The sequence below is a fragment of the Stenotrophomonas sp. 59 genome (assembly GCF_030291095.1).
Classification (GTDB): Bacteria; Pseudomonadota; Gammaproteobacteria; order Xanthomonadales; family Xanthomonadaceae; genus Stenotrophomonas; species Stenotrophomonas maltophilia_Q.
Map to the genome: position 1 here is coordinate 1,167,572 of NZ_CP127408.1, position 55,749 is coordinate 1,223,320.

Consider the following 55,749-nt stretch of genomic DNA (forward strand, 5'->3'; position numbering starts at 1 on the left):
CTCGGCGCGATCACCGCGTAGCTGTCCGGATCGTGCAGATAGCGCACTACCTGGCCGACTGTGCCGCCCGGTGCCGGATCGAAATCCAGGTACAGCATCGAGGTGCCGCCGTTGTTCATGCAGTGCGAGAAGCACAGGCGGCGGTTCATCGGTAGATCGGCATCGATGCCATCGCCGAGGATCTCCGGCTCGTCATCCAGCCATTCCTCGTAGATGGAACGGATGCTGTCGTCCCACTGCTGCTGGTCCTCGAAGATCTGCGCCACCGAGCGCAGGTAGTACGGATAGCCGCCATCCTCCACGTCCGAACCCAGCATCAGCACACAGACCTCGCCATCGGGGTACTCGCGGAAGTGCGTGCCATCCACGCGCGACAGCAGTTCCACCAGGCTGTCCGGCACCAGCGGCCACTGCGCACGCAGGCGCTGCAGGTCCTCGGCGCTGGCGCCCTGCACACGGGCCCACTGCGGGGCATCGTCAGCAGGCAGGCGTGGGATCAGGCCAGACAGAAAGGGATCAACAGGATTCATGCGAAAAAGGGGACGGAAGGGATCAAGTCGTATCCAACCACACCTGCGTCACGCCGCCAATGCAGAATGCGACGCGGGAGGGGCGAATACGACTTGATCCCCTCCGTCCCCTTTTTCTGGAGCATGCGCATGAATCGGTGGCGATGCGGTGTGGCGATGGTGCTGGGGCTGGCGGCGATGCCGGCGTGGGCGGCGATGAAGACGCAGCCGGTGGAGTGGAAACACCAGGGCACGACCTTCAGCGGCGTGCTGGTCTATGACGATGGCGGGCATGACAAGCGGCCGGGCCTGGTGATGGTGCCGAACTGGAAGGGCGTGAACGAATCGGCCATCGAGAAGGCCAAACAGCTGGCCGGTGACGATTACGTGGTGCTGGTGGCCGATGTGTACGGCAAGGGCGTGCGGCCGAAGACCGATGCCGAAGCCGGCCCGGTGGCGACCAAGCTGCGCAACGACCGGCCGTTGCTGCGTGCCCGCGCGCTGGAGGCGGTGAACGTGCTCAAGGCGCAGGCAGGCAAGGTGCCGCTGGATGCCAGCCGGATCGGCGCGGTTGGTTTCTGTTTCGGCGGCACCACGGTGCTGGAGCTCGCCCGGGCCGGCGCGCCGTTGGCCGGTGTGGTCAGCCTGCACGGTGGGCTGGGTTCGCCGCTGCCGGCGCAGGCTGGTGGCACGCACCCGTCGGTGCTGGTGCTCAACGGGGCCGACGACAAGAGCGTGACCGCCGAGGACATCGCCGGTTTCCAGAAGGAAATGAACGCGGCCAGGGTCGATTGGGAATTCACCAACTACAGCGGTGCGGTGCACTGCTTTGCCGAGCGCGATGCGAACAGCCCACCGGGCTGCCAGTACAACGAGCGTGCGGCGAAGCGCGCCTGGAAGGCGCTGGATGAGTTCTTCGAGGAGCGCTTCCGGTAAACAAAGGCGTGCCGACCAAGGTTGGCACCCACCGATGTTCCAGTGCCGACCAAGGTCGGCACCCACCCACAGCGGCGGTAGGTGCGGACCGTTGGTCGGCACGCCTCCCCATCAATGCGAGCGCTGCACCGCGTAACGGGCCAGACCACGCAGGGCGGCCACGGCGTCGTTGTCTGCCAGGCCATCGAGCGCGCGCTCGGCGGCCTCAGCGTATTCCTCTGCACGCGCGCGGCTGTACTCCAGGCCGCCGGTGGCGCGGATCGCGGCCAGCACTTCCGGCATCGCCGAGGCATCGCCGTCCTGCACGATGGTGCGCAGGCGCTCACGGGTGGCGTCGTCGGAGTGCGCCATCGCGTGGATCAGCGGCAGCGTCGCCTTGCCTTCGGCCAGATCATCGCCCAGGTTCTTGCCCAGCTCGTCGGCGTTGGCCGAGTAGTCCAGCACGTCATCGGCGATCTGGAACGCGTAGCCCAGGTGCATGCCGTAGTCGAACAGGGCCTGCTGGGTCGCCTCGTCCACGCCGCTGGCCAGCGCGCCCAAGCGGGTACCGGCGGCGAACAGCACCGCGGTCTTGCGCTCGATCACGCGCAGGTACGCGGCTTCGTCGGTATCGGGGTTGTGCACGTGCAGCAGCTGCAGCACCTCACCCTCGGCGATGCGGTTGGTGGCATCGGCCAGGATCTGCATCACCGACATGCGCTCCAGCTCGACCATCAGCTGGAAGCTGCGCGAGTACAGGAAGTCGCCGACCAGCACGCTCGGCGCGTTGCCCCACAGCGCGTTGGCGGTGCTGCGGCCACGCCGCAGGCTGGATTCGTCCACCACGTCGTCGTGCAGCAGGGTGGAGGTGTGGATGAACTCGATGATCGCGGCCAGCTGGTGGTGGTCCGCGCCCACATTGCCGACCGCACGGCCGGCCAGCATCACCAGCATCGGGCGCAGGCGCTTGCCGCCGGCGGAAATGATGTGATCGGCGATCTGGTTGATCAGCACGACGTCCGAGGACAGCCGGCGCCGGATCAGGGCGTCGACGGCGGCCATGTCGGCCGCGGCAAGCGACTGGATCTGGGGCAGGCCCAGGGCGGGACGGGTGTCTTCGGTGATGGTCATGCGATCAGGCTTTCAGGCTCACCACTGATTATAGGCGCTGGCCGTGAATTCGGGCGCAAACCGGGCTGGCCGGCGTCTGCGGCCCGGCCAAGGCTGCCGCCTGCGTGAATACGTATGCAGGTTGCGCCATGCCCGGGAGGCCGCCGCTAAGCTTGCCGGAACAGGATTTCGGCCCGCTTCCGGCGGGCCCTGCATGCCCGGAGGGGGGCTGTCGATGTCGCACTATCCATGGTGGCGCGGAGCCGTCATCTACCAGATCTACCCGCGCAGCTACCTCGATGCCAACGGCGATGGCGTGGGCGACCTGCCGGGCATCATCGAGCGGCTGGACCACATTGCCGCGCTGGGCGTGGACGCGATCTGGATCTCGCCGTTCTTCAAGTCGCCGATGGCCGACTTCGGCTACGACATCGCCGACTACCGCGACGTCGACCCGCTGTTCGGCAGCCTGGACGACTTCGATCGCCTGCTGGCCAAGGCGCACGGCCTGGGCCTGAAGGTGATGATCGACCAGGTGCTGAGCCATACCTCGATCGAGCATGCCTGGTTCCGCGAGAGCCGCCAGGACCGCCACAATGCGAAGGCGGACTGGTACGTCTGGGCCGACCCGCGCGAGGACGGCACCCCGCCCAACAACTGGCTGTCGCTGTTCGGTGGCGGCGCCTGGCAGTGGGAGCCGCGCCGCGAGCAGTACTACCTGCACAACTTCCTGGTCGACCAGCCGGACCTGAACTTCCACCACCCGGACGTGCAGCAGGCCACCCTGGACAACGTGCGGTTCTGGCTGGACCGCGGCGTGGATGGCTTCCGCCTGGATGCGATCAACTTCTGCTTCCACGACGCGCAGCTGCGCGACAACCCGCCCAAGCCGGCGGACAAGCGCGTGGGCCGCGGCTTCAGTCCAGACAACCCGTACGCGTACCAGTACCACTATTACAACAACACCCAGCCGGAGAACCTGCCGTTCCTGGAGCAGCTGCGCGCGCTGCTGGACGAGTACCCGGGCGCGGTCAGCCTCGGCGAGATTTCCTCGGAGGACTCGCTGGCCACCACTGCCGAGTACACCCAGGACGGCCGCCTGCACATGGGCTACAGCTTCGAGCTGCTGGTGGACGACTACAGCGCGGCCTACATCCGCGACACGGTCTCCCGCCTGGAAGCGGCGATGACCGAAGGCTGGCCGTGCTGGGCGGTTTCGAATCACGACGTGGAGCGGGCGGTCAGCCGCTGGGGCGGCCATCCGGCCGATCCGCGGCTGGCGCGGATGCTGGTGGCGCTGCTGTGCTCGCTGCGCGGCTCGGTGTGCCTGTACCAGGGCGAGGAGCTGGGCCTGGCCGAGGCCGAGGTGCCGTTCGAGGCGCTGCAGGACCCCTACGGCATCACCTTCTGGCCGAATTTCAAGGGCCGCGACGGCTGCCGTACCCCGCTGCCGTGGACCGACGCTCCGCTGGCTGGCTTCACCTCCGGCAAGCCCTGGCTGCCGATCCCGGCCGAGCACCGGGCGGCGGCGGTGGCCGTGCAGGAGCGGGACCCGCACTCGGTCCTGGCGGCGTTCCGGGCATTCCTGGCCTGGCGGCATGGCCAGCCGGCGCTATTGCATGGCAGCATCCGATTCATCGAAAGCGCCGAGCCAGTGCTGCTGTTCGAGCGTATGCTTGCAGATGAAACCCTCCTGCTGGCCTTCAACCTGTCGGCCGAGGCGGTAAGCCATCCGCTGCCGCCGGGCAACTGGCAGCAGGTGGCGGTGCCGGGCCCGGATGCGGGCACGGTGCAGGGCAATGAACTCCAGCTGCCGCCGCGCGCGGTGTATTGCGCCCGACGCAGCTGACCGTTTTCTCCGGTGGCGGTACTTGCGGGGACGGGGCCGAAGCGCCCCGTCCCTTTTTTGTGGGTGCGGTTGGTGAAAGGCATCCACGCATGGCGTGGATCTACCGGGATGGCGCCGGTTCATGGATGGCGTGGATGGGCTTTGCAGACCCTCGCCGGCGTTCGCGCAAAGGAAAACCCGCTGCCTGCGCAGCGGGTTTCCGGTGATCCGCGGCGCCGGGCAGGGCCCGGCGCGACCTCAGAACTTGTAGTTCACGCCCAGCATGTAGGTGCGGCCCCACTCGATGTACTCCAGCGGGCGGTCCTTGCTGCCGGCGTAGGTGCGGTACGGTTCGTTGGTCAGGTTGCTGCCCTGCAGCAGCAGGGTCAGGCCACGCAGGGCGCTGCTGTCGCTGAAGGTGTAGCTGACCTGCGCATCGGTCACGTTCTCGCCCACCACGTAGCGCAGGCTGCGGTTGCCGTTGAAGTTGCCGATCTCACCGATGAAGTCCGAACGACGGCGCTGGCTCACGCGTGCCTCGAAGCCGCTGCGCTCGTAGTACGCGGTGAAGTTGTACACGCGCTTGGACAGGCCCGGCAGGCTGATCGGATCGGTGCCCACGCTGGACGCGCTTTCCGGATCCAGGATGGTGATGTCGCTCTTGTTGAAGGTCGCGCTGGCCTGCACGCCGAAGCCGCGCAGGCTGTCGGTCAGCATGTCCAGCGGGAACGACGCGGTCAGTTCCAGGCCCTTCAGCGTACCGCCCTTGCCGTTCTGCGGCGCGGAGAAGGTGCCGGTGGTCAGCACCGGCGAGGTCATGCCCGGCGGCGGCACGTAGCTGCCCAGCAGCGCGGTGAAGTCGTAGTTGTCGACCGACTGGGTGTAGACGTAGCTCTTCAGGTCCTTGTAGAAGATCGCGGCGGCCACGTAGGCCTTTTCACCGAAGTACTTCTCGTAGGACAGGTCGAGTGCGGTGGCGCGCCACGGGTCCAGCAGCGGGTTGCCGCCACTGCCGCCGGGGCGGCCGGTGCCGGTGTCCACGCCGAATTCCAGGCCGGCGCGCATCTGGTCCACGCGCGGTCGTGCGACCTGCTTGGCGGCGGCGAAGCGCAGCGTCTGCTGGTGCGGGAACATGAAGGCCAGGTTCAAGCTCGGCAGCCAGTCGTTGTACTTGCGGCCTGCGGAGTAGGGCTGGATGTTGCTGCCGGCCGGCTGCGAGCTGTCCCAGTAGCGCGAATCCGAGCTCTGGTCGGTGTGCTGCATCTGCACGCCGATGTTGCCGCGCACGCCGACCACGCCGATGTCGGTGTTGATGTTCAGGCGCGCCCAGGCGGTGGTGATCTTTTCCTGCACCGTCCACGACTTGGGAATCAGGTAGTCCAGGTTGTCGACCGGGTTGAAGGTCATGTAGCGACCGACCGCGGCCGGCACGTTCCAGGCCGGGATGGTGCCGAGACCGGCGAAGCTCAGATCCACCGGACGGTATTGCAGGTCCGAGGCGATGTTGGCATCGCCCTGGGCACCGAGCAGGATGTTGCCTTCGGACTGGGTCTTGACCTTGCGGCGGTCGGCGTAGTTCACGCCGATGTCCAGGTCCGGCGCCCACGAGGCGATGGCCTCGGGCAGTGCAATCGTCGCGGCCAGCTTGCCGCCCTTCAGGCGGTCTTCCACCTGCGGCACCTTGCCGTAGCCAGAACCATAGATGGTGTTGGTCAGGAACAGCGCGTCGGGATTGGAGTAGTTCAGGCCCGGGCTGATCTGCGAGAAACCGTTCTGGCGGATCGACACGCCGACCGTATCCAGCTGCGGCATCGGCGTCAGCTGCAGGTTGTTTTCCAGGTTCAGCTCATCGCGGGTGGCCTTGGAATAGTTCAGGTCGGCGACCAGCTTGACGCCACTGAAGTTGAACTCGTTGTTCCAGCCGAACGCGTCGATCTTGTCCTTGCGCTTGTTGTACATGCCGCGTACCAGCGGGTATACGCCGCTGGCGGTGCCACCGGTGAACGAACCATTGGCGTTGACCTGCGGATTGCTGACCAGCAGGCCGGGCGTGTAATTGCCGTTGTAGTTGCTCAGGTTGAGCTCGAACTGGTTGGCGGTGTCGATCTGCTCGGCTTCGGTGTGGAACGCGTCGAAGGTGCTGGTCCAGCTGTTGTTCGGCCGGAACTGGATCGTGGCCATCACGCCGTCGCGCTTGTTGTTGCCGGTGCGGCGCAGCGCCTTGATGCCATCGGAGAAGTAGGTGCCCGCGGCAACGCCCGGGCGGTTGCCCTTGTCGGTGTGCTCGGTGGTCCACGGTTCATACAGGCCAACCTGGTTTTCCTGGATCGGCATATCGCTGTGCGCGTAGCCGATGGCGATGCCCAGGGTCTTGTCCAGGAACTGGTCGATGTAGCTGGCGCTGAAGCGGTTGCCGTACGGATCGACATTGGCGGCGCGGCCGAGCGAGCTCTTCTGGTAGCGGCCGCTGACCGCGATCACGCGTTCGCCGAAGCTGAGCGGGCGTGCGGTCTGCATGTCGATGGTGCCCGACAGGCCCTGGCCGACCAGCGCCGCATCCGGGGTCTTGTACACGGTCACGCCGTTGACCAGCTCGGACGGGTACTGGTCGAACTCGACGCCGCGGTTGTCACCGGTGCTGACCACTTCGCGGCCATTGAGCAGGGTGGTGGCGAAGTCCGGCGACAGGCCGCGCACGCTGATCACCTGCGCACGGCCGGCCACACGCTGCGCGGCCAGGCCGGGCAGCCGCGAGATCGACTCGGCGATGCTGACGTCGGGCAGCTTGCCGATGTCTTCGGCGGAGATCGCCTCGACCACCGAGGTGGCGTCCTGCTTGACCGCGATCGCGCTCTCGATGCCGCGGCGGATGCCGGTGACCTGCACCGTATCCAGGTTGGTGGCGGCGGTGCCGGCCGGCGTGGTGGTGCTCTGCGTGGACTGTGCCGACGCCAGCGTCGGCGCCAGCACAACGGCCAGCGCGAGACTCAGCGCACTGCGCTTGTGGTTCAACATTTTCCCCTCCCAGGCAATGTTGCAGATCGATTCGTGAACGTCCCGGAGTGCCCGTGGACGTGCGACGCGGTGGCCGCTGTCGTCGCCGCTATGGTAGGCAGCGCGTTCTTCGCGGGAATCACCCTGCATACGTATTCAATGGTGTTTGCAGGGGTGTAATCGCTTTCAGATCCCCGCCACGGCAGCGCCGGGCCATGCCCGGCGAACGCCATGCGGGGGCGTTCATCAATCCAATGGCGTGAAGCGAACGGCCTGTCCACCACCCGGCGCCAGCACCAGCGTCATGGCATCGGCGCTGGTCACCTCGCGGGTTTCGCGGGCGAACGCGAACGGGTTGCTGCGGAAATCGGCGCCGTCGCCATCGCGGTAGATCTCTGCGCGATAGCGCACGCCGGGTTCCAGGAAGCCCAGCGACACTGGCAGTACGCGGCCGTGCTCATCGGTGATGCTGCCGAGGAACCAGTCGCGGCTGTTGCGGTCGCGGCGCACGATGGTCACGTAGTCGCCCACTTCGCCATCGAGCACGCGGCTCTGCTCCCAGTCCACCGCCACGTCCTCGATGAAACGGAACGCCTCGCGGTGCTGCAGGTAGTGCTCGGGCAGGTCGGCGGCCATCTGGATCGGGCTGTACAGCACCACGTACAGGGCAAGCTGGCGGGCCAGCGTGCTGGGGATGGCCTGGCCGTGGCGGCCCTTCAGGCTGAGGATGCCAGGGGTGTAATCCATCGGCCCGGCCAGCATGCGGGTGAACACCAGGTTGACCTCGTGCTCCGGCGGGTTCGGCGGCTGGCCCCAGGCGTTGTACTCCATGCCGCGCGCGCCTTCGCGCGAGATCCAGTTGGGATAGGTGCGGCGCAGGCCGGTGTCCTTGATCGGCTCATGCGGGTTCACCGACAGGTGCCGGCGCGCCGCCTCCTGCACCACCTTCAGGTGATGGCGGGCCATGAACTGCCCGTCGTGCCACTCGCGCCAGAGCGGGCCGCCAGCCGGATTGCGGCGGTCGACCTGGCCGTCATCGCAGACGTAGCCGGTCTTGAACTGGTCCACGCCCAGCCGTGCGTACAGGTCCAGCGCAGCGCCCAGCTGATCCTCGTAGTGCTCGATGGCGCAGCCGGTTTCGTGGTGGCCGATCAGGTGCACGCCCTTCTTCAAGCCATACGCCGACAGCGCCTCGATATCGAAATCGGGCGTGGCGCGGGTGAAATCGAAGTCGTAGCCGTTGCCCACCCACATGCCGTCCCAGCCCGGATTCCAGCCTTCCACCAGCACGCCACGGAAGCCGTGCGCAGCGGCGAAGTCGATCACCTTCTTCGTCTTGGCGGCGGTGGCCGCATGCTTCGGCCCGGTCGCCCAGCTCTCGTTGTCCAGATGCATCGACCACCACACGCCCAGGTATTTGGCTGGCTTCACCCAGCTCACGTCGCCCAGCGCGTTGGGCTCGTTGAGGTTGAGGATCAGGTCCGATTCGACCAGCCCACCTGCGCGGTCAGCAATCTGCAGCGTGCGCCACGGTGTGGCGAAGGGCAGGGCGCGGCGCACCTTCCAGCCTTCGGCCGCAGGCGAAAGCTGCGCGCGCAGGCGCTGGCCCTCGGTGCGGCGCAGCCACATGCCGGCGTAGTCCACCAGCGCGGCCTCGTGGATTGCCACGTGCAGGCCATCGCGGCTGCGCAGGGTCATCGGCGTATGCACCAGCGGCACTTCGCGCAGCGGGGTGCGCTGGTACAGGTATTCGTAGTGGATCGGCTCGCCGGCCGGGATCCACCAGGCGGTCGATTCCGGCGCGATGGCGAACTCGGTCAGCTCGTCATCGATGATTGCCTCGCGCAGGTTGGGCTGCTCGGGGAACACGTAGCGGAAGCCGAGGCCGTCGTCGTAGACGCGGAACACCACATCCAAGCGGCGCTTGTTGCCGGTGGTCTCAGCCAGCTGCACGATCAGCTCGTTGAAGTGGTTGCGGGTGACCCGGCGTTCGCCCCAGGGCTGTTCCCAGCTTTCGTCGACGCTGCGCTGCTGCTGGCCGATCACCGCGAAATCACGATCCAGCCGGCCGTCGCGCAGGGCGAAGCCCAGCTTCGAATCCTCCACCACGGTCCCCCCGAAACGCTCGACGCGATAGCGCGCCGTGCCGCCGTCCAGCACCAGGCTGGCCCTGAGCACTTTGCCCGGCGATTCGACGCTGACAACCTGCGGCGCAGCCTGCGACAGCGCCGCCATTCCCAGCAATGCCAGGCCGAACACATGCGCGAGCGCGCTGCGTACAGCAGTGGGTGACATCGGCATTTCCCCTCCCAAGGCGCCGTTGGCAGACCCGGACCATAAGCCAGCGCAGCCGGCGCGCTACCGCACAGAGCCATGAATACGTATGCAGCTGGGCGCAGTCGACAGCCCCGCGTCTACCATGGGGCCAAGGCCCCTTGAGGGAGGGGCCGCGCCCGCCCGCCGGCAACGACGGTACGGACCTACAACGCGTGCAGAGAGGGAGGGAGGCCGACGGGCGCAAGCCGGTCCGCCGCTTCGATGCTGAAGATCATTTGCCTGACCGCTGCCCTCGGGGCAGCGCTGGGATCGACCGCGCAGGCGGCCGACCTGCAATTCGACGGCCGCCACGCGCGCGCCGAAGCCGCAGCCAACGGCAGCTTCGTGCTGCATGCGCCGAAGGGGGCCGTACAGATCGCAGCCGCACCGATGCGCAGCCGCACCGGCAGCGTGATGTTCGATGCACTGTTCGTGCTTGCCCAGCAGGAGATGGACCAGGACCGCGTGGACGCGATCCGCGATCCTGCCTTCGACGAAGGCCGTCCGGTGCCGTGCGAGTGCTTCCAGACCGGTGCACGCTGGCCCTATGTATGGACCCGCGATGTCAGCTTCGCCGCCGACCTGGCGCTGGCGCGGCTGGACCCGCAGCGCACCCGGCAGTCGCTGCAGTTCAAGCTGTCGGCGGCGCGCGATGGGCATACGCCGGGGCTGTTCGTCGCCCAGGACACCGGCTCGGGGGGCAGCTGGCCGATCAGCAGCGACCGCGTGGTGTGGTTCCTGGCCGCGCGCCACCTGCTGGATGATCCTGCGTTCGCCGATCAGGTCTGGCAGGCACTGCAGGGCACGCTGGCGCAGGACCGGGCGATGGTGTTCGACGCGCAGATGGGCCTGTACCGCGGCGAGACCTCGTTCCTGGACTGGCGCGAGCAGACCTATCCGGACTGGACCCGCGAGGATGTGCGTTTCATCGGTGATTCCTATGCGTTGTCCACCAACGTGCTGCACTACCAGGCGCTGCGCCTGGCCGAGCAGCTGGCCGCCCAACGCGGTGACGCCCGTGCGGCCGAATACAGGGCCTGGGCCGATGCGCTGGCGCAGCAGATCGATGCACGCTTCTGGCGCGAGGACATCGGCCTGTACATGAGCTACATCGGTGAAGCCGCGCACCCGGTGCCGTATGCCAAGGTGGATCTGCTCGGCCTGTCGCTGGGCATCCTGGCCGACGTGCTGCCGCCCGAGCGTGCGCGCCGTGCGCTGGCGGCGTACCCGATCGGGCCGGCTGGCAGCCCGGTGGTCTGGCCGCAGGAAGCGCAGCAGCCGATCTACCACAACCGTGCGATCTGGCCATTCGTCAGCGCCTACTCGCTGCGTGCAGCGCGGCAGCTGGATGATGCGCCGCGCATCGCCGCCGAGATCCGTTCGATGATGCAGGGTGCCGCGCTGGCCGGCTCCAACATGGAGAACTACGAGCTGGTCACCCAGGCTGTGCATGTCGATGAAGGCGCGCTCAGCGGCCCGGTGGTCAATTCCGAACGGCAGCTGTGGTCGGTGGCGGGGTACCTGTCGATGGTGGTCGAAGGTGTATTCGGCGTGCAGGACGATGGCCGTGTGCAACCCAAGCTGCCGGCGGTGCTGGTGCCGGAGCTGTTCGGCACGCAGCGCAGCATTACGCTGGAAGCCAACGACAAGCGCTATGTGCTGGAGCGCCCGCAGACCGTGGGCGACGGCCTGCTGGTGGCGGGCAGGACCACCACGCGCGGCACCACCACGACCGTGCAGCTGATCGCCGCACCGGCAGCGACCGGTTTTGCGACCACGACGGCGGATGCCAACGCGCGTGCACCGGCCACACCGGTGGCGCCGCAGGCCCTGCGCAAGGGCGCGGGCTGGGACGTTCAGGTCGCCGCGCATCACGTGCTGTGGCAGGACGGCCAGGCAGTCACCGCCAGCAACGGCGTGGCGCGCATCAGCGACGATGGCCTGCAGCACTGCCTCAGCCTGACGCGCCGCGAAGGCGGGCTGGAATCGCTGCACGGCCCGACGGTCTGTGTCGGGCCGGAGCAGCAGCTGAAAGGAGAGCAGCGCTGGCAGTTCACCTCGGGCAAGGCTGGGCACGTACGCCTGCGGTTGCAGTACGCCAATCCGAACGGGCCGATCAATACCGGCGTCACCGCTGCGGTGAAGCAGCTGGTACTGCAGTGCGCGGGCCAGCCAGTGCAACGACACACGGTTGCGATGCCGCACAGCGTGGCCGTGCAGGACTCCACGGCGGCGACGTTCGCGGTGCCCAAGGGCCGCTGTACGGTAGCGCTTGAGGAGGGCTTCAACATGAGCGCGCTTGAACACTTCGCGCACTACACCGGCGGCAAAGGTGGGCGCGACGGCGTGCTCAACCAGGCGTGGGTGCAGGCGTTGAAGGTGGCGCAGGTTGCCTTGGACGAGGACGCACGATGAATCGTCCCGCCAAACCGCAGCTATCGTTCTGGCAGATCTGGAACATGTGTTTCGGCTTCCTCGGCATCCAGTTTGGTTTCGCCCTGCAGAACGCCAATGCCAGCCGCATCTTCGAGACGCTGGGCGCGGACATCGAGGCGGTGCCCGGGCTGTGGATCGCCGCACCGCTCACCGGCTTGCTGGTGCAGCCGGTGATCGGTTACCTGTCCGACCGCACCTGGACGCGCTGGGGGCGCCGTCGCCCGTTCTTCATGATCGGTGCGGTACTGACCACGCTGGCGCTGCTGGTGATGCCGAACTCGCCGACGTTGTGGATCGCCGCCGGCACGCTGTGGGTGCTGGACGCTTCGATCAACGTGTCGATGGAGCCGTTCCGTGCCTTCGTCGGTGACCAGCTGGCGCCACGCCAGCGCCCCACCGGCTATGCGATGCAGAGCTTCTTCATCGGCGTGGGCGCGATCGTCGCCAGCTTCCTGCCGTTCATCCTCGCCCACTTCGGCGTGGCCAATACGGCTGCCGCCGGGGAAGTGCCGGACACCGTGCGCTATGCGTTCTACTTCGGCGCGGTGGTGCTTCTGGCGGCGATCACCTGGACCGTGGTGAGCACACGCGAGTACTCGCCGGCACAGCTGGCCGCATTCGACGATGCCGAGCCACCGGCGCATCATGCCGCGCGCGTGGTCAGCGGACCGGCACCGTGGGCGCAGGTGGCGTTGTGGCTGGGGCTGGGCGTGCTGCTGGCCCTGCTGATCGCCTGGCGCCAGGGTGACAGGATGCTGTACGTGCTGGCGGGGCTGTGTGCGGGCTATGGCGTGCTGTTGGCGGTGGCCCGCGCGTTGCCTGCCACGCATATGCTGGCCGCCATCGTCGGCGACCTGCGGGCGATGCCGGTGACCATGCGGCGGCTGGCCTGGGTACAGTTCTTCTCGTGGTTCGCGCTGTTCGCAATGTGGATCTACACCACCGCGGCGGTGGCCGGTGTCCATTTCGGTTCGGCCGATCCAAAGACGGCGGCCTACAACGAGGGCGCCAACTGGGTGGGCGTGCTGTTCGGCGCATACAACGGCTTCGCTGCGCTGGCCGCGGTGCTGATTCCACCGATGGTGCGTGCCATCGGCCTGCGCTGGAGCCACCTGGTCAACCTGTGGCTGGGCGGAGCAGGGCTGGTCTCGCTGATGCTCATCCGAGATCCGCACTGGCTGCTGTTGTCGATGGTCGGCGTCGGTTTCGCCTGGGCGTCGATCCTGTCGCTGCCGTATGCACTGCTGTCCGACAGCGTGCCAGCGTCGAAGATGGGCGTGTACATGGGCATCTTCAATTTCTTCATCGTGATCCCGCAGCTGGTCGCGGCCAGCGCGCTCGGCTTTGCCCTGCGCGCGTGGCTGGGTGGCCAGCCGATGCATGTGCTGGTACTGGGCGGCTGCAGCTTGTTCGTCGCCGGCCTGTGCGTGCTGCGGGTTCCGTCCCGTCCGGAGGTGGTGTGATGCGTGCTGCGTTGGCTGTTGTTGTTTCCCTTGCCCTGTTCGCCGGCCAGGCCGTGGCCACACCGCGCCCGGACTACGTTGGTACCACCGAGCCGTTCGCCAGCGATGCGGTGTACTTCGTGGTCACCGATCGTTTCGTCAACGGCGATCCGTCCAACGATCACCGCGACCAGGGCGGCAAGCACCGCACCTTCGATATCCCGGTGCCGTGCCCGGACAAAGTGGACGGCAACATCGGTTACCTCGGTGGTGACTTCCGCGGCGTGCTCGACAATGCGCAGTACATCCGCAACCTCGGCTTCGGCGCGGTGTGGATCACGCCGATCGTGGACAACCCGGACGAAGCCTTTACCGGCAGCAAGCCGATCAGCTGCACCAGCACGCTGACCGATCGCGGCAAGACTGGGTACCACGGCTACTGGGGCATCAACTTCTACAAACTCGACGAGCACCTGCCCAGCAAGGATCTGGACTTCGCTGGCCTGACCAAGGGCCTGCACGGCGCCGGCCTGAAGGTGGTGCTGGACATCGTTGGCAACCACGGCTCGCCGGCCTGGACCATGCCCACGCGGCAGCCGCAGTTCGGCCAGATCTTCGACAAGGATGGAAGGCTGATTGCCGACCACCAGAACCTGCCGCCGCAGAAGCTGGATCCGAAGCACAACCCGCTGCACGCGTTCTACAACAACATCGGTCCGGTCGACAGCAAAGACGGATCGATCTTCGACGGCAACCTTGCCGAGCTGTCCGACTTCAACCAGGACAATCCGGCGGTGATGGACTACCTGGTTGGCGCCTACCTGCAGTGGACCGCGCAGGGCGTGGATGCGCTGCGCATCGACACCATCGGCTGGCTGCCGCACCCGTGGTGGCACGAGTTCGTCAGGCGCATCCGCGCGCAGCATCCGGGCATGTTCATGTTCGGCGAAGCGTTCGACTACGATGCCACGCGCATCGCCGAGCACACCTGGCCGGCCAATGCGAACGTGAGCGTGCTCGACTTCCCGTTGCGCGGTGCTCTGGAGCAGACCTTCGGCACCGCCGGAAAGGGCTTTGAGACGCTGGCCGAGCCGCTGCACCTGAGCGGTGGTCCGTACGCCAACCCGTATGAGCTGATGAGCTTCTACGACAACCATGACATGCCGCGCCTGCAGGCCAGCGACAGCGGCTTCGTCGATGCGCACAACTGGCTGTTCACCGCACGGGGTATTCCGGTGGTCTATTACGGCTCGGAAACCGGCTTCATGCGCGGCCGTGCCGAGCATGCCGGCAATCGGGCCTACTTCGGCCAGCCGCGCGTGGACGCCGCGCCGCAGAGCCCGATCTTCACGCCGCTGCAGCGCATCGCCAAACTGCGTGAAGCGACTCCGGCACTGCAGCGTGGCCTGCAGGTGAACGAGCGGCTGCAGGGCGACGAGGCGGTGTTCTTCCGCGTGCTGCAGCACGGTGACGTGACGCAGACCGCGCTGGTGCTGCTGAACAAGGGCGATGCGGCGCGCACCTTCGAGGTGGGGCGTTACCTGCAGGCAGGCACGTGGCGTAATGCGCTGGACGGTGGTTCGCTGATCGTGGACGGCGCCCTGAAGGCAGAAGTGCCCGCGCACGGGGTGAAGGTCTACGTGCTGGATGCGCCAGTTCAGCAGCCGGCATTGCAGGCCGAACTGGACAAGGCGATGGCCGACCAGCGGGCGCGGGACCAGCGGCTGGGGCGCTGAAGGAGCCGCCGGGCATGGCCCGGCGCTACCGCTCTGGTGGGCGCCAACCTCGGTTGGCACTTCCGCTCTGGTAGGTGCCAACCTTGGTTGGCACGCTCTTCGAGCAGTCGAGCAGGCTCGACTCTACAATAGGCACCCCTCACGCCCCGCCGTACCGCCATGACCGACCTTGCACCGCAGACCCCGATCGAAACCCTGCTGAAGGCGGCCATGGACGGGGCAGTGCCGATCCGCGCCTTCATGGAGGCCTTCGTTGCCTCCGAGGTGGTGCTGCTGACCGGTAGCCTGGTCACCCCCGACGGCAGCGGCTTCGACCCGCTGCTGTTCGACAAGCAGGGCACCCTGCACGTGGCCGTGTTCACCGACCCTGCGCGTGTGGGCATCTACAGCCAGCAGGTTCCGCACCAGATCCGCTGGCTGATGCTGGACGTGCTGCGCCGCGTACCGGGCGGGTACGGTGTCGTTATCAACCCGGGCACGTCGCTGGGCTTCGAGATCTCGCCCAGCGGCATCGGCGAAATCCTGAAAGACTTCGCCCAGGGCTGAATACCTCTGTAGAGTCGAGCCATGCTTGACTGCTTCTGCGATACGCCAGATCAGTCGAGCTACAGAGCGCTTCCCCAGCGAGGTTACGACATGGAATTCAGGGAATTACCCGTCAACGCGCCGGAACGGCAACAGCTGGCGCGGTGGTACCACGCGCAATGGGGCCAGGACGCTGGCCTGACACTGGAACAGGAACTGCAGCGGCTCAGCCCGCCGCAGGACGCCGAAGGCTTCCCGTACCTGATCGCCGCATTCGAAGATGGGCAGATGGCCGGCGCAGTCCAGCTCAAGCGCCGCGAGATGCAGGCGTTCCCGCAGTACGAGCACTGGCTGGGCAGCGTATTCGTGGCCGACAGCCATCGCGGCCGCGGATTGGCCAGTGGTCTGGTCGAACAGGCTGCGGCACAGGCGGTGCGGATGGGGGTTTCCGATCTCTATCTGCAGACCGAGTCCCTGGACGGTGGTCTGTATGCGCGGCTGGGCTGGGAGCCACTGCAGGAAGCCGACAACCACAGCTATCGCGTGCTGGTGATGGTGCGCAGGTTGGCCGCATGAGCGCAGCCATGGCACGCCATTCCCGCTCGGCCCTCATCTTCCTGATCGCGGCCATCGTTGCCGCCCTGGTGGCCATGCCGCTGCTGCGCGCGGTGGGCATGGTGCTGTGGCCGGTGTTCGTCATCGCCTGGCTGATCAACCTGGGCGCGGCCTGGCATCTGGCCCAGTGGGCGCATCAACAGGGGCGCTCGGCGTGGGCATTCGGGTTTCCGGCGGCGCTGGGCACCGTCGCCTCGATCGTGGTCTTTGTGCTGCTGGCGTTGCTGGGGCCGAAGACCGAGGTGTCGCCACACGGCTGACGCCCTCATGTAGGGGCAGAGTTGTCAGGCATATCCTGGCACTACCGCAGGGAAGAACCATGAGTTGGCAGGTCGCGGGTAAGGTGAGTGGCCCCGTCAAGCGCATTGCGCCGCGCATCCGGCTGCTCGACATATCTCAGCAGATCCTGCTGCAGTACCCGACGGCTGAGGGCTCTCAGGCGCTCGAGTTCTGACTCCGACCTGCCCGGTGAATTGGCGGAAAGGTGCAGGCTGTTGGCGATGTCCAGGGAGATTCTGCGGCGAAGGTCGGCCTCGTCCCTTGCCTGTCCTTGTTCGTTGAAAAGAAGGTGGATCGATGTCGCAAGTTCATTGCTGTACTGCTGCCGCAGGCTGGGAAACATCTGGATTACATAGAGTCCTCCCAACAGGGAGGAGATCATGGCGATCAGGAGATGTGTTCCCAGCAGAAGCCACTTCTTCACGGTGTTGCTCCTGTTGAGGCAGAACCCACCCGCAGTGATCCAGCCCACCATTCACGGAGCCGCGACGTATACGCTGGCGATGTATCCGCTGCCATTCTGTGGCGTGATGGAGACCCAGTCGTTGGACCTGTGGACGATATCCTCAAGTTGGAGACGCTCGCCTTCAGCGAGCCCGTGTCGACTACAGTAGAAGTCTGCTTGCCCTTCTCTGGAGACCATGTATTGGTTCGGGCAGTGCCAAGCAGGGTCTTTGAAATCACTGATGCTTCCCACAAGTGGAACTCTCTGGATGAGGAATCATGTCTGCGGATCCACCTCGTGTTCGAGGTTGTTCCGCAGCTCCACATTGCGGGCGCGGCGATCCGCTTTGCATCAGCGATCTGCTCGCGAAGCGCAAGGATTCGGGATCAACGTGATGTCAGGAGATGGGAAGCGGGCGTGCGAGCCGGAGTTCGACAGGAGTTATCGTTGCTGATGCGGTTGTGCCTGAAACAGACGCCAGGGGAGTGTCTTCGGGCAGATGGTGCCGAGCATGGCCCGGCACTACAGATGGACTGCGCGCGGTGCCAGCGATTAGTCGGGGTAGTGAGCTAAAGCAGAACCTTCAGCCATGGATCATCGCGACCACATTGCATTCCCATACACGCAGTCGATGGTGGTGCCGGCCGCTACCGGCACCACCGCATACCTCACATCGTCACTTTGCGCCGGTTGTCGTCGCTTACCCGGTCGATCAGCTTGTTGTAGGGGTCGAAGCCCGCCTCATCCGGCTTTTCATCCACGGTCACCGTGATCTTCGGTTCCGCACTGGTGATGTGATGACGCTGCAGGTACAGCACCTTCTGGTCGCGTTCCTTGCCGGAAGGGCCGTTGGCGAACACGCCGATCTCGACCCAGTCATCCATCTTCCCGTCGCTTTCCTGGCCCTTGCCGTCGGCATACTGCTTGGCGGCGTGCAGGTCCAGGGTCACGTCGTAGCGACCGTCATCGCGCTTGCGGGCGCTGGCGGCCATCACCCGGTTGTCGTAGAAGCTGATCTTCTCGAACAGGTCGGTGACCAGCTGCTGGCGGTCGGCCGGGGTCTCGGCGCGGATGTAGGCCAGCAGTTCGCGTGAGGTGGTGTAGGGCGGCTTCTGGTACCCCTTGTCCTGCAGGAAGCGCTTCAAGGCGCGGTTCAACGCCTGCTCGCCGATCTCTTCGCGCAGCCGGTAGAACACCAGCGAACCCTTCTGGTAGTGGATGTACTGCTGGTTCTCCACGCGCTCCAGCGGCTGCTCCTCGATGGCCTCGCCACCACGCCCGGACAGGTAGCCGTCCAGCTCGCGCTTGAGGAACTGGCGCATGTGCTGGCGGCCGTATTCCTGCTCCATCACCATCAGCGCCGAGTACTGCGACAGCGACTCGGACAGCACCGTGGCACCCTGCACGTTGGCGCCGATCACCTGGTGTGCCCACCACTGATGTGCGATCTCGTGTGCAGTCACGTAGAAAACGTAGTCCACCTTGTCCGGATCACGCAGGTCGGCGATGAAGCCGATTGCCTCGGAGTACGGAATGGTGTTGGCGAACGACTGCGCGAAGCGAGCATAGCCCGGGAACTCAATGATGCGTACCTGGCGATGCTGGTACGGCGTGAAGTTGGCTTCGTAGTACGCCAGTGACTTCTGCACCGCCTCGATCATCCGGTCCACGTTGTAGCCGTGTGCCGGGTCGAAGTAGACCTCGATCGGAATGTCCTTGTACTTGCCCTTGCGTACCTCCCAACGCGCCGAAAGGTAGGCGTAGAAGTTCAGCATCGGGCGGTCCATGGCATAGCTGAAGCAGCGCCGGCCATTCACTGTGGTCTCGTGCTGCAGATAGCCCGGGGCCAGTGCGACCTGGTCCGGTGCGGTACACACCGTGGTGCGGAAATCGAGCCAGTCGGCATCGTTGGAAATGTAGGTGTTGGCGCGCGCGGCTTCATCTTCCAGCTTGGGCATGCGCCGCGGCTCGCCCAGGTCACGCTTGCGCCGCTCGTTGCGGTCGGTGATCTCCGCGCCTTCGTTGTAACCGAACGACGGCAGCACGCGGCTGTTGAAGAACGTGCCGTTGTCCACGATGTTGCTCGGCGCCTGGCCGGCGGTGATGCCGTTGGGCTTCTGCACCACCCGGAAATGGACGCTGCGGCTTTCGCCCGGTTGCAGCGGCGTGTCCAGCCGGTAGATGCGGTAGCCGAGATCCTTGTCGTGGAAGGTCAGCTTCTGTCCGCCAAGATCGGTCGCCACCAGCTGCTTGTCATCACCCATCGAGACATGCAGTTCCGGGATCGGCTGCGCGTGCAGGTTGCGGATCGTCCAGTTCGCATCGATCACCATCGACTGCGATTCGGGGAACAGGTCCACGTGGTTGTCCACCGCCACGATGCGCGGCTGCGGCAGGTTGCGATACTTCGACAGCTCACGCTCGTAGCGGGCCTGCAGGTCCAGCTGTTGATCCGGAGAAAGGAACTCGTTGCGGATGTTGGTGCTCCAGTACAGCCAGCCGCCGACGCCGACAAAGGCCAGGGCGGCCACTGCGGCAAAGGCGCCGGTCGGCCCACGCAGGCGGCGGCCGGCCAGGGCCAGGCGCTGGCGCAGCCCCTGGCTGACACCGCGCACCCAGAAGGCGGAGGCCACGCACATCAACGCGAGCAGGAACAACGCCCAGTAGCCCTGGAACGCCAGCTGTCCGGTGAGGAAGTGGCCGTAGCCGTTCATGTCCGAATAGGGGGCGATCGGCCAGCTGCCGAAGTTGTAGATGTTCTGCGTGTAGTCGAGCATGCCCAGCACGCCCTGGCCGATCATCACCACGATCAGCAGCGCGTAACCGACGAACTTGTTGTTGGTCAGCACCTGCAGTACCAGCGCCATGCCGCCCATCAGCACGTACACCACCGAATCCAGCGCCAGGCTGCGCAGGTACAGCAACGGCTCCAGGTGCGTGTAGCCCTTGGCCAGCTGCACGCTCATCGCGGCCAGCGCGCCGGCAGCCTGGAAACAGGCGATCACCGCCACCAGCGCGGTGAACTTGGCCAGCAGCGGCACCCAGTTCGGCACCGGCATGGCGTCGGTCACTTCATTGATGCGCGCGCCGCGTTCCTTCCAGACCAGCTCGCCGGCGAAGAACAGCACGATGATGATCAGCAGCCAGCTGAAGGCGCCCTGCAGGCCCATGATCATCTGCGAGGTGACCGGCCAGATCGAGGTGCCGTACAGCGTCTGCCGGAACAGGGCGCTGGGCAGGAAGTTGGCCAGCCCCAGAACCAGCAGCACGATGAACGGGACGCTGCGCAGTACGCCGCCGGTGTCGAAACGCACCTGACGAAGGAATTGCTGCCACGCCGTGCTGCCAGTGAACGCCGGTACCACGTGCGGCAGGGCTGCGCGGGCAGGGCGTACGGTCACCGCATCGGCGGCCGCCAGCGTCGGCTTGCGGCCCCAGCGCCGGCGGCCGCTGCCGCTGCGTTCGGTGCGGAACAGCGCGAACGTGGCAGCGAACAGCACCGCGGCCACGCCCAGCCACAGGGCGCGGTTGGCAAGCAGGTAGCCGGTCAGCGCCGGAATGCCGCTGTTGCGTTCGGCGGTGGACCAGTAGCGGATGGTGCGGCCCAGCGCACGCATGCCAAGCGGCTCACTCAGTACCGCGATCCAGGTGTTGTCGATGTCGCGCAGCAGGGCCGCGCTGGCACCGAACAGCACCAGGTAGGCAACCAGGCCGATGTAGACCCACAGGATCGAGCGGGTCACCGCGGCCAGCAGCGACAGCAACGCGGTGGTGAACAGCAGGTTGGGAATGACGATGACCGCAAAGGTCCAGGCATAGCCCTGCCAGCTGATCGGGCCCATGCGTTCGGGATCGACCCAGGGCATGAGCGGCGCCAGCCACAGGCCGAACGCGATGAGCACGTAGACCAGCAGTCCGGACGCCAGTGCCGCAGCGATGCGCCCGGCCAGATAATCGCGGCGCCTCACCGGGCTGGCGAAGATCAGCTCGGCGGTGCCCAGCTCAAAGTCACGCAGGAGTGCATTGCTGACGAACAGCGCGGTGACCAGCATGCCGAGCAGGGTGAAGATGCCCAGCATCTGCGCGATCACCGTCGGCGCATTGCTGTGCACGTTGCCGGTACCGCCACCGATCTGCACGGCGTCGCTGGAGGCCGCGGCGAAGGCGAGCAGGGCGAACAGCCCGGCCAGCAGCCACAGCAGCGGGGAACGCAGCTGCTCGCGCAGCTCGAAGCGGAAGAAGTTGAGGATCATGGCGTGCTCCGCTCAGGCTGCCGCGCGGCTACGGGCCTGCAGGCGCAGGCGCTGGAAGTACACGTCCTCAAGGTCGGGAGCCACGGCCGCGAAGCCATCGCCGGGGTCGTTGGCGCTGTGCACGTGGATCACCGGGCGGCCTCCCACCAGGCGGGTCGACAGCACCACGTAACGGGCTTCATGGTCGGCCAGTTCAGAAGGATCGACCTGCTTGCGCCAGACCTGCTGCTGCAGCGCGTCGATGGCGTCGGCCGGGCGCCCGGTCAGCAGTACCTGGCCCTTGTTCATGATCGCCATGGTCGGGCACAGGTCGGTCACGTCCTCGACGATGTGGGTGGACAGGATCACCGCCACGTTCTCGCCGATGGCCGCCAACAGGTTGAGGAAGCGGTTGCGTTCCTCAGGGTCGAGGCCGGCGGTGGGCTCATCGACGATCACCAGCCGCGGGTCTCCGAGCAGCGCCTGGGCAATGCCGAAGCGCTGGCGCATGCCGCCGGAGAAGGTACCCAGCTTGCGCTTGCGCGCGTCCCACAGGTTCACCTGCTGCAGCAGGCCGTCGACCACTTCGCGGCGCTGCGCGCGCTGGGTCAGGCCCTTCAGCACCGCGAAATGCTCCAGCAGGTCCAGCGCACTGACCTTTGGGTACACGCCGAAATCCTGCGGCAGGTAGCCCAGCCGGCGGCGCACCGCATCCTTGTCGCGCAGTACGTCGATCGGAGTTTCGCCAGGGATGGTGAGCACGGCCGAGCCGCTGTCGGCTTCCTGCAGGGTGGACAGGGTGCGCATCAGCGAGGATTTGCCCGCGCCGTTCGGCCCGAGCAGGCCGAACATGCCGCGCGGGATATCCAGGCTGACGTTGTTGAGAGCATGCACGCCGTTGGCGTACGTCTTGGACAGCGAATCGATCTTCAGCATGCGACGTACACCTTTCCATGGGCGTGTCTGCGCGTTATCCGCGCATCGGCCTCCTTGCGCATCCGCCGTTGGTCATGGGGGGAGGCGCCTGCCGTTGTGCGTTGGGAGGGGCGGTGGAGGCCACCGCCCGCTCCCGCAGCTGCGTCAGTCGTTGTTGACCCGCAGCTGCCAGCACACCACTGGGCCGTCTTCAGCGTCGATGCGCCGACCGCTGACCATGAAGCCGTTGCGGCGCAGTACTGCCTGCGAGCGTGCATTGCCCACAGCCGTTTCAGCGGTGAGACAGCACACGCGCGCATCGTGCCGCGCCCAGGCCACCAGTTCAGCCAGTGCCCGGCCCGCCAGGCCCCGTCCCTGATGTGCCGGGGCGATGCCATAGCCGATATCCAGCACGCCCTGCTCCGGCGGGCGGGTCAGTGAGAACAGGCCAACTGGCTGGCCGGCATCCACGACCTGCCAGGCCGCGGGCGCGAACAGCGTTTCGATGCGCTCGGCCAGGTCGGCCAGCATCGTCAGTACGGGCAGCGGAGCGATGGCATCGTCCGCGGAGCAGGGGCGTGACAACAGGGCGCGCAGATCAAGTGCGGAAACAGGTGAAAGCATGGGAACCTCGACAGGTGGAAGTGCCCGAAGCGGGCATGACCGGTACGAGGAGGGGCGCGGGCGTCAATCGTGACGCAGCATGCCGTTCGCCGCCGTTACCGGTGCGGGAAGTGGATGCTGACGGAGGACAAAGGCCTTCTCCCGAAGAGGGCGTGCGGTGCCGGGGCGCGCCCGGCGGTGGGATGCAGCATAGCCGAGGCAGCGGCCTCAGCGTAGTGACGATTCGCGCACCACCAGCTTCACCGGGATGCTCTGGCTGTCCACCGGCTGTCGGCCGATCAGCGCCAGCAGGCGCTCCACCAGCAGTTGCCCGGCCTGCTTGGTGTCCTGCTGCACAGTGGTCAGCGCAGGGGAAACGGAGGCTGCCAGCGGGATGTCGTCAAAGCCGGTGACCGCCACGTCCTGGGGCACCCGCAGGCCGGCTTCGCGCAGGGCGCGGATCGCGCCGATGGCGATCAGGTCGCTGGCCGCGCAGATCGCATCGATCGGCTCGCCACGCGCCAGCAGCAGCTGGCAGGCCTCCTGGCCGGAGGCCTCGGTGGTGATCGCATCGTGCTGCAGTGCCGGTTCCGCAGCCAGGCCATGTTCCTGCAAGGCCGCGACGTGGCCGCGGTAACGCTCCTGGAATTCCGGGTAGTGGCTGGATGCGTGGCCAAGGAAGGCGATGCGCCGGCAGCCCTGCTGCAGCAGGTGGGTGGTGATGTCGTGCCCGCCCTGAAAGTTGTCGCTGCCGATCGACACGCCCGGCTGGCCGGGCAGGGCGGCGCCCCAGCGCACGAAATGCGTGCCCTGTTCGACCAGCCGCTGCAGGCGGTCGCGTGATTCGTGGTAGTCGCCGTAACCGAGCAGGATGATGCCGTCGGCCTTGTTGCTGTCCTCGTAGTCGGCCTGCCAGTCGGTGGACAGCTGCTGGAACGAGACCAGCAGGTCCTGCCCGTGCAGGGCGCAGGCGCGGGTGATCGAGCCCAGCATCGAATGGAAGAACGGGTTGATCAGCGAATCGTCGTTGGTCGGGTCCTCGAAGAACAGCAGGGCCAGGGTGCCGGCGTTGCGCAGGCGCAGGCTGGAGGCATTCTTGTCGACCTTGTAGTTCAGCTCGCGGGCGATGCGCAGGATGCGCTCGCGGGTCTCGGCATTGACCATTGGGCTGCCGCGCAGGGCCCGCGACACGGTTGGTTGGGAGACCCCGGCCAGGTGGGCGATGTCCAGGGAGGTGGCTTTGCCTTTGATGGTCATGTGCGGGTGGAAGGGGCCAGGTGGAAGGTGCCCGGGCATGATGCCATGGGCAGACGCCAATGCCCCCGCAGGCGTTCGTCGGGGCGAAGGTAAGTCATTGCCGGACAAGGAAATCAGTCTGATCCTTCGATGCGGTCGGGATCTCCTGACCGGGCGGATGGCGGCGGCAATGGTAAGATGCGTCGTTCTCGCATTCCCCCAAATTTCACCAGGGGCGGCCCAGCGTACTGCACCCCTGCCCGGGGCTGTGCTATCACTGGCGGTCTGCCCCTGGACAACGGACGAAGGTACCTATGGCGCGCGGCATCAACAAAGTCATCCTGGTCGGCAATCTCGGCAACGACCCGGACGTGAAGTACACCCAGAGCGGCATGGCGATCACCCGCATCAGCCTGGCCACCACCAGCGTCCGCAAGGACAAGGATGGCAACCAGCAGGAGCGCACCGAATGGCACCGCGTGGTGTTCTTCGGCAAGCTCGGCGAGATCGCCGGCGAATACCTGCGCAAGGGCAGCTCGGTCTACGTCGAAGGCAGCCTGCGTTACGACAAGTACACCGGCCAGGACGGCGTGGAGAAGTACTCCACCGATATCGTCGCCGATGAAATGCAGATGCTGGGCGGCCGCGGTGAAGGCGGCGGCGGTGGCGGCGGTGGCGGCGGTGGTGGCAACTACGGCGGCGATCGCCCGCAGCGCCAGCAGGCCCCGCGCCAGGAATACGGCGGCGGTGGCCAGCGTGGCGGCCAGGGCGGTGGCTATGGCAACCAGGGCGGCAACCAGGGCGGTGGCTACGGCAACCAGGGTGGCAACCAGCGCCCGCAGCCGCAGCAGGCGCCGCCGATGGACGACTTCGCTGACGACGATATTCCGTTCTGACGGGCGCTGCTGGACGATGTAATCAAGGGTCTGCATCCATTGCGCTGCAGGCCCTTTTTTTTGGTACATCGCCCTCAGCCTTCAGCTCCCGAGTCCGAGGTTTGGAGACGCTTCACAGCTCCTTGATCTTGGCCGGTTTTGACCGAATACTCATGGCGGACATGAGGAGGCAAGGATGCGGACCAGAACCGGGAAAGTTGCTGCCGAGGCATGTGCAAGGATCGGCATTGCTGTTCTTTTCGTTGCTGGTATTGCTTTTGCCAGCCACGCGCAACAGGCCACTCTTCAGCCATACCAGGAGTATGACAAGAAGCTCCGCTCGGCAGAGCAGGTTGGTGCACTGACATCAGAGCTGTTCGGCGATTCGGTCAACGTCTATGACCAGAGCGGGTACTTCAGGCAGACCGATATCGACCTGGCCGGCAGTAATACGTTACCGGTCCGGCTCGAGCGCCGATTGAATGTGAGGCCCATTCCCGAGTTCGGTTTGGCACCGTTGATCTATGGCGGTGCCGGTGACTGGAGCATCGATGTGCCCTTCATCTCGGGCGTATTCGATTCCCAGTATGGGTGGACCTATCGGGGTTCTCGGAAAGTTCCTCGCTGCAGCGCCAATTTCATTCCCTATACGCCGCCGCCATTCCGGATTGAAGACATCTGGTCTGGCTATACAGTCAATCTTCCCGGGGAGGGCGCCCGGTCGCTGATGGGTGATCCACCTGCCAGCCTGAAGCCAGCCAGTCGCCAAAGCGAGAACTGGAGCTGGACCACCAGTGCAATGGATACCGTCAGTTGCACACCGATGATCTCCGGACTGGAGGGAGAAGGCTTCATCCTGCAGACCACATCGGGCATCAAGTACACCTTCAATGTTGGCACCGAGCGCGTTGTGGGTCTGATGGGGTCTATCGGCGCCAACGCTGCACAGGCGCGTGTAGAGATCTATCTGTTGGCAAGCCGAATCGAGGATCGTTTCGGCAACAGTGTCAGCATCAGTTACAACGGGAACGGCTATCCGACCAACATCGCGTCCAGTGATGGGCGCTCGATCTTGTTGAACTATGCAGGGAATCGCCTGCAGAGCGCCTCGGCAAATGGCCGCACCTGGACCTACGGATATGCAGGCAACTCGCTGCAGCGGGTTGCCCAGCCGGATGGTGCCCGGTGGGAGATCAATCATCTCTCCGACATGCGTATCGCCTATGAGAACTGGCCGGAGGACCCGTCGCAGGGATGTGGCAGTCCGCCTTTCCGGGACAAGATCTACACGCTTCAGATGAAGCATCCATCTGGTGCGATCGGTACATTCTCCTTCCGGAATGGGCGAGGGTACCGTGCGGGAGTTCCGGCGAGTTACTGCATCAAAGAGGCGCGCGATGGTCAGATGATTCAGTATCTCGCGATTGCCAATTATTTTGAGAACTTTGGTCTGGTGGAGAAGACCATTGAGGGGCCGGGCATTGCTCCCATGCGCTGGACGTATACGGACAAGGGGGATTACCAGGACTATTGGGCGGGGAGCGATCCCTACTGCAGCACCTGTACCCAGTCCAAGGCGGTGAGGATCACGCGGCCTGACGGAAGCTGGATCGAAGAGATCTACGGAATTGTCTTCCGGTTCAATGAAGGGAAGCTTCTCGGTCGGCGTGTCGGAAACGCAGCAGGAACGGTACTCGAGACCGAAGACCTGACGTATGTTTCAGATGCACAGATGCCTTCGATGCCCTTCCCGGATCGCTATGGCTGGGCGTGGGGCAGCAATGATGGAAGTTCTGCGCTGCTCAGGCCGCTGCAGCAGCGCAGGACCACACGCGACGGTGTAACGATGATCTGGCGGGTCAATTCGTTTGATGGCTATGGGCGCCCTACCAGCGTTACAGAGAGCAGTTCGGAAGGTGCACCATCACGCTGAGCTGCAAGCACTAGTCCGCAGGCATCCACCCTTGTGTGTTCTTTTGCACGCGTAACCCTTCTGATCGAGCGCCCGTTCATTGGACAAAAGGAAAGCCCCGCTGCTGCGGGGCTTTCTTTTTGGTCCTGTGCCATTCCTTCAATCGGGGGCCGGTGAGACCGTAGTTGTTCCCGTTGCGTGCCCGTTGTGCCCCGCAGCATCGATTTTCGTGCACCGCGACTTGCAAACAGACAATTTCCTCCCCTATGGTGCAATCGATTGCATTGCTGTGAATCGTTGCGTTTGATACCGGTTGGGAGGCCGGAAGGTGGATGTCCATCCATTCGATCAGACCGGCTCCTTCGAGGGGGCTCACGCGGCGCGATGCGCTGCGCATCGCGGTTGCCGGAAGCATCGGCCTGGGGGCCGCGACGACCGCGGGGACGTTGCCTGCATTCGCCGCCACCGCCCCACTCAAGGGCAACCTGAAGCACTCCGTGGCCCGCTGGACCTTCCCGCAGCTGTCGGTTGCCCAGCTCTGCGCGACGGTGAAGGACATCGGCTTCTCTGCCATCGACCTGGTCGGCCCCGAAGACTGGCCCACGCTGAAGGCCCATGGCGTCTACAGCTCGATGTGCAACGGCGCGGAGCTGGGCCTGACCAAGGGCTTCGCCGGCCGTGAGTTCCACGATGAACTGGTGGCTCGCTACACGCGGCACATCGACCTGGTCGCCGATGCCGGCTACCGCAATCTCATCTGCTTCTCCGGCAACCGTAACGGCATGGATCCCCATGACGGAATGGCCAATGCCGAGGCCGGTCTCAAGCGCATCCTCGGGCACGCAGAGAAGCGTGGCGTTGTGCTGGTGATGGAGCTGCTGAATTCCAGGGTCGATCATCGCGACTACCTGTGCGACCACTCAGCCTGGGGCGTGGAGCTGTGCCAGCGGCTGGGCTCGGACAACTTCGGCCTGCTCTACGACATCTACCACATGCAGATCATGGAGGGCGACATCATCGCCACCATCGGCAGGCATCACGCCTGCTTCAAGCATTACCACACCGCAGGCGTGCCCGGCCGCAACGAGATCGGAGACCAGCAGGAGCTGAACTATCCGGCCATCTGCCGCGCGATCCGCGACACCGGTTTCGATGGGTATCTGGCACAGGAATTCATGCCTGTGGCGCCCGATCCCGTTGGCTCATTGCGCGGGGCGATCCGCCTCTGCGACGTCTGAAACGATATCCACCCAGGTGAGAAACCCATGGCAGATAATCACTACGACGCCATTGTTGTTGGCTCGGGAATCAGTGGCGGTTGGGCGGCAAAGGAACTGACCGAGAAGGGCCTGAAGGTCCTGATGCTGGAACGCGGTCGCAACATCGAGCACGTCAAGGACTACGTCAACGCGATGAAGGAGGCGTGGGATTTCCCGCACCGCAACCGTCCAACGCAGGCGATGAAGGCCGAGTTCCCGGTGCTGATGCGTGACTACGGCCTGGCCGAGAACCTGGAAGGGATGTGGGCCAATGAGCAGGAATCGCCCTATATCGAGACCAAGCGCTTCGACTGGTTCCGTGGTTACCACGTGGGTGGTCGCTCGCTGATGTGGGGCCGGCAGAGCTATCGTTTCTCCGACCTGGATTTCGAGGCGAACCTCAAGGACGGCATCGCCGCCGACTGGCCGATCCGCTATGCCGATATCGCGCCGTGGTACGACCATGTCGAGAAGTTCGCCGGCATCGCCGGTACGCGCGAGGGACTGGACGTGCTGCCGGACGGCGAATTCCTGCCGCCGATCCCGCTGAACATCGTCGAGAAGGATGTGGCCGCGCGGATCAGGAAGGCGTTTGGTGGAACGCGGCACATGATCCACTCGCGCACCGCCAACATCACCAAGCCGATGCCCGAGCAGGGGCGTGTCAACTGCCAGTACCGCAACAAGTGCATCCTCGGCTGTCCCTTCGGTGCCTATTTCTCGACACAGGCGGCGACGCTGCCGGCGGCGATGAAGACCGGCAACCTGACGCTGCGGCCATTCTCGATCGTCAAGGAAGTGCTCTACGACAAGGACCGCAAGCGTGCGCGCGGCGTGGAGGTCATCGACGCCGAAACCGGCCAGATCTACCAGTACACCGCCAAGGTGATCTTCCTCAATGCGTCGTCGTTCAACTCTACCTGGCTGCTGATGAACTCGGCCACCGATATCTGGGACGGGGGGCTGGGTTCCTCGTCCGGCGAGCTCGGTCACAACGTGATGGACCATCACTTCGGTGCGGGTGCTTCGGGCCGGGTCGAGGGCTATGAGGACAAGTACTACTTCGGCCGCCGTCCCTGCGGTTTCTATATTCCGCGGTTCCGCAACGTCGCTGCCGACAAGCGCGCCTACCTGCGTGGGTTCGGCTACCAGGGCGGTGCCAGCCGCACCGGCTGGTCGCGCGAGATCGCCGAACTGAACATCGGTGCCGACCTGAAGGAGGCGCTGACCGTGCCTGGTGACTGGCGGATCGGCATGACCGGTTTCGGCGAGATGCTGCCGCACCACGACAACACCATCCGCCTGGACCGGGAGCGCAAGGACAAGTGGGGGTTGCCGGTGCTGGCGATGGACGTTGCGATGCGTGCCAACGAACTGGCGATGCGCAAGGACATGGCCGCCGACGCGGCCGAGATGCTGGAAGCGGCCGGCGTCAAGGACGTGAAGATGCACGACAACGACTACGCCCCGGGCAAGGGCATCCATGAAATGGGAACGGCGCGGATGGGACGTGACCGCAGGAGCTCCGTATTGAACGCACACAACCAGGTCTGGGATGCGCCCAACGTCTATGTGACCGACGGCGCCTGCATGACCTCCAGCGCCTGCGTGAATCCTTCGCTGACCTACATGGCGCTGACAGCGCGCGCTGCCGACCACGCCGTGCGCGAACTGAAAGCGGGGAACCTGTGATGGATCGTCGCGAACTGTTGAAGATGATCGTGGCCGCCACCGGTGCGGCGATGGTCGGGTTGCCGGCGCTGGTGCATGGCAAAGCGCCAGCGGCGGGCGCGATGGCCGCGTTCTCCGATGCCGAAATCGGCACGCTGGACGAGATCGCCGAGACCATCCTGCCGCGGACCAGGACACCCGGGGCGAAGGACGCGGGTGCCGGCGCGTTCATGGCGACGTTCGTCAGCGACTGCTACACCGCCCGGCAGCAGGCGACGTTCCGCGCCGGGCTGGCCGACATCGACAAGCGCGCGGGTGGCCGGTTCGTATCGCTCACGCCGGAAGCCCGTACCGAACTGCTGCGTGTTCTGGATGCGGAGGCCAAGGTACGCAAGGCCGATGTGACCGAGACCGGTACTCCTGAAGAGGGCGAGGCGATGCCGCACTACTTCACGATGCTCAAGCAGTTGGCCATCTTCGGCTTCTTCACTTCCAAAGTCGGTGCGACCGGGGTGCTGCAGTACGTCGCCGTGCCGGGGCGTTACGACGGCGACCTGGCCTATACCCCCGGCACACCTGCATGGGGGACCAGCTGATGGAGCGCAGCATGATGATCAAGCCGCTGCTGATCGCGGCCAGCCTGCTGGCCGCTGCACCAGCCCTCGCACAGGACGCTGCCGATCCTGCACGCGATCCGAAGAAGACCGAGGTATGGACCCCTGTGCCCGCAGTCGTGGCGACGCCCCCGGGCAAGGCGCCATCCGATGCGATCGTGCTGTTCGATGGCAGGGATGCCTCCGCATGGGAGGCAGAGCAGGGCGGTCGTGTGCCCTGGAAGATCGCCGACGGCGCGATGACCGTGGTGCCGGGCAGCAAGGGCATCCGCACCCGGCAACGCTTCTGCGACGTCCAGCTGCATGTCGAATGGCGTACTCCCACCGGGACGAAGGGCTTCGACGGCCAGAACCGGGGCAACAGCGGCATCTTCCTGCAGGAACTTTACGAGCTGCAGGTGCTCGACAGCTACAACAACCCGACCTATGCCAACGGACAGGCCGGCTCGATCTACAAGCAGGCGATGCCACGGGTGAATGCCTCGCGCGCACCGGGCCAGTGGCAGGCCTACGACATCATCTGGAAGGCACCGCGCTTCTCCCCGGGTGGCGGGCTTGTCTCGCCTGCGCGCATCACGGTACTGCATAACGGCGTGCTCGTGCAGGATGACACCGTGCTGGCGGGGAAGACCGAGTACATCGGCGCACCGTCGTACTCACCCCACGCCTGCGCACCGATCTATCTGCAGGAGCACGATTCCAGGGTCAGCTACCGCAACATCTGGGTGCGGGAACTCTGATCCCACCTGACTACTTCGCCAGGTAACTGGCGATGTCGTCGATTTCCTGCTGCGAAAGCTGGGAAAAGGGCGGCATCAGTCCGCCGCCCTTCCTGATCTTGTCCTTGATCTGCGCGGCATCCAGCCGCTTGCTGACGTCCGTAAGCGCCGGGAACGCCCCCGGCATGCCGGCGCGATCGGCGCCATGGCAGGCCATGCAGTTCGCGCTGTAGAGCTTGGCGCCGGCGGCAGGATCGTCCTTGCACCAGGCAGTGGTGGCCAGCGTCGCGCCACACAGCATCACAGCCAGTTTCAGCATCGTCTTCAAGCGGGGCTCCTTCGCGGGCTAGCGTTGTGCGCTGGCGTGCGGGCTGACGGTCAGGTGTTCACGCAGGTAGTCCGCGCCGGTCTGGATCACCTTGGCCGGATCCCGCGGTTCGTCGTGTTCGAGAATGTACCAGTGCACGCCGGCGGCGGCGGCGGCCGGCAGGATCGCGTTCCAGTCCAGCACGCCCTGGCCGACGGCGGCGAATCCACCTTCGTCCTCGGCCTGGCCCTTGGGCGCATTGTCCTTGGCGTGCACCGCGAACAGGCGGTCGCGGAACTTGCCCAGCATCACCGCCGGGTCGTGTCCGGAGCGTGCCACCCAGGCCAGGTCCAGCTCGGTCTGCAGGTCGGGGCCGGCAGCAGCGAACAGCAGTTCCAGGCCGGTTCTTCCGTTGAAGTCGACCAGCTCGAAGTCGTGGTTGTGGTAGGCCAGGCGCATGCCCTTGTCCCGAACCTGTTTGGAAAGCCGGCCCAGCTCCTGGCCCAGTGCGGTCCAGCCTGCGGCATCGGTGGGCCGGTCCTTCGCGTCCAGGTAGGGCACCACCAGCGTGGTGTTGCCGATCGATCGGTTGAAGGCCACCACGGCGTCCAGGTCTCTGCGCAGCTCGGCCAGCGCAACGTGCGAGGAGATCGCCCTGATCGAATACTTGTCCAGCAACTGCTTGAGTTCGCTGGCGCTGACGCCCTGAGTCCCCACCGTTTCCACCGCGTGCACGCCCGCGTCGTGAACGATCTTCAACTGCTGGTCGAGCGGGCCGGCATCGCGCAGTGAGTACATCTGCACTGCGATGGGCTTCTGCGCGGCGACGGCTTCTCCGGCGAAGCCAGGCAGTGCCGTGAGCAGCAGGAGTGCGAGGGCTGCGGTTCTGCGGACAGGGGCTTTCATCAGGCGTTCCTCCCGGGATTCAATCGATGGTGGTCCAGGCACGCGTCCTGGCCGATGCGATGACGCGGTCGACGATCCGCGCCGAGCGCACGCCATCGTCGAAGGTGGGCAGGCCCTCGGGCCGTTCGCCGTCGATGGCGCGATAGCTGTCGGCAATGAACGCCTCGAAGCACTGGCCGTAGCCCTGCGCGTGCCCGGCCGGCAGCACCGACAGCCGCCGTTGTTCGGCACTGCCTGCACCAGGACCGCGCACGAAGATCTCCTCGCGCTGGTCGGGTCTTCCGATCCACAGCCGCTCGGCATCCTCCTGGTTGAAGGCCACGCTGGCCCTGGCACCGTCGATCTCGAACCAGAGGCGATTGTGGCGTCCAGCCGAGACCTGGCTGACCGTCAACGACGCCAGCGTGCCAGCGCTGGTCCTGAACATCGCTGCGGCCACGTCTTCGCTGGTGACCGCCTGCATCGCGCCGCTGGCTGTGGGCGTGCTGAAGCTCTGGCCGGTGATGGCGCCGCGTTCGGCGATCACCGTCTCGAACGCCGCACTGACCTCGGCGAAGCGCTCGCCGCTGATCCATTCCACCAGGTCGCACCAGTGCGAGCCGATGTCGGCAAACACGCGCGACGTACCGCCCAGTGCCGGGTCCACGCGCCAGTTGTTGCTTTCTGGATCCAGCAGCCAGTCCTGCAGGTAGCTGCCGTGGATCAGGTGAAGCGGCCCCAGCTCGCCGTGTGCGATGCGTGCGCGCGCTTCGCGCACCACCGGGTGGTAGCGGTAGACGAAGGGTACCGTGGCCACAAGGCCGCGCGAGGCTGCCAGCGCAGCCAACGCCTGTGCATCTTCCAGCGAGGTGGCCAGCGGCTTCTCGCAGATCACGTGCTTGCCGGCTTCCAATGCGGCCTGTGCCATCGGCCGGTGCAGATGATTGGGCGTGCAGACATGCACGACCTGCACCTGCGGATCAGCGATGACCTCGTCGATGTCCCGATAGGCGCGCGCGACATTCCAGGACTGCGCCACTTCATGTGCACGCTGCGCGGACGAGGCGGCCACGCCGCGGATCTGCGCACCGGCCAACAGCGCCGCGCGACGATGCACGGCGCCAATCATGCCGGTGCCGACGATGGCGATTCCAAGCGTAGCCATCTACTGGATTCCTCGGGACGAAGACGGTGCGGCTGCGACCAGTGGCCGATCGCGGAACAGCAGCAGGAAGGCGATCAGCACGACCAGTGCAACACCGGCCGGGAACAGCCAGATCTGCTGCCAGTCGCGTCCGGCGGCAGTGGTGTAGTGCTCCACCACCGCACCGGACAGGAAGGTGCCGATCAGCATGCCCACGCCATAGGTCGCCAGGGTGATGAAGCCCTGTGCACTGCTGCGCGCGTCGGGGCCGGCATGCGCATCGGTGTAGATCTGTCCGGTGACGAAGAAGAAGTCGTAGCAGATGCCGTGCAGCACGATGCCGAGGACGATCAGGATGAAACCGCCGCCGGCATCGCCGATGTCGCCGAAGGCAAACATGACGTAGCGCACCACCCACGCGGCCATACCCACCGCCAGCATCGTCTTCACCCCCAGCCGCACGAACAGGAACGGCATGGCCAGCATCAGCAGCACTTCGGACACCTGGCCCAGCGACTGCAGGCCCGCAGCGCCGCGCACGCCCAGGTCGTTGAGGTACGGGTTGGTGAAGTTGTAGTAGAACGACAGCGGGATGCAGATGGCGATGGAGGCCAGGAAGAACACCAGGTACGCGCGCGACTTCAGCAGCCGCAGCGAATCCAGCCCAAGGATCTGCCCGAGGCCGGCATCGCGCTGCTTCGCCAGCGGCGGCGTGTGCGGCAGGGTGAACGCGTACAGCCCCAGCACCAGTGATGCCACCGCCGCCATCTGGAAGGTGAGTTCGAGCCGGTGTGCCTGTTCCCAGCCCAGCCAGCCGATCAGCACACCGGCCACGATCCAGCCGACGCTGCCGGCCACGCGCACCAGTGGGAACTGCTTTTCAGGCGATTGCATGTGCCGCATCGCCACGCTGTTGGCCAGCGCTAGCGTCGGCATGAACAGCAGCATGTAGCCCATCACGCAGGCGGAGAACGTGCTGAAGCTGTCCGCTGTGGAGGCCATCCAAAGCAGTACTGCGCCGGCCAGGTGCAGGACCGCAAGGATGCGCTGCGCGGCGAAGTAGCGATCGGCAATCAGGCCAACCAGGAAGGGTGCGACGATGGCGCCGATGGACTGGCTGAGAAAGGCCGTCGCCACCTGGCTGGCGCTGGCCTGCAGCGGGCCCTGTACCAGGTAGGTGCCCAGGGTCACGAACCACGCTCCCCAGATGAAGAACTGCAGAAACATCATCGCGCCCAAGCGCGACATGGCGTGCGTCATGGCTTGCCCTCCCGGGGCGGTATCGGCTCAGATTCCCAGCATGCGGTGCAGTGATGCAGCGTCGGTGCCGCTGTCGGCAAAGTCGTCGAAGGCGCGTTCGGTCACGCGGATGATGTGGTCGCGGATGAAGGCCGCGCCCTCGCGTGCGCCGTCTTCCGGGTGTTTCAGGCAGCACTCCCATTCCAGTACCGCCCAGCCGGGGAAGTCGTACTGCGCGAACTTCGAGAAGATCGACTTGAAGTCGATCTGCCCATCGCCAAGCGAGCGGAACCGCCCCGGCCGATCGATCCAGTCCTGATAGCCGCCATACACGCCACTGCTGGCGCTGGCGCGGTACTCCGCGTCCTTGACGTGGAAGATGCCGATGCGCGCATGGTAGCGATCGATGAACCCCAGATAGTCCATCTGCTGCAGCAGCAGGTGGCTGGGGTCGTACAGGATCTTCGCGCGCGGGTGGTGATCGACCACGTCGAGGAAGCGTTCGAAGGTCGCGCCGTCGTGCAGGTCCTCGCCGGGGTGGATCTCGAAGCACAGGTCCACGCCGCAGGCATCGAAGGCATCGAGGATCGGGCGCCAGCGCCGGCCGAGTTCGGCGAAGGCCTCTTCCACCAGGCCGGGCGGGCGCTGCGGCCAGGGATAGAAGTACGGCCAGGCCAGTGCGCCGGAGAAGGTGGCGTGTGCGGTCAGTCCCAGCCGCTGGCTGGCCTTGGCTGCCAGCAGCAGCTGCTCCACTGCCCAGGCCTGGCGCGCGGCCGGGTCGCCGCGCTTTTCCGGCGGTGCGAATCCGTCGAACAGGCTGTCATAGGCGGGATGGACGGCGACCAGCTGCCCCTGCAGGTGGGTGGACAGTTCGGTGATCTGTACGCCATGCCCGGCCAGCATGCCGGCAAGGTCGTCGCAGTACGCCTGGCTGCGTGCGGCCTCGGCCAGGTCGAACAGGTGGGGCGCGCTGGTCGGCACTTGTACGCCAGAATAGCCCAGGCCCGCGGCCCAGCCGGCCAGCGTGTCCAGCCGATCAAAAGGAGCTGTGTCGCCGATGAACTGCGCCAGGAACAGCGCTGGACCCTTGAGCGTCTTCAACGTGATTCGCCCTCGATGCAATCGATTGCATTATCCTAGCAGGGGCTCACGCAGGACCTGTTGTGCACTGCACAGCGGACAGGAGAACTAACGCCATGGCCACCATCTACGACATTGCAAAGCACGTCGGCGTCTCTGCCGGCACCGTGTCACGTGCACTTTCGCGGCCGGACAAGGTACTGCCGGCCACGCGCGCGCGCATCGAGCAGGCCGCTGCCGCGTTGGGCTACGTACCCAATACGGTCGCCCGCACGCTCAAGACCCAGCGCAGCGGCAAGATCCTGGTTACGGTGCCGGATATCGCCAACCCGTTCTTCGCGCAGATCCTGCAGGGGGCGGAAGACGCCGCGCAGGCCGTCGGCTATGCAGTGCTGCTGGGCGATACCCAGGACCAACCCGACCGCGAGGAGCGCTACGCGCAGATGCTCCGGCGCAACGAGGCCGACGGCATGATCGTGCTCGGCCATCGCCTGCCACCGACGGCGCGCGAGATTGTCCAGCAGAGGGGGGCTGCCGCGCCGGTGGTCAACGGATGCGAGTTCGACCCCGCGCTGGGCCTGCCCAGTGTGCACATCGACAATGTGGCCGCTGCACGCGCCGTCATGGAGCACTTGTACGCACTGGGCCATGAACGGATCGCCGTGGTCGGCGGGCCGCCGGACAATCCCCTGCACCAGCAACGCCTGGAAGGGGTGCGGGCCGCCGGCAAGGCGCGTGGCCGCCTGCGCCAGCTGAGCGTGGTGCCGGGCGATTTCTCGGTGGAATCCGGGCATGCCGCGGCCGTGGCGCTGCTGGCCGATGCGTCGGCGCCGACCGCAGTCTTCTGCTTCAGCGACCAGATGGCGCTGGGTGCGCTGGCGGCCTGCCGCGATCTGGGCATCCGCGTGCCGGACGAGTTGTCCATCGTCGGTTTCGATGACCTGGCGTCTTCGCGTTACCTCACGCCGCCGCTGACGACCATCCGGCAGCCGATGCGGGAGATCGGCGCGCGCGCGGTCAACCTGCTGCTCGCCATCATCGAACAGGTGGATGTTCCGCTTCAACAGACGCTGGATTTCAGCCTGATGGTGCGGGGGTCGACGGCGGCACCTGGGCCCAGGTGAGGCCAGGGACGCTGCAGGTTCGAGTCCTTGATCCCGAATTGACGTAAAGCTGTCAGACTCACGACAGGCAGCCCGGCAGGGGCCGGGGTGGAACGTGCGATCGCGCAAGGGGGTCGGCAATGCCGTTCTTGACTGACTCGACGGAGGTCGCGGTCGAAGGCGTCGGCGCGGCACGGCGCATCGGCTGGATGCGCTTCGTGGGCAATGGCCTGGGCGCGATCCCCATCGCCTCGATCATGCTGGAGCGCCAGGATGGCGCGCTGCCCTGGGTCCTGTTGCTGCTCAATGCGCTGGCATGGCCTGCGCTGGCGCTGGTGCTGACCCAACGCTCGCGCAAGCCGGCTGCGGTCCAGTTCCGTTGCATGGTGGCCGATTCCCTGTTCGGCGGCGGCTGGATCGCGTTCATGGCCCTGAGCGCCGTACCCAGCGCGTTGTTCGCCGCACTGCTGGTGGCCGACAAGATCGCGGCCGGCGGCGTTCGCCTGGCGATGCGGGCCACGCTGGCTCTGGTGGTGGGCTTCGCGCTCACCTGGTGGGCGCTCGGGTTTCCTTACCAACCGGTGTCGTCGCAACGCACGATCGTGCTCAGCGTGCCGTTCCTGTTCGTCTATGGCATCGGGCTCAGCATCCTCAGCTGGCAGCTGGCGCGTCGGGTGAAGTCGCAGAACCGCCAGCTGCAGCGCCTGAGCCGGATGGATCCGCTGGTCGAACTGGCCAATCGCGGCTTCCTGATCCTGCGTGCACAGCAGGCTCTGGACAAGGCGCAGGGGCAGGGCGGCTTTGCCTGCCTGTTGATGCTCGATGTGGATGACTTCAAGCACATCAATGATTCGCACGGGCACCGCGCCGGTGACGAAGTACTGCGGCACATCGCCTCGACCCTGCGCGCTTTCGCTCGGCCCGGTGATACACCGGCGCGCCTGGGCGGCGATGAGTTCGTCGTGCTGCTGCACGACTGCGCGCCGGTGGATGCGATGCATGTGGCCGAGCGGGTGCGCCTGCACCTGCTCGAAGCGGCGCGGCAGGCGACCCCAGGCGTTGAATTCAGTGTGAGCATCGGCATTGCTGCCACGCCGCGCGGCGGCAGCGTGGAGGACTGGCTGGCCTTGGCCGACCGTGCGCTCTACCACGCCAAGCGGCAGGGCAAGAACACCGCCAGCTATGGCGAATAAGCGTCGGCGAACGCTCAGCCACCCAATCCAATGGTTTCAGAGATGCGAGATGAGCAGTGATGATCGTGGGATTGCCGCGATGCAACCGGGGGACGCATGGCCGGGAGGCGGCTATGTCGAGCTCGCAGTGATAAAGGTGGACGACGCGTTCCTGATGCGTCGCCTGAGGCAGTCACTGCTGACGGGGAGTGAGCCCGGAATGGGAGCGTGGCGGTCGCTGGGAATGCGGTTGCCGTCAGGGGCCGTTGTTGAATTGATCGCATATGATGCTGAACCTGATGCGGGCTTCACCGTGAGGATCGACAATCAATCCGATCCACGCATCGCATTGCAGGAAATCATCTCCGCCCTCGGTCTTGGCGCGGAGCAGATCATATGGTCCAACATCAATTAGATGCAGTGTGCTGCAGGGTGTCGCCAGGGCACGCCAAGGTAAGGTCGATGACGATGCGGGCTGTCAAGGTAGTTTGATCCGTTGACACGGCCAATCCTCTACCATGGGCCACCCCGCCCGGACGTGCCCCCATGCAAGACGCCCTCGTTGCCCAGCCCAAGCCCCCCGTTGCGAGGATCGCGGCCTGGCTGATGATGCTGCTGGGCATGTGGCTGGCGCTGAAGCTCGGCCTGGTGGTGACCCTGCTGTCGGGCCTGCTGGTGTTCCAGCTGACCCATGTGCTGGCGTCCACCGTGGAAGGCAAGCTGCCGCCAGGACGGGCTCGGGCGATTGCGGTCATTGTGCTGTCCGCGGTCATCATCAGCGCGCTTGTGCTGGCCGGCATCGGCGTGGCCTCGTTCTTCCGCACCGAGACCGGTGGCCCGGATGCGCTGCTGGGCCATCTGATGGACATCCTCAACAGCTCGCGCCACCAGGTGCCGGCGCTGCTGCAGCCGTACATTCCCGAGGACATGCCGGCACTGCGCACCGCGCTGAACGACTGGGCCGCCGAACACCAGCGCCAGCTCGGGGTGGCCGGGACCTCGGCGGTGCAGATCGGCGTGCGGGTGCTGATCGGCATGGTGCTGGGCGCGATGATCGCGCTGTATGACGAACTGCCGCTGCCGCAGATGGGACCGCTGGCGCAGGAGCTGATCGGCCGCACCAGCCGCCTGGCCACCGCGTTCCGCCAGGTGGTGTTCGCGCAGGTGAAGATCTCGCTGCTCAACACCGTGTTCACCGCCATCTTCCTGCTGGGCGTGCTGCCGCTGTTCGGCGTGCACCTGCCGCTGTCCAAGACGCTGGTGCTGATCACCTTCATCGCCGGCCTGCTGCCGGTGGTGGGCAACATCATCTCCAACACCATCATCACCATCGTCGCGCTGTCGGTCTCGTTCTACGTGGCCGTGGCCGCGCTGCTGTACCTGATCGTGATCCACAAGCTGGAATACTTCCTCAACGCACGCATCGTCGGTGGCGAGATCCAGGCCCGTGCCTGGGAGCTCCTGCTGGCCATGCTGGTGATGGAGGCGGCATTCGGCCTGCCCGGCCTGGTGGCGGCGCCCGTGTTCTATGCCTACGTGAAGCGCGAGCTGGTCGATCAGCGCTGGATCTGACCCGGCATGATGTGACATTCCCGCTGCGATGAGGCGGGCCTTCCCATCTTGGCGGCGCGTTCGCGGTCGCTGTGCCATACCTATCGCAACGGTTCGCATGGCGCTGGCTTGGCGCTGCCGGAACCGGTCGTTACAGTGAACCGCACGTCAGGGGAAATTTGCATGGCCGGCAAGGCGTCGCCCATCGGGTTGCGGACCTGGGTCTGGATCCTGACCGGGCTGTTCGTGGTCTGCACCCTGCCCTTGATGGCCATCGCCCTGGTACAGGGCACGCAGCGTTACGCCGGTGCCGAGGCCAACCTGTCCAGCCTGCGCCAGCTGCGGCAGTCCTTCGAGCTGGCCAACCTGGTTTCGGCCGAGCGCGGCCCGGCCAACAGCCTGCTCGGCGCCGATCCGAACGATGTTGCCGAGCAGGCGCGGCTCGCGGCCCAGCTGGCAGTGGCGCGCAATCGCGTGGATACCGCGATGCTGCAGCTGGACACGGTGTTCAGGGCCGACCCGGGCGTGGTCGACGAGCAGGAGTTGCTGGCCGACGCACGACGCCGGTTGCACTCGGCACGTGCCGCTGTCGACCGGGTTGTGGCACGGCCGCATGATGCGCGCCAGGTGGAAGAGGTGGAGCGTGCGATCAACAGCATGTTCGCCGTGGTCGATCGCCTGCATCGGCTCACCTCGGCGCAGATCAATGTGCTGGTCAGCGCCGATCGCGAAGCGGCGATTCCGGCGATGCAGGGCCAGGTGCTGATCGACCTGCGCGAACACGGTGGCCGCCTGGCCTCGAACCTGATGGCACCGGTTGCGGTTCCCGGGGCGTGGCGTGACGAGCAGGTGCGGGCCGCATCGCAGACGGAGGGACGCCTGCTGGAGCTGTGGCGCTTGGCGGGCAGCCATGAGTCGGTGTTCCGGAGTGACCCGGCGCTGTCCTGGCACTGGGACATGGCGCGCCGTCAGTTCTTCGGCGAATCGCTGCCGATGATCGAGCAGCTGATCGAAGACGGTCGCCGCGGCCTGCCGCCGCCGTGGACCGCCGCGGAGTTCACCCAGCGCTACGTGCCGACCCTGCAGTCGCTGGAAGCATTGCGCGACGGCTACCTGAGCGTGTCCATCGCCCGCTTCGAACGCACCCGCAATCGCGAAGCGACGCGCCTGGTGGTGCTGGTGGCGACAGTGCTGGGCACGCTGCTGGTGCTGGGCGTGGCCCTGCGCATTGCCCACCGGCAGATCCTGCGGCCGCTGCTGCAGGCGCAGAAGCAGGTCATCCAGATCGCCTCGGAGGCGCCGGGGCCAGAGCAGCATGTCACCCACCCGCTGGCCGAAATGCAGCGCCTGTTCGATGCGATCGAAGTCCTGCGCGAGAAGTCGCGCGAGCGCTCTGCGCTGACCAGCGAACTGCGCCAGCTGGCAGGTACCGATGAATTGACCGGGCTGTTGAACCGGCGCGCGCTGGAAGAAAAGGTGCAGCAGCGCCATGCCGAAGGAGGCGCCGGCGCCGTGGTGATCCTGCTGGACGTGGACCGGTTCAAGGCGATCAACGACGGCCACGGTCACGATGCCGGTGACGAAGTGCTGGTGCAGGTGGCGCAGTTGCTGCAACGGCACCTGCGCCGCAGCGACAGCATCGCCCGCTATGGTGGTGAAGAGTTCCTGGTGCTGCTGGCCGACGGTGATCTGGCCGGTGGCCGCCAATTGGCCGAGTCCCTGCGCGTGGCCCTGCATCAGATGGACATCGTACTGGCCGATGGTGGTGTGCTCCAGGTCACCGCCAGCTTCGGCGTGGCCGAAGGGGGAATCGATGCGCTGGGCTGGCGCAGCCTGTTGCGCGCCGCCGACGCGGCCATGTACCAGGCCAAGGCGCAGGGCCGCGACCGGGTAAGGGTGGCGGGCGGCGGTCGCATCGCGCGTTGACCGGTGGCATTCATCACCGGCGCACGTCGCGCCGCCTAGACTGGCGGTCCCCATTCCTGCAGGAGCCCGGCATGATCATGCGTCCCATCGCCCTTGCTGCGGCCGGCGTGCTGGCCGGCCTGCTTGCAGGATGTACCACGCCCGCGCAGCCCCTGGCCGACGAGCCACGCCATCCCTCCATCGCTGCCGACCTGAGCCCGGTGCCGGCCTTCACCGGTGGTGGTGAAGGCTGGAGCATCGAGATCGCCTCGACGGGCAAGGGCGACCACGATGCCAGCCTCAATGCCGATGGCCGTACCTGGAAGGGCGCGCTGCGCTATCGCGGCCAGCCGGCCGATGCGCCCAGCTCGCTGATCGTGCTCAACGGCGAACTGGGCAAGCAGCCGGCCATCGTCGAGATCAAGCGCGAGCCGTGCCGCAGCGCCGAAGGCATGGATACCCAGGCCAGCGTGCAGGTCACGATGGAAGGACAGCCGCAGCGCCGCGGTTGCGGTCATCTGGCCGTGTATTGAGCCCGCGCGCCGCCATGCTTGAGATCCCGACCCTGCACACGGAGCGGTTGCGGCTGCGGCCGCAGCGGCTGGATGACTTCAACGTCTACGCCGCGTTCCTTGCTTCGCCGCGAGCGCAGGGCATGGGCGGCCCGTTCGGTGAAGTCGCGGCGTGGGGCCAGTTCTGCCACGACCTGGCCAGCTGGCACCTGTTCGGCCACGGCGCGCTGATGATCGAACGCATCGATACCGGTGCCTGCATCGGCCAGGTCGGGATCAACCACGGCCCGTTGTTTCCGGAAAAGGAACTGGGCTGGTTGCTGTACGAAGGCCACGAAGGGCAGGGCTTCGCAACGGAAGCGGCCGGTGCGCTGCGTGACTGGGCCTTCGTGGTGCCGCAGCTGCCGACCCTGGTCAGCTACATGGCCCCGGACAACCTGGCGTCGCAGGCCGTCGCACGGCGTCTGGGCGGTGTGCTGGATGAGAAGGCCGCGCGCAGCGATGCGGATGATCTGGTGTATCGGTATCTGAGTTGAGGAATTCTCTCCGCAAGCTACTTGTAGCTCATGCCAATGAGCAAGAAGGGCCTACCAGCCGAGGGGGTAAGTTGCCATCGCTCGTTCGCGGCCCGGCGTGAACCCATGGCGCTCTTGCAGTCTCCGTTCCCACCTCCGAACCAATTCCGAAATGGAATCCCGGCTTCGTCCTATCTGCAAGGCGCGCCGTTCGCGGGCGGAATAGCTGTAGAAGCGGTCCATGAACTCGTCGGCCTGCTGGGAGGACGCGAACATAAGATCCAATGGATTTCTATAGTAAAAGGTCATTGGGCTACGTTCCCGTGTGCTCCATGCGATGGCACGGAGCGGATGCAGATCAATGACTTCACGCAGTGACTTGTCGAAGGTAAGGATCGCCGGGAAGAAGAAATCGGCTTCCGCTGCAGAAGTCAGTACGTAATTATGTTCCATTTGTCTGAGGTGGAACAGATCCCATGACATGTTCCGGATCGACTTTATATCCTTGTCCTTGAGCTTGCGGAAGAATTCCGGCGGCTCAGGGCTGTTGAACAGCCAGTGTGCCAGCTGCATTTCTCTGCCTGCCATGGATGAAAGCTCGTGGTCGCAGAAGTGCGCAAACGAAAGCAGCTTCGCACGCGGATCGAGACTGTCGTCAAGGTAAATGTCGACAATTGCCAGAAGGCATGAATGGAAGTACTGATATCTCACCGCCAGGGATCTGATTTCCCTGCTTGAAGACGCTGTAGACCTCATCGCTGCCATCAGCCCTGCGGCGCGTTGGTCCAGCTCGTTGTCTGTGAGGGTCGACCTGACGTCACCCATTTCCAGTGCAGACGAATCGATGGTCCTCAGTACCTCATAGGCCCTGAGCTTCTCCATGATCTTGGCATCGATCTTGGATGAGAGACCGATCTGATCAGTGTTTTCATGGATGTAGGGCAGTGGGTCGACGCTGACCTCAGGTCTTGAAATTAGGTTGAATACTTCCTTCAAATCAGGATTACTGATGGCCGGGTCGCGGCCGCATATGTATGGATGAAGGTAGCTGACTGCTTGAGTATCAAGAGCAACAGAGTAGTCGAAGTGAAACTGGGCCTGCCCCTGCTGCATTTCTCGCACGATACGCTGGTCGAGTACCAGCAGGGGAGATCCTGCAAACAACGTGTGCACACCTGCGCCATGGGTGAAGGTGCGGTCAATCGCATGAGATGGCTGCGTTCCGTACATGCCGCGGATTACAAACTTGTAGTCCTGCAGCAGTTGAAAGTGCTGCTGGAATAGCTCAAATGCTTCTTGCGGCGAAGCGGCTTGGCCAACCAATGTGGCGGCGAGTTCGGATTTCATATCCAGTTCAATCCCTTGGGCGATCAGGTGGCGGGCTGCCTTCCTGCTCTTTGGGAGGTATCGGTCATTGAACCGAAATTCTGACGGCAAGGAGGTGACTTCGTCCTCATCGTATGGATCCCGAGATGAAAGCACATGCCGTCCAGGCATCGAGATCGGCCAGTTCCGGCGCCAGTGCATGTTCCACCGCACGCCGCAACAGCGCTGGTGCCACATAGTGCCGGTGTGCGGCATCGATCAGCGCCATGTAGAAGCGGCCGAACGCATTGAGGGTCTGCACGCGTGAGCCCAGGCTGATCTCGATGTATCCATCGGCACGCCGCTGCACGCGCACGCTGCTGCGGAAGCGCAGGTGCCGATCGTCGGCGCCGAGCAGGACTTCGGCACAGGTGTCTTGCGTGTCGATGTGCGAATCCAGCACTGGATAGCGACCGGCGAACAACCGGCTGCGATCGGTCGACAGCAGTGACGACACCGGGCATCCCAGTGGCGACGTGCGCAACCGCAACGGTGCCACCAGGCGGTTGCGCAGCGCCATCAGATGGCCTACGCCGCTGGGTGGGTTGCGCAGGAAGCCCTCCAGTACGTCGGCCAGCAGCGCCGACGCGGAACGGTGGGCCACCTGCGAGGGTTCCAGGCGCAGCGTGGTCAGGTCCTGGTAGTGGCTGTGCGGCAGCGCGGTAGGCAGCAGGCCATCAGTGGCGGCGCGTCGCGCGTGGATGGGATAGGACGGCGTTGCACGTTCGACGAACCCGCGCAGCGGCCGCAGCGGGATGCGGCGCAGCGGGCCGAGCAGGGCGCGGGTGCGCGCGCACAGATGCGCGCACAGGCTGGGAGCTGCCGCCTGCAGCGACAGCTGCAGCAACGGTGCCGCCGCAAGCGTGGTTTCCGAAGGCCAGTGCGAGTCCGGCAACACCTCGGTCAGGCTGGGGATATCGGCGGCATTGCGCTCCACCTGAGCACGGGCCTGTTCGCTCATTCGGCCTGCCAGTTCATCGCTGTGGCAGGACAGCGCAAACAGCGCCGGATGTGCAGGATGGTTCGACGCGAACTGGTGCCAGGTGCCGCCGCCGAAGCGCACGGTGAACAGGCAATCCGGTGGTATGCAGATGCGTCGCAGGGTCCGCGCGAAGGCAGCGGGATCTGCTGCCAGCTGCGCATCGGAAGCGGTGGCGAAGCGCAGCTCGGCACCGGCGCTGCCAGCGATGGCGGTGAACATGCGCGGGCCGGCGTGGCGATGGAACGGATGGCCACCGGCGCCGACCATGAAGCTGTACAGCGAGGAGGCATCGCCGTGCTGCAGGTGCATGCCACCCAGCCGCGCCGAAGGCTCATCCAGCGCATCGATGAAGGCAGGGTGGTGGCGCTGGCGCTGGCCGGCGTCGCTCACCAGCACGTCACCGGCACCGATGCCGAGCTGCGCGATCAGGGTGACTTCGGTCGGGCTGCCGCCATCCTGTGCCGGAAGCTGCACTGCTGGAAACGAACGGCGATCGCGGGTCGAACCAGGCATCGTCATGCTCCTTGGCGGGGGCGGATCAGCGGGCGGGGGACTTGCGGCGGGCGCGGGCTTCACGCTTGAGCGGGCCGCCGACCGGGCAGACTTCGGCGGCCCAGGAGAACAGCGTGTTGGCCAGGCGGTCGGGCACCTGGCGGAAGTACACGAACTGGCCGCGCTTCTCGCGCTCGATCAGTCCGGCCTCCTCGAGGATGCGCAGGTGGCTGGACAACGCCGGCTTGCTGAAGTCGAAGCGCTCGGCCAGCTCGCCCGCGCTGAGTTCGCCGGCGCTGAGATAGGCCAGGATCTGCCGGCGGGCGGTGGAGGCGAGGGCTTCGAAGATACGGTCCATGGCGAGCTAATTAACTAATTCGTTAACTGATGTTGCCCGCGCCGGGCGAGGCTGTCAAGCCATGACCCATTGCGCGGCGCGCCCGGGCTTTGCCATCCTCCCTGCTGTTTTTCGTAGCGTGGAATCCCGATGCGCCCTGCGTTCTGGCTGGCTTTGGCCCTGCTGCCCACCCTGGGGGTGGCGCAACCCGCGCGTACTCCCAAGGCCAAGGCCCCGGCGCAGGATCCCTTCAGCGAGCTGTTCGATACCGCCTGCATGCAGCACATCGGTGCGCCGGCACGGTTGCAGTCGCTGATGGAATCCAATGGGCTGTCGCCGCTGCCGCCTGCCGAGGCCACCACTTTGCTGCAGGGGCAATCAGGCGTGGCGTGGATGGTGCCGCTGGCCAGTGGCCGTTATGCGGTCAGTTGGGCCGATGATGGCACCTGCACGGTCTACGCCGAAAGGGCCGATGCGGCGGTGGTGCAGAAGGGCTTCGCGCGGCTGGTGCAGGCAGCGCCGAAGCCGTTGCAGGTGCGGTCGCTGCCGGGACGTGGGCCGCTGTCGGCCGATCAGGTGGCCATCCAGTACGGCTGGGCCACGCCGGGGCAGGGCAAGCTGCAGGTGCGCTTCCGCCTGGTCACGCGGCAGGCCGCCGATGCCGGCGTGCAGGCGATGGCCTCGGCGACGCCGGGTGAAGCGATGCTGGAGCAGGGCGCGCCCGGGCCCTGACAGGAGTCGTGCCTGCGGTTCAGCCTTTGACGCGGTATGTGATATATCGTTTATCGATAAATCCACCCCGGGGCGGCGAGGCTACCCCAACACCGGAGGCCGCTTGACCGCTCGTCCCGCCCGCGCCAGACCCGCGCGAGGCTTGTTCACCCTGGCCCAGGCCGCCGTACAGGCCGTCCGGGCGACGTGCTGGCTGGGCATCCTGGCTGCACTGCTGGCCGTTCCGCTGGTCGCCCACGACCGCAGCTGGCTGCTCGACAGCGTCCACGACGCTGATGCAGCTGCCGTGCATGGCAGCGACCTGTTCCTGCATTTCTGCCTGGGCCTGGGCGCGATCGTCGCGCTGCTGGTGCTGTGCCTGCTGTTCCTGCGCCATCTGCTGCGGCTGCTGAAGTCGGCGGCGCGCGAGCGCCCGTTCACCCACGCCAATGCACAGCGCCTGCAGCGCATGGCCTGGCTGATGCTGTCGATGGAACTGCTATCGATCCTGATCGGTGCCTACGCGGCCTGGATGGGGCCGGACTTCACCTGGATGGAGGTGGGCGGCGGCATGTCGATCACCGGCCTGGTCGCGGTGCTGATGCTGTTCGTGCTGGCGCGCGTCTTCGCCGTGGGCGCAGCCATGCGCGACGATCTCGACGGTGTCATCTGATGGCGATCGTCATCACCCTGGACCGCATGCTGCAGGAACGGGGCATGACCCTGTCCGAGCTGGCCGGGCGCATCGACATCACCCTGGCCAACCTGTCGATCCTGAAGACCGGCAAGGCGCGCGCCATCCGCTTTTCCACCCTTGATGCGATCTGCCGCGAGCTGCAGTGCACGCCCGGCGACCTGCTCGGGCATGACCCGGCGCAGGCACAGGACGCTGACTGAGTGGTCGCATTTTTCCCTTACCTACTGACGAAACGGACCTGAAATGGAATGGTTGGCTGACCCCTCGATATGGATGGGCCTTGCAACCCTGGTCGTGCTGGAGATCGTTCTCGGCATCGACAACCTGGTGTTCATCGCGATCCTTGCCGACAAGCTTCCGCCGCACCAGCGCGACCGCGCGCGCGTGATCGGCCTGGCGCTGGCCCTGCTGATGCGGCTGGTGCTGCTGGCGGCGCTGGCGTGGATCATGAAACTGACCGAGCCGCTGCTGACGCTGTTCGATCACAGCTTCTCCGGACGTGACCTGATCCTGCTGGGCGGTGGCCTGTTCCTGCTGTTCAAGGGCACCATGGAGCTGCATGAGCGGCTGGAAGGCCGCCAGCATGAGGACAATGGCAAGAAGGTCTACGCCAGCTTCGCGATGGTCGTGGCACAGATCGTGGTACTCGATGCGGTGTTCTCGCTGGACTCGGTGATCACTGCGGTCGGCATGGTCGACAACCTGGGCGTGATGTACGCCGCGGTGACCATCGCGATGGCATTGATGCTGGTGGCCAGCAAGCCGCTGACCCGCTTCGTCAACAAGCATCCCACGGTGGTGGTGCTGTGCCTGGGCTTCCTGCTGATGATCGGTTTCAGCCTGGTGGCCGAGGGCCTGGGCTACAAGATTCCGAAGGGCTACCTGTACGCGGCCATCGCCTTCTCGATCCTGGTCGAAGCGTTCAACCAGTGGGTACGCTTCAACCGCGAGCGCAACGAGCGCCGCCAGCCGTTCCGCCAGCGCACTGCGGATGCGGTGCTGCGCATGCTCGGCGCGCGTCCGGCCAATGGCCACGATGAGGAAGGCGCCGACGAACCTGTGGATGCCGGGGAACGCCTGCAGCCGGCCGAGCACGAGATGATCCGCAGCGTGCTGGGCCTGGCCGATCGCCCGGTGTCGAGCGTGATGACCGTGCGCGCCGACGTACAGTGGATCGACCTGGCGCGTGGACAGGACGATGTGGTGGCACGCCTGGTGGCGTCGCCGCACACCCGCCTGCTGGTCGGCGATGGTGATCTGGACAGCCTGCGCGGCGTGGTGCAGAGCCGCGATCTGCTGGCCGACCTGCTGCAGGGCAGGCCGCTGCAGCTGGAAGGCAACCTGCGCGAGCCGCAGTACGTGCTGTCCAGCGCCAGTGCGCTGCAGGCGCTGGAGCTGATCCGCCAGCATCCGGTGCCGTTGGCGGTGGCGGTGGACGAGTACGGCAGCGTGGAAGGCCTGGTGACGGCCAACGACCTGCTGGCGGCGATTGCCGGTGATCTGGTCGATACCCAGGACGAACGCTATGGCGTGGTCGCGCAGGGGGAAGGCCAATGGGAGGCCGATGGTGCCTTGACCCTGGACGACCTGCAGCGCCTGGCCGGCCTGTCGCTGCCGCGCAGTGCTGACTACATGACCATCTCCGGCCTGGTGCTGGAGCAGTTGGGTCGCCTGCCGGACATCGGTGATGCGGTGGATGTGGCCGGCGTGCGCATCACCGTACTGGCGATGGAGAAGCGCCGCATTGCCCGCTTGAGGGTGGAGCGCCTCGACCCGCCGTTGTAGAGCCGAGATCCTATGTTCGCGGTCAAGCCTGCTGGAAGCAGGCTTGACCCACTTTCAGCATGGCTGGGTCAAAGTCCCGACCGCTTTTGAAGACGCCCCAGGCGATCCTGGCCAGCTTTCTGGCCAGGATGTTAAAGCTGGCGGTACTGCTGTGGCCACGTTCGCGGATGGCCGTATAAAGGGGTTTGCCGCCTTTGGATCGAGTCAGGCCCATGGCCGCCATGTAGAGGATCTGGCGCAGGCTGGCGTTGCCACGCTTGGACAGGCGCCGTCTGCCGATCCGCGCACCGGATTCGTTGGGTCGCGGATCCAGACCGCTGCAGGCGATCCAAGCGTCTGAGCTGGTCAAGGGCCAGCGCGTGATGTGATGGGTGATGAAGGCCGCAACCGTCGGTCCGATCCCCGGGATGGTCATGATCCGCCGATACAGGTCGCGCTGTTCACCGCTGCGGCACAGTTGCTGAATCTGTTGGTCGAGCATGGCAATGGCCTCTTTCAGGCCACCGAAGATGCGCCCAAAGATGGCCGACTCCGACGCTCCCGCGCCTAGCGAGAGATTCAACTTCGCCTTGCTCCGGACCAGGCTGTCACGTTGCTGGAGTAGCACATGCAGCTGCTCCTGCGCAGGCGAACGGGCGACATGCTCATGCAGATTGTCGGCCTCCTTGGCGATGTAACGCGCGATAACCTGCGCGTCACCTGAGTCGGTTTTGCCGCGGCAGGCCACGCCCTTGGCGTAATGTTTGATGTCGCGCGGATTGAGCACAAAGACGGCGTGACCGCCCTTCTGGGCAGCTTGAACCACAAGCTCGTGGTAGCGATTGGTTGCCTCCACTCCAATGCGAGACCTGGCCGGCAGGCCGGACAGCCACTTAGTGATGGCCGATGCTGAATTGGTGATGCGGGCGCTGCCCTTGGTGCCGTGACAGGCCACCACAAGGGTCTTTGAATCGGCATCGATGCCGATGGCCAAACGATCTGACATCTGCGCAACTCCCAGCTATTGTTGAGGGGCTGGGGTGGTACCGCACCACGTTGGCTTGCCTACATCGGCGGTCCTCAAAGGCCGCTAGATCCTTTATCGACGTTAAGGTGCGGGATGGGGATCGCTCGGCTCGTCTGTCGGCTGGTACCCGCAGATATCATGTTGACGGTCCCTCCACCCTGGTTCCTACATACCTCGTAGGAGCCGGGAGGAACATACAAGCCCATGCTCGGCTTCGCGGATGCAGCCGAGCATGGCTCGGCTCTACATTCAAAGCAGCGCAGCATGGCCCGGCTCTACACAACGCGGCCCGCAGCCGTCACCATGGCGGGCCCGCTTTCTGTCATGGATGGTTGCAGTGCTGAGTACGATCGGTTTGTTGATGGGCCTGTATGTGGCCTGGCGCCTGTTCTGGCCGCTGCGCATGCCCATCGGGTTGAAGGTCGTGCTGTCGCTGCTGGTGGTGGCCGTGGCCGTGCAGCTTCGCATCGTGGCCACCTTCTGGGGCTCGATGGCGTCGCCGGAAATCCCGAAGATGGCCATCGCCGTGCTGGCTACCGGCTCCACTGCGGTGCTGCTGCTGGCGTTGGTGGTGCTGGTACTGGATGCCGGCCTGCTGCTTTCGCGCCTGCTCCGTTGGCCGCGCACGGTAGCGGCCCTGCGCGCGCCGCAGCTGCGGCCGTTGGCCGGCCTGCTGGCCCTGCTTGTGAGTGGCTATGGCATCAGCCAGGGCATGGCCGTGCCCCAGCCTCGGCAGATCGACGTGGCGATCAAGGATCTACCGGTCGCGTTCGATGGTTATCGCGTGCTGCAGCTGACCGACATCCACGCCAGCCGCCTGCTGACCGGCGACTGGGTACGCAGCGTGGTGGACGAGAGCAACGCGCTGAAGCCGGACCTGGTCGTGATCACCGGCGATCTGATCGACGGCAGTGTCGAGGCCCGTCGCGACGACGCGCGTCCGTTGGCCGATCTGCAGGCGCCGGATGGCGTCATTGCCATCACCGGCAACCACGAGTACTACGCGCAGTACCAGGACTGGATGCAGGCGTTCCGCGCGCTGAACATGCAGGTGCTGGAGAACAGTCACCTGCAGGTACGACGCGGTGATGCGGCGCTGACCATCGCCGGTGTCACCGACCCGGTGGCGGCACGCTACGGCCTGCTGTTGCCGGATCTCCAGGCCGCGCTGGCGGGTGCCGCTCCTTCCGCACCTGTGATCCTGCTCGATCATCGCCCACGCAATGCGCGTGAGGCCGCCGCGCGCGGTGTGAAACTGCAGTTGTCCGGGCATACCCACGGTGGGCAGATCATCGGCATGGACCAGCTGGTGAAGCGGGCCAACGGCGGCTACGTCTCCGGCCGCTACGAGGTGGACGGGATGACCCTGTACGTGAGCAATGGCGCTGGCCTGTGGGCCGGATTCCCGGCACGCATCGGCGTGCCTTCGGAAATCACCCTGATCACCCTGCGCCGCGCCCAGTGACCTGAAGTGGGGCCAGATCCCTTTCCCTGCCGGAAAGGGATCTGACCCCTGGCAAACCACATGGAAGGAACCATGTCCCATACACGCGCGCCCATGGACCGCCTGATCCGCGCCAATGCGGACGAGATCAACCGGCTGCGCCAAGCCATCCGCGAAGCCGCTGGCGCGCGCTGGCGTGGCCCGGAAGAAATGCAGCGGCATGCGGCAGCCTGCGCGGAATACAACCAACGCTATGAACAGCTTGCGTTCCCGGGTGGCTACGCCAACGCACTGAAGCAACTGGCTGAGCACGATCCGAATACGGTGGATGTCGTGCTGACCTTCCTCGAGGTGCGGCCATACTTCTTCCGTTCCGGATACATGTGGAAGACGCTGTTGAAGCGCGTGCAGCGGGTGCCGATGGGCGCGAAGCAGCAGGCCCGGATGCAGAAGATCCTCGATGCCTACGCGGCCTATTGCGTCACACGTGACGGCTGATTGGGATGGCCTGGTGGGGTCGGATCCCTTTGCCAACGGCAAAGGAATCCGACCCCGGCCCGTCAGGCCGCCCGCAGCGGCGGCCGCGCATGCGCATTGCGCCGCAGCGACTGCGCCCGCTTGGCGATCGCACGCACCACGACGGCGGTGAAGAGCAACGCGGAGGGCACTGCGTACCAGAAGTTGCCGGGCACGCGCTTGAAGTACGAATAGGTGAACACTGCGGCGATGATCCACATGCCGGTCACGTGCAGGCGACGCCACGCGGTGGGGCCCATGCGGCGGGCGATGCTACGATGCGAGGTGATGGCCAGGGCTAGGATGGCTACATAGCCGATCGTGCCCGGCAGGTTGGCCAGGGCCGAGCGCGCCGGCCAGAACGCGGGGTTGAGGATGCCGAAGGCGGTGATCGCCACCGCATGCAGCAGGTGCGAGAACGCGAACGACAGGCCGGCGATGCGACGCTCGCGCAACAGGAAGCGGGTGAAGGGGCCGGGCAGCAGGCTGGCGAACGAGGATGCGGTGAAGGCGGCCAGGAACAGCAGGAACGATGTGCGTGCCGTCACCCGGATCGCCGCGCGGCTGCCCTCGACCACGTCGGGCTGCAGGGTGAACGCCGCCAGTGCGAAGGCGATCAGGACCACGGCGATGGCCACGAACAGGCGCCAGCCGTGCAGGAAGGAGGTATTGGAAGCAGCCATGATCAGACCTCGAAGAATGGAGAGGGGACAATGCCGGCCGCTGGCCGGTCAAGGAATGGGGAGTGCCGGGCGCTGACCGGCACCCTCAACGGTCGTTCGTCACAACCAGCACGCCGGCCGCGCACAGCTCGCCCAGCGGCGGAATGCAGGCTGTGCGCAGTTCGTCGGCGGCCACGCCATGCAGGTCGGCCAGTACCTGCAGCGCGTCTTCCGCACGGCCGCCGTCATCGCCGAACGCCGACAGCAGCGCATATGCCAGCGGTGCAAGTTCCTGTACCTGCAGGCTGAAGTCATCGAGGCGTCGCAGCAGCAGCAACGTCGGCATCGTGGTCGGCGCACCGCTCAGCCCGACATCCTCATGCACAGACCACCGGTAGCCCACCACCCGCACCAGCGGAGACAGCGCAAGCACGCTGCCTGCCTGTGGCGCATGCAATGGCTGCTGGCCGGCGTCCCGCGCTTCAATGTGCAGTGCCTGCTGCGTGCTTTCGTAATGCGCCAGTTCCGCCACCCAGCCCGGCAGCGCGAGGTCTGCCTGCACGCCCAGCCACGCGGCGAATTCGCCGGCGATCTGCGGGAACAGCGGGGTATGGCAGGCGTGCCGCGCATAGTAGTGCTCCACGGCGTCGCGCCAGCAGGCATCACCCAGCTGCGCCTGCAGGCGCGGCAGGCTGCCTGCCAGCAGGCTGTCCAGGCTGTCGATGCAGAGGCGGCGGTAGACTGCCATCCGCCGTGCATCGACGCCCTCAGGCGCGGGCATCGATGGGTCGCGTACATGGTCGGCCCAGCGCTGCTGCAGGGTGGCCAGCGGCTCAGCCATGGGCCACCTCGGGCAGCAGCACATCGGCCTGCGCGTGGCGGATCTGCTCGACCTCGGCCAGCAGCTCGGCCAAAGGCGGGAAGTTGAAATCGCGCTCCAGCAGGGTGGGGCGTACGCCGACACGCGCATAGGCCTCATGCAGCAGCGCCCAGACCACGCCCTTCACCGGCGCACCGTGGGTGTCGATCTTGAAGCCATCGTCCTCGTCGAAGTGGCCGGCCACGTGCAGCGAGGCGACGCGATGCGCCGGCACGCGTGTCAGGAAATCGAAGGCGTCGTAGCCGTTGTTGCAGGCGTTGACGAAGACATTGTTGACGTCCAGCAGCAGGTCGCAGTCGGCCTCGGCCAGCACTGCAGTGATGAAGTCGATCTCGCTCATGTCCGCACCCGGCACAGCGTAGTAGGAGATGTTCTCCACGGCGATGCGCCGGCCCAGTGTGTCCTGCACCTGGCGGATGCGACCGGCAACGTGGCGCACGGCCTCGGCGGTGAACGGTAATGGCAGCAGATCGTAGACATGGCCACCGGCGGCGCAGTAGCTCAGGTGTTCGCTGTACAGCTGCACCTGGTGCAGATCGAGGAAGGCGCGCGTCTGTCCCAGCAGCGTGCGATCCAGCGGGTCCGGACCACCCAGCGACAGCGACAGGCCGTGGCAGGTCAGGTGATGGCGCTCACTCAACTGGCGCAGCGCCGCGCCGTGGGCACCGCCAACCCCGATCCAGTTGTCCGGCGACACTTCGAGGAAGTCGATGGCATTGGCCGGCATCGCCAGCAGTTCATCGATCAGGCCACGGCGCAGGCCGAGACCGGCGCTGGCGGAAGGCAGGGGCAAGTGCATGCGACGGTACTCCAGGGCAGTGGCGCCGCCGCAAGGGCGGCGCCGGGTGGGGAACGATCAGTCGTTGACGCGGGAGAACAGGCCCTTCGGCATCGGCTTGCCGTTGGCGGTGTAGACGCTGCGCAGGTAGTCGTGCGCTTCCTGCTCGCTGATGTAGCCGTCGTGGTCGGTGTCGATGCGGTCGAATTCGGCGGCGCGCGTGGCCGCCACCGCATTGAACTCGGCGCGCGAGACGCGGCCGTCGTGGTCACGGTCGGTGCGGGCAAACGAGGCGTCGCCGCACTTGCCTTCGCCACACTGGCCTTCGGCCACCTTGGCCTTGCCGGCAGGCTTGCCGGTGGCGGCCTTGTTGGCGCCGCACTTGCCTTCACCGCACTTGCCTTCGGCGGCGGCGCTCATCGCCGCGGCACCGATGGCCAGTGGCTGGATCGCGGCGGCCTGGCCAGCCAGCAGCAGGCCACCGGCCAAGGCGATGCCGATGGCGCCGATGCGCGGCAGACGGGAAGCAGCGGTGTTCTTGGTCGAGACGGACATGATGATGACTCCTTGGGATTGGCACGCAGGGCGTGCGGGATGGACGCCGCTTGAAGGCGACGGAAACGAAGGGAAGAAGCGCGGGAAGGGGCGATGCGGATCAGGCGTTGCGGCGACGGCGCAGTACGTAGCCCAGCAGCAGGGCGCCGCCGAGCAGCGCGCCACCGAAGCCGACGCCGGGCAGCAGCGCGGCGACCGGCAGCAGCAGGGCGATCAGGCTCACGCCCCAGCCGAGGCCGTCGTTGCCCGCCGTGGCGCGCTGCGGGCCGGCCAGCAGGCGGTCCAGGCTGAGCGCACCGCCGCCGTTGAGGATCAGTGGGAGCAGCATGGCCAGGAAGAGCAGCGGCAGCTTGAAGTTGCCGTAGCCCTGGTCGGTGATCGCATAGCCCTGCCAGAGTTCGCCCAGGCCGTTCCACTGGTCGGGCCAGTGCACGGCGGCGATGGCAACAAGGGTCAGCACCCAGAAGATGTAGGCCACCGAGCGCGTGGCCAGGCCCAGCAGCAGCATCACAGCGCCCACCAGTTCCAGCCAGGTGGCCAGCTGCCAGTTGAGTGACGCGGGCAGGGTGGAGAACGGGAAAGGGAAACGCCCTTCCAGGTCGGCGAACCAGTTCTGGCCGGCCAGCTTCTCGCGGCCGGATTCAAAGAACTCCCAGGCCAGCAGGGTGCGCAGCGCCAATGGCGAGAGCCAGCGGCCGACGGCGTCCAGGCGGGGCGTGTACACGGAAGAGGCGGTGCTGATCATGGTGGTGTCCTGCGGGCCAGTGGTCGATGGAGGCCATTTCAGGCGGCGCAGGTATCGGCAACGTGTGCTGTTGCCTGGGGTTTTGTCAGCGACTGTGGCTGTGTCAGGGGTTTCGTACAGTCAGATACAAAGGCGCCGGGTCGGGCGTCCGCCGGGCATGGCCTGGCGCTACCGGGTGGAGAAGGTTCCCCGCAT

50 protein-coding genes (1 of these 50 running past the window's edge) are annotated in these 55,749 nt (G+C 65.8%); 27 read left to right on the forward strand and 23 right to left on the reverse strand.

The genetic code is table 11. The features are described from left to right. Positions 1–530, reverse strand: the 5' portion of a protein-coding gene (locus tag QP552_RS05350) for an SMI1/KNR4 family protein (protein WP_106549272.1). It extends 64 nt beyond the left edge of the window; only the first 530 of its 594 coding nucleotides appear in the window; its start codon is at positions 528–530; the stop codon falls past the left edge of the window. Positions 531–659: 129 nt separating this feature from the next. On the opposite strand from QP552_RS05350, the gene QP552_RS05355 reads away from it, so the two are divergent. Next, on the forward strand, positions 660–1,445 hold the full coding sequence (locus QP552_RS05355) for a dienelactone hydrolase family protein (protein WP_286075219.1): 786 nt from the start codon (positions 660–662) through the stop codon (positions 1,443–1,445). A 111-nt stretch (positions 1,446–1,556) separates the two neighbouring features. On the opposite strand, the gene QP552_RS05360 is transcribed toward QP552_RS05355, so the two are convergent. Continuing rightward, complete coding sequence (locus tag QP552_RS05360; RefSeq protein WP_106549274.1) at positions 1,557–2,555, reverse strand: polyprenyl synthetase family protein; 999 nt, start codon at positions 2,553–2,555, stop codon at positions 1,557–1,559. A 214-nt stretch (positions 2,556–2,769) separates the two neighbouring features. Here QP552_RS05360 and QP552_RS05365 point away from each other — a divergent pair, with 214 nt between their 5' ends. Beyond that, entirely contained in the window at positions 2,770–4,383 is a 1,614-nt protein-coding gene (locus QP552_RS05365) for an alpha-glucosidase family protein (RefSeq protein ID WP_106549275.1), read from the forward strand. Positions 4,384–4,620: 237 nt separating this feature from the next. Here the strand turns inward: QP552_RS05365 and QP552_RS05370 are convergent, their stop codons facing one another. Both QP552_RS05370 and QP552_RS05375 read right to left on the reverse strand, forming a co-directional pair. Beyond that, the gene (locus QP552_RS05370; RefSeq protein ID WP_286075222.1) at positions 4,621–7,377 is read right to left on the reverse strand and encodes a TonB-dependent receptor; all 2,757 of its coding nucleotides are present in this window, start codon (positions 7,375–7,377) and stop codon (positions 4,621–4,623) included. A gap of 225 nt (positions 7,378–7,602) precedes the next feature. Next, complete coding sequence (locus QP552_RS05375) at positions 7,603–9,657, reverse strand: glycoside hydrolase family 97 protein (protein WP_286075223.1); 2,055 nt, start codon at positions 9,655–9,657, stop codon at positions 7,603–7,605. A 237-nt stretch (positions 9,658–9,894) separates the two neighbouring features. Between QP552_RS05375 and QP552_RS05380 the strand changes: the two genes are divergently transcribed. The 6 genes from QP552_RS05380 to QP552_RS05405 all read left to right on the forward strand — a co-directional run bounded on the left by QP552_RS05380 (position 9,895) and on the right by QP552_RS05405 (position 16,686). Beyond that, positions 9,895–12,087 carry a Six-hairpin glycosidase-like protein gene (locus QP552_RS05380; RefSeq protein WP_286075224.1) on the forward strand — a complete coding sequence of 731 codons (2,193 nt, stop codon included), beginning with the start codon at positions 9,895–9,897 and terminating at the stop codon, positions 12,085–12,087. Further along, complete coding sequence (locus QP552_RS05385; RefSeq protein WP_286075226.1) at positions 12,084–13,571, forward strand: MFS transporter; 1,488 nt, start codon at positions 12,084–12,086, stop codon at positions 13,569–13,571. Before QP552_RS05380 ends, QP552_RS05385 begins: the two co-directional genes overlap by 4 nt. After that, positions 13,571–15,286, forward strand: a complete 1,716-nt coding sequence (locus tag QP552_RS05390; RefSeq protein ID WP_286075227.1) for an alpha-amylase family glycosyl hydrolase — start codon at positions 13,571–13,573, stop codon at positions 15,284–15,286. Before QP552_RS05385 ends, QP552_RS05390 begins: the two co-directional genes overlap by 1 nt. A 159-nt stretch (positions 15,287–15,445) precedes the next feature. Beyond that, entirely contained in the window at positions 15,446–15,832 is a 387-nt protein-coding gene (locus QP552_RS05395; RefSeq protein WP_106549280.1) for an SseB family protein, read from the forward strand. Between the two features lie 90 nt (positions 15,833–15,922). Next, complete coding sequence (locus tag QP552_RS05400) at positions 15,923–16,387, forward strand: GNAT family N-acetyltransferase (RefSeq protein WP_286075229.1); 465 nt, start codon at positions 15,923–15,925, stop codon at positions 16,385–16,387. Beyond that, entirely contained in the window at positions 16,384–16,686 is a 303-nt protein-coding gene (locus QP552_RS05405) for a hypothetical protein (protein WP_286075230.1), read from the forward strand. Before QP552_RS05400 ends, QP552_RS05405 begins: the two co-directional genes overlap by 4 nt. Positions 16,687–16,727: 41 nt before the next feature. Here QP552_RS05405 and QP552_RS05410 read toward each other — a convergent pair whose 3' ends face one another. The 5 genes from QP552_RS05410 to QP552_RS05430 form a co-directional block, all read right to left on the reverse strand. Beyond that, positions 16,728–17,129, reverse strand: a complete 402-nt coding sequence (locus QP552_RS05410; RefSeq protein ID WP_286075231.1) for a hypothetical protein — start codon at positions 17,127–17,129, stop codon at positions 16,728–16,730. 689 nt (positions 17,130–17,818) lie between these two features. Continuing rightward, on the reverse strand, positions 17,819–21,403 hold the full coding sequence (locus QP552_RS05415; protein ID WP_286075233.1) for an ABC transporter permease subunit: 3,585 nt from the start codon (positions 21,401–21,403) through the stop codon (positions 17,819–17,821). Positions 21,404–21,415: 12 nt separating this feature from the next. Beyond that, entirely contained in the window at positions 21,416–22,318 is a 903-nt protein-coding gene (locus QP552_RS05420; RefSeq protein WP_286075235.1) for an ABC transporter ATP-binding protein, read from the reverse strand. A gap of 144 nt (positions 22,319–22,462) precedes the next feature. Then, complete coding sequence (locus tag QP552_RS05425; RefSeq protein WP_111112763.1) at positions 22,463–22,921, reverse strand: GNAT family protein; 459 nt, start codon at positions 22,919–22,921, stop codon at positions 22,463–22,465. Between the two features lie 207 nt (positions 22,922–23,128). Then, positions 23,129–24,157: a LacI family DNA-binding transcriptional regulator gene (locus QP552_RS05430; protein WP_286075237.1), complete on the reverse strand. Its 1,029-nt coding sequence runs from the start codon at positions 24,155–24,157 to the stop codon at positions 23,129–23,131. A 293-nt stretch (positions 24,158–24,450) separates the two neighbouring features. Between QP552_RS05430 and QP552_RS05435 the strand changes: the two genes are divergently transcribed. The 6 genes from QP552_RS05435 to QP552_RS05460 all read left to right on the forward strand — a co-directional run bounded on the left by QP552_RS05435 (position 24,451) and on the right by QP552_RS05460 (position 31,207). Then, positions 24,451–25,032, forward strand: a complete 582-nt coding sequence (locus QP552_RS05435; protein ID WP_286075239.1) for a single-stranded DNA-binding protein — start codon at positions 24,451–24,453, stop codon at positions 25,030–25,032. Between the two features lie 175 nt (positions 25,033–25,207). Beyond that, positions 25,208–26,944, forward strand: a complete 1,737-nt coding sequence (locus QP552_RS05440) for a hypothetical protein (RefSeq protein ID WP_286075241.1) — start codon at positions 25,208–25,210, stop codon at positions 26,942–26,944. A 311-nt stretch (positions 26,945–27,255) separates the two neighbouring features. Further along, on the forward strand, positions 27,256–28,161 hold the full coding sequence (locus QP552_RS05445; protein ID WP_286075242.1) for a TIM barrel protein: 906 nt from the start codon (positions 27,256–27,258) through the stop codon (positions 28,159–28,161). A gap of 27 nt (positions 28,162–28,188) precedes the next feature. Next, entirely contained in the window at positions 28,189–29,874 is a 1,686-nt protein-coding gene (locus QP552_RS05450; RefSeq protein WP_286075244.1) for a GMC family oxidoreductase, read from the forward strand. Next, positions 29,874–30,449 carry a gluconate 2-dehydrogenase subunit 3 family protein gene (locus QP552_RS05455; protein WP_106549290.1) on the forward strand — a complete coding sequence of 192 codons (576 nt, stop codon included), beginning with the start codon at positions 29,874–29,876 and terminating at the stop codon, positions 30,447–30,449. Before QP552_RS05450 ends, QP552_RS05455 begins: the two co-directional genes overlap by 1 nt. Then, on the forward strand, positions 30,434–31,207 hold the full coding sequence (locus tag QP552_RS05460; protein ID WP_111112755.1) for a DUF1080 domain-containing protein: 774 nt from the start codon (positions 30,434–30,436) through the stop codon (positions 31,205–31,207). Before QP552_RS05455 ends, QP552_RS05460 begins: the two co-directional genes overlap by 16 nt. A 10-nt stretch (positions 31,208–31,217) precedes the next feature. On the opposite strand, the gene QP552_RS05465 is transcribed toward QP552_RS05460, so the two are convergent. The 5 genes from QP552_RS05465 to QP552_RS05485 are packed head-to-tail and all read right to left on the reverse strand — an operon-like array spanning position 31,218 to position 35,862. After that, on the reverse strand, positions 31,218–31,514 hold the full coding sequence (locus QP552_RS05465; RefSeq protein ID WP_181358200.1) for a cytochrome c: 297 nt from the start codon (positions 31,512–31,514) through the stop codon (positions 31,218–31,220). A gap of 18 nt (positions 31,515–31,532) precedes the next feature. Further along, entirely contained in the window at positions 31,533–32,399 is an 867-nt protein-coding gene (locus tag QP552_RS05470) for a sugar phosphate isomerase/epimerase (RefSeq protein WP_286075248.1), read from the reverse strand. A 19-nt stretch (positions 32,400–32,418) separates the two neighbouring features. Then, positions 32,419–33,543: a Gfo/Idh/MocA family oxidoreductase gene (locus QP552_RS05475; protein ID WP_286075249.1), complete on the reverse strand. Its 1,125-nt coding sequence runs from the start codon at positions 33,541–33,543 to the stop codon at positions 32,419–32,421. Beyond that, positions 33,544–34,782, reverse strand: a complete 1,239-nt coding sequence (locus tag QP552_RS05480; protein ID WP_111112749.1) for a nucleoside permease — start codon at positions 34,780–34,782, stop codon at positions 33,544–33,546. A gap of 27 nt (positions 34,783–34,809) precedes the next feature. After that, positions 34,810–35,862, reverse strand: a complete 1,053-nt coding sequence (locus QP552_RS05485) for a sugar phosphate isomerase/epimerase family protein (protein ID WP_286075251.1) — start codon at positions 35,860–35,862, stop codon at positions 34,810–34,812. A 95-nt stretch (positions 35,863–35,957) separates the two neighbouring features. On the opposite strand from QP552_RS05485, the gene QP552_RS05490 reads away from it, so the two are divergent. From QP552_RS05490 to QP552_RS05520, 7 genes are all read left to right on the forward strand, one after another. After that, the gene (locus QP552_RS05490; RefSeq protein WP_106549297.1) at positions 35,958–36,965 is read left to right on the forward strand and encodes a LacI family DNA-binding transcriptional regulator; all 1,008 of its coding nucleotides are present in this window, start codon (positions 35,958–35,960) and stop codon (positions 36,963–36,965) included. Between the two features lie 119 nt (positions 36,966–37,084). After that, positions 37,085–38,137, forward strand: a complete 1,053-nt coding sequence (locus tag QP552_RS05495; RefSeq protein ID WP_111112745.1) for a sensor domain-containing diguanylate cyclase — start codon at positions 37,085–37,087, stop codon at positions 38,135–38,137. Positions 38,138–38,186: 49 nt separating this feature from the next. Further along, the gene (locus QP552_RS05500; protein WP_286075253.1) at positions 38,187–38,531 is read left to right on the forward strand and encodes a hypothetical protein; all 345 of its coding nucleotides are present in this window, start codon (positions 38,187–38,189) and stop codon (positions 38,529–38,531) included. 131 nt (positions 38,532–38,662) lie between these two features. Beyond that, positions 38,663–39,688, forward strand: a complete 1,026-nt coding sequence (locus tag QP552_RS05505) for an AI-2E family transporter (protein WP_286075254.1) — start codon at positions 38,663–38,665, stop codon at positions 39,686–39,688. A gap of 162 nt (positions 39,689–39,850) precedes the next feature. After that, positions 39,851–41,593, forward strand: coding sequence for a GGDEF domain-containing protein (locus QP552_RS05510; RefSeq protein WP_286075256.1), 1,743 nt, complete (start codon positions 39,851–39,853; stop codon positions 41,591–41,593). A 71-nt stretch (positions 41,594–41,664) separates the two neighbouring features. Then, positions 41,665–42,105 (forward strand): hypothetical protein, encoded by a 441-nt coding sequence (locus QP552_RS05515; RefSeq protein ID WP_111112730.1) that lies wholly within the window; start codon positions 41,665–41,667, stop codon positions 42,103–42,105. 14 nt (positions 42,106–42,119) lie between these two features. Beyond that, positions 42,120–42,620, forward strand: a complete 501-nt coding sequence (locus QP552_RS05520) for a GNAT family N-acetyltransferase (protein WP_286075257.1) — start codon at positions 42,120–42,122, stop codon at positions 42,618–42,620. 51 nt (positions 42,621–42,671) lie between these two features. On the opposite strand, the gene QP552_RS05525 is transcribed toward QP552_RS05520, so the two are convergent. The 3 genes from QP552_RS05525 to QP552_RS05535 form a co-directional block, all read right to left on the reverse strand. Further along, positions 42,672–43,946, reverse strand: a complete 1,275-nt coding sequence (locus tag QP552_RS05525; RefSeq protein WP_286075259.1) for a hypothetical protein — start codon at positions 43,944–43,946, stop codon at positions 42,672–42,674. A gap of 106 nt (positions 43,947–44,052) precedes the next feature. Then, the gene (locus QP552_RS05530; RefSeq protein ID WP_286075260.1) at positions 44,053–45,459 is read right to left on the reverse strand and encodes a DUF2867 domain-containing protein; all 1,407 of its coding nucleotides are present in this window, start codon (positions 45,457–45,459) and stop codon (positions 44,053–44,055) included. Positions 45,460–45,484: 25 nt separating this feature from the next. Continuing rightward, positions 45,485–45,796 carry a metalloregulator ArsR/SmtB family transcription factor gene (locus tag QP552_RS05535; protein WP_004147836.1) on the reverse strand — a complete coding sequence of 104 codons (312 nt, stop codon included), beginning with the start codon at positions 45,794–45,796 and terminating at the stop codon, positions 45,485–45,487. Between the two features lie 129 nt (positions 45,797–45,925). On the opposite strand from QP552_RS05535, the gene QP552_RS05540 reads away from it, so the two are divergent. The 4 genes from QP552_RS05540 (at position 45,926) to QP552_RS05555 (ending at position 48,968) form a co-directional block, all read left to right on the forward strand. Beyond that, positions 45,926–46,507 carry a hypothetical protein gene (locus tag QP552_RS05540; RefSeq protein ID WP_286075261.1) on the forward strand — a complete coding sequence of 194 codons (582 nt, stop codon included), beginning with the start codon at positions 45,926–45,928 and terminating at the stop codon, positions 46,505–46,507. Between the two features lie 142 nt (positions 46,508–46,649). Continuing rightward, positions 46,650–47,159: a DUF2975 domain-containing protein gene (locus tag QP552_RS05545; protein ID WP_286075910.1), complete on the forward strand. Its 510-nt coding sequence runs from the start codon at positions 46,650–46,652 to the stop codon at positions 47,157–47,159. Next, the gene (locus QP552_RS05550; protein ID WP_005408494.1) at positions 47,159–47,383 is read left to right on the forward strand and encodes a helix-turn-helix transcriptional regulator; all 225 of its coding nucleotides are present in this window, start codon (positions 47,159–47,161) and stop codon (positions 47,381–47,383) included. The genes QP552_RS05545 and QP552_RS05550 overlap by 1 nt, the downstream gene beginning before the upstream one ends. A gap of 43 nt (positions 47,384–47,426) precedes the next feature. Next, positions 47,427–48,968 carry a TerC family protein gene (locus QP552_RS05555; RefSeq protein ID WP_286075262.1) on the forward strand — a complete coding sequence of 514 codons (1,542 nt, stop codon included), beginning with the start codon at positions 47,427–47,429 and terminating at the stop codon, positions 48,966–48,968. Positions 48,969–48,990: 22 nt separating this feature from the next. Here the strand turns inward: QP552_RS05555 and QP552_RS05560 are convergent, their stop codons facing one another. Next, positions 48,991–49,953 carry a transposase gene (locus QP552_RS05560; RefSeq protein WP_286074719.1) on the reverse strand — a complete coding sequence of 321 codons (963 nt, stop codon included), beginning with the start codon at positions 49,951–49,953 and terminating at the stop codon, positions 48,991–48,993. Between the two features lie 349 nt (positions 49,954–50,302). Here QP552_RS05560 and QP552_RS05565 point away from each other — a divergent pair, with 349 nt between their 5' ends. Further along, the gene (locus QP552_RS05565; protein ID WP_286075263.1) at positions 50,303–51,439 is read left to right on the forward strand and encodes a metallophosphoesterase; all 1,137 of its coding nucleotides are present in this window, start codon (positions 50,303–50,305) and stop codon (positions 51,437–51,439) included. A gap of 93 nt (positions 51,440–51,532) precedes the next feature. Further along, on the forward strand, positions 51,533–51,916 hold the full coding sequence (locus tag QP552_RS05570) for a hypothetical protein (RefSeq protein ID WP_286075264.1): 384 nt from the start codon (positions 51,533–51,535) through the stop codon (positions 51,914–51,916). Between the two features lie 62 nt (positions 51,917–51,978). On the opposite strand, the gene QP552_RS05575 is transcribed toward QP552_RS05570, so the two are convergent. The 5 genes from QP552_RS05575 to QP552_RS05595 form a co-directional block, all read right to left on the reverse strand. Continuing rightward, a complete protein-coding gene (locus QP552_RS05575) occupies positions 51,979–52,617 on the reverse strand; it encodes a ferric reductase-like transmembrane domain-containing protein (RefSeq protein ID WP_286075265.1) in 639 nt (212 codons plus the stop codon). Between the two features lie 85 nt (positions 52,618–52,702). Beyond that, a complete protein-coding gene (locus tag QP552_RS05580) occupies positions 52,703–53,437 on the reverse strand; it encodes a putative DNA-binding domain-containing protein (protein ID WP_286075266.1) in 735 nt (244 codons plus the stop codon). After that, positions 53,430–54,275 carry a DUF692 domain-containing protein gene (locus tag QP552_RS05585; RefSeq protein WP_111204028.1) on the reverse strand — a complete coding sequence of 282 codons (846 nt, stop codon included), beginning with the start codon at positions 54,273–54,275 and terminating at the stop codon, positions 53,430–53,432. The genes QP552_RS05580 and QP552_RS05585 overlap by 8 nt, the downstream gene beginning before the upstream one ends. 57 nt (positions 54,276–54,332) lie before the next feature. After that, complete coding sequence (locus tag QP552_RS05590; RefSeq protein ID WP_286075267.1) at positions 54,333–54,809, reverse strand: EF-hand domain-containing protein; 477 nt, start codon at positions 54,807–54,809, stop codon at positions 54,333–54,335. Positions 54,810–54,909: 100 nt separating this feature from the next. Further along, positions 54,910–55,554 carry a DoxX family protein gene (locus tag QP552_RS05595; RefSeq protein WP_286075268.1) on the reverse strand — a complete coding sequence of 215 codons (645 nt, stop codon included), beginning with the start codon at positions 55,552–55,554 and terminating at the stop codon, positions 54,910–54,912. Positions 55,555–55,749 lie beyond the last annotated feature (195 nt).

What these genes read in the sequence shown, in the direction of transcription:
- QP552_RS05355 (WP_286075219.1), top strand. Translation starts at nt 660, where the DNA reads ATGAATCGGTGGCGATGCGGTGTGGCGATGGTGCTGGGGCTGGCGGCG.
- QP552_RS05360 (WP_106549274.1), bottom strand. Translation starts at nt 2,555, where the DNA reads ATGACCATCACCGAAGACACCCGTCCCGCCCTGGGCCTGCCCCAGATC.
- QP552_RS05365 (WP_106549275.1), top strand. Translation starts at nt 2,770, where the DNA reads ATGTCGCACTATCCATGGTGGCGCGGAGCCGTCATCTACCAGATCTAC.
- QP552_RS05370 (WP_286075222.1), bottom strand. Translation starts at nt 7,377, where the DNA reads ATGTTGAACCACAAGCGCAGTGCGCTGAGTCTCGCGCTGGCCGTTGTG.
- QP552_RS05375 (WP_286075223.1), bottom strand. Translation starts at nt 9,657, where the DNA reads ATGCCGATGTCACCCACTGCTGTACGCAGCGCGCTCGCGCATGTGTTC.
- QP552_RS05380 (WP_286075224.1), top strand. Translation starts at nt 9,895, where the DNA reads ATGCTGAAGATCATTTGCCTGACCGCTGCCCTCGGGGCAGCGCTGGGA.
- QP552_RS05385 (WP_286075226.1), top strand. Translation starts at nt 12,084, where the DNA reads ATGAATCGTCCCGCCAAACCGCAGCTATCGTTCTGGCAGATCTGGAAC.
- QP552_RS05390 (WP_286075227.1), top strand. Translation starts at nt 13,571, where the DNA reads ATGCGTGCTGCGTTGGCTGTTGTTGTTTCCCTTGCCCTGTTCGCCGGC.
- QP552_RS05395 (WP_106549280.1), top strand. Translation starts at nt 15,446, where the DNA reads ATGACCGACCTTGCACCGCAGACCCCGATCGAAACCCTGCTGAAGGCG.
- QP552_RS05400 (WP_286075229.1), top strand. Translation starts at nt 15,923, where the DNA reads ATGGAATTCAGGGAATTACCCGTCAACGCGCCGGAACGGCAACAGCTG.
- QP552_RS05405 (WP_286075230.1), top strand. Translation starts at nt 16,384, where the DNA reads ATGAGCGCAGCCATGGCACGCCATTCCCGCTCGGCCCTCATCTTCCTG.
- QP552_RS05415 (WP_286075233.1), bottom strand. Translation starts at nt 21,403, where the DNA reads ATGATCCTCAACTTCTTCCGCTTCGAGCTGCGCGAGCAGCTGCGTTCC.
- QP552_RS05420 (WP_286075235.1), bottom strand. Translation starts at nt 22,318, where the DNA reads ATGCTGAAGATCGATTCGCTGTCCAAGACGTACGCCAACGGCGTGCAT.
- QP552_RS05425 (WP_111112763.1), bottom strand. Translation starts at nt 22,921, where the DNA reads ATGCTTTCACCTGTTTCCGCACTTGATCTGCGCGCCCTGTTGTCACGC.
- QP552_RS05430 (WP_286075237.1), bottom strand. Translation starts at nt 24,157, where the DNA reads ATGACCATCAAAGGCAAAGCCACCTCCCTGGACATCGCCCACCTGGCC.
- QP552_RS05435 (WP_286075239.1), top strand. Translation starts at nt 24,451, where the DNA reads ATGGCGCGCGGCATCAACAAAGTCATCCTGGTCGGCAATCTCGGCAAC.
- QP552_RS05440 (WP_286075241.1), top strand. Translation starts at nt 25,208, where the DNA reads ATGCGGACCAGAACCGGGAAAGTTGCTGCCGAGGCATGTGCAAGGATC.
- QP552_RS05445 (WP_286075242.1), top strand. Translation starts at nt 27,256, where the DNA reads ATGTCCATCCATTCGATCAGACCGGCTCCTTCGAGGGGGCTCACGCGG.
- QP552_RS05450 (WP_286075244.1), top strand. Translation starts at nt 28,189, where the DNA reads ATGGCAGATAATCACTACGACGCCATTGTTGTTGGCTCGGGAATCAGT.
- QP552_RS05455 (WP_106549290.1), top strand. Translation starts at nt 29,874, where the DNA reads ATGGATCGTCGCGAACTGTTGAAGATGATCGTGGCCGCCACCGGTGCG.
- QP552_RS05460 (WP_111112755.1), top strand. Translation starts at nt 30,434, where the DNA reads ATGGGGGACCAGCTGATGGAGCGCAGCATGATGATCAAGCCGCTGCTG.
- QP552_RS05470 (WP_286075248.1), bottom strand. Translation starts at nt 32,399, where the DNA reads ATGAAAGCCCCTGTCCGCAGAACCGCAGCCCTCGCACTCCTGCTGCTC.
- QP552_RS05475 (WP_286075249.1), bottom strand. Translation starts at nt 33,543, where the DNA reads ATGGCTACGCTTGGAATCGCCATCGTCGGCACCGGCATGATTGGCGCC.
- QP552_RS05480 (WP_111112749.1), bottom strand. Translation starts at nt 34,782, where the DNA reads ATGACGCACGCCATGTCGCGCTTGGGCGCGATGATGTTTCTGCAGTTC.
- QP552_RS05490 (WP_106549297.1), top strand. Translation starts at nt 35,958, where the DNA reads ATGGCCACCATCTACGACATTGCAAAGCACGTCGGCGTCTCTGCCGGC.
- QP552_RS05495 (WP_111112745.1), top strand. Translation starts at nt 37,085, where the DNA reads ATGCCGTTCTTGACTGACTCGACGGAGGTCGCGGTCGAAGGCGTCGGC.
- QP552_RS05500 (WP_286075253.1), top strand. Translation starts at nt 38,187, where the DNA reads ATGAGCAGTGATGATCGTGGGATTGCCGCGATGCAACCGGGGGACGCA.
- QP552_RS05505 (WP_286075254.1), top strand. Translation starts at nt 38,663, where the DNA reads ATGCAAGACGCCCTCGTTGCCCAGCCCAAGCCCCCCGTTGCGAGGATC.
- QP552_RS05510 (WP_286075256.1), top strand. Translation starts at nt 39,851, where the DNA reads ATGGCCGGCAAGGCGTCGCCCATCGGGTTGCGGACCTGGGTCTGGATC.
- QP552_RS05515 (WP_111112730.1), top strand. Translation starts at nt 41,665, where the DNA reads ATGATCATGCGTCCCATCGCCCTTGCTGCGGCCGGCGTGCTGGCCGGC.
- QP552_RS05520 (WP_286075257.1), top strand. Translation starts at nt 42,120, where the DNA reads ATGCTTGAGATCCCGACCCTGCACACGGAGCGGTTGCGGCTGCGGCCG.
- QP552_RS05525 (WP_286075259.1), bottom strand. Translation starts at nt 43,946, where the DNA reads ATGAAATCCGAACTCGCCGCCACATTGGTTGGCCAAGCCGCTTCGCCG.
- QP552_RS05530 (WP_286075260.1), bottom strand. Translation starts at nt 45,459, where the DNA reads ATGCCTGGTTCGACCCGCGATCGCCGTTCGTTTCCAGCAGTGCAGCTT.
- QP552_RS05535 (WP_004147836.1), bottom strand. Translation starts at nt 45,796, where the DNA reads ATGGACCGTATCTTCGAAGCCCTCGCCTCCACCGCCCGCCGGCAGATC.
- QP552_RS05540 (WP_286075261.1), top strand. Translation starts at nt 45,926, where the DNA reads ATGCGCCCTGCGTTCTGGCTGGCTTTGGCCCTGCTGCCCACCCTGGGG.
- QP552_RS05550 (WP_005408494.1), top strand. Translation starts at nt 47,159, where the DNA reads ATGGCGATCGTCATCACCCTGGACCGCATGCTGCAGGAACGGGGCATG.
- QP552_RS05555 (WP_286075262.1), top strand. Translation starts at nt 47,427, where the DNA reads ATGGAATGGTTGGCTGACCCCTCGATATGGATGGGCCTTGCAACCCTG.
- QP552_RS05560 (WP_286074719.1), bottom strand. Translation starts at nt 49,953, where the DNA reads ATGTCAGATCGTTTGGCCATCGGCATCGATGCCGATTCAAAGACCCTT.
- QP552_RS05565 (WP_286075263.1), top strand. Translation starts at nt 50,303, where the DNA reads ATGGTTGCAGTGCTGAGTACGATCGGTTTGTTGATGGGCCTGTATGTG.
- QP552_RS05570 (WP_286075264.1), top strand. Translation starts at nt 51,533, where the DNA reads ATGGACCGCCTGATCCGCGCCAATGCGGACGAGATCAACCGGCTGCGC.
- QP552_RS05575 (WP_286075265.1), bottom strand. Translation starts at nt 52,617, where the DNA reads ATGGCTGCTTCCAATACCTCCTTCCTGCACGGCTGGCGCCTGTTCGTG.
- QP552_RS05580 (WP_286075266.1), bottom strand. Translation starts at nt 53,437, where the DNA reads ATGGCTGAGCCGCTGGCCACCCTGCAGCAGCGCTGGGCCGACCATGTA.
- QP552_RS05585 (WP_111204028.1), bottom strand. Translation starts at nt 54,275, where the DNA reads ATGCACTTGCCCCTGCCTTCCGCCAGCGCCGGTCTCGGCCTGCGCCGT.
- QP552_RS05590 (WP_286075267.1), bottom strand. Translation starts at nt 54,809, where the DNA reads ATGTCCGTCTCGACCAAGAACACCGCTGCTTCCCGTCTGCCGCGCATC.
- QP552_RS05595 (WP_286075268.1), bottom strand. Translation starts at nt 55,554, where the DNA reads ATGATCAGCACCGCCTCTTCCGTGTACACGCCCCGCCTGGACGCCGTC.